Genomic DNA, 57,671 nt, shown 5'->3' with positions numbered 1-57,671 from the left:
AGAAGGGCTCCATGACTTGCTTCAATTCTTCTTCGGCAATGCCCGGGCCGCGGTCCATGATGTTGACCGAGAGGCTACCGTCGGCCAGGTTTTCCACATTCAACTCTGCGGCACCGGCAAATTTCAGCGCGTTGTCCGTCAGGTTGACCAACACCCGGCGCAGGGCATGGGGGCGGGTGTCGATGATGGCGGCGCACTTGCCGGCAAGCTGCACGTCCTTGCCCATGTCTTGATAGTCGAATACCAGGCTGTCGAGGAACGCGTCCAGGTCGATGCGCCGGCTTTCTTCGGTGGCGCCGTGGATGCTGCGGGCGTAGGCCACGCCTTCGCGAACCAGGTGTTCCATTTCGCCCAGGTCGTTCCAGAGTTTGTCTTTTTCGCTGGAGTCGTCCATGAACTCGGCGCGCAGTTTCATCCGGGTGATGGGGGTTTGCAGGTCGTGGGAGATCGCCGCCAGCAGTTGCATGCGTTCTTTCAAATAAGCCGCAATGCGCGCCTGCATCGCATTGAAGGCTTTGGCGGCGTGGGCGACTTCAGTCGGGCCTTTTTCGTCCAGGAGCACCGGGTGAGCGTTGGGGTCCAGGGTTTCGACGGCATTGGCCAGGCGGGTGAGGGGGCGGATCGCGATTCTCACGGCCAGCCAGGTGCAGGCGATCAGCAGGGCCAGTTGCCCCAGCAGCACCACGGGCAACCACGGCGACAGAGGCACCATCGACGGGCGAACGTCGATGGTCAACGGGCTGCCGTCTGCGAGTTTCAGATGCACCTGAAAGTGTTTTTTCGGCCCGGGAATATCGGTGAACGTCATTGGGTAGTCATGCCCGATGGCGTCTTTGATCGAGGCCATCGCGATGGGCGCGTTGGGCATGTCCGCCCCCATGGGCGTACCCGGTACGCCCTCGTTGAGCAGATAGCTGTAGTTGCGTCGCTCCAGCTGTTGCAGCCAGCTGGCGCGCTCCTCGGCAGGCAGGCGGTCGAGAATGGCGATGGAGGTCGAGACGTCGGTTTCGAGGTTGCCGAGCATGGTGTTTTTCGACGTTTCGTAGCGCTCGTAGTACTGCGCGCCGAAGGACAGCGCCTGGGCGAGGATCAGGCCGATCAGGAAGATCAGCGACAGCCGCGAGGCCAGGGTGCGTGGCCAGCGCATCGACAGCGTCATGCAGAGTCACCGAGTATTTCCACCGGCAGGGAAAACACGTAACCCTCGCTGCGTACGGTCTTGATGTAGGCCGGTTCACGGGCGTCGTCCAGCAGGCGCTGGCGCAGGCGGCTGACCAGCAGGTCGATGGAGCGATCGAACAGGTCGGCGTCGCGGCCCTGGGTCAGGTTCAGCAATTGATCGCGATTGAGCACCCGTTGCGGATGGTCGAGGAACACCCTCAGCAGGCGATATTCCGCACCGCTCAAGGCCACCATGGTGCCGTCGCCGTCGAGCAGGTGACGCGCTGATGTATCCAGGCGCCAGCGTCCGAAGGCCAACAGGCGCCCGGCTTCGGTGACCACCAGGTTCGGCGGCAGCATGCGTGTGCGCCGCAGCACGGCGTTGATGCGCGCCAGCAGTTCGCGGGCGGCGAAGGGCTTGACCAGGTAATCGTCGGCGCCCATTTCCAGGCCGATGATGCGGTCGGTTTCATCGTTGCGCGCAGTGAGCATCAGGACCGGCGTGGCCTTGTGTTTGCCGGCGCGCAACTCGCGGCACAGCAGCAGGCCATCGTCCCCCGGCATCATGATGTCCAGCACGATCAGGTCCACCGGCGTGGTTTCAAGGAAGGCGCGCATCTGTCGGCCATCGGCAACGACGGTGGTGCGCAGGCCGTTCTTCTTCAGGTAGTTGCCCACCAGTTCACGGATCTCGCGGTCATCGTCAACGATGAGGATGTGATCGACATGCTCCATTTGGCCAAGCCTCTGAAAGTGGGAGTGTGCACAGTCTATCGAGCCTTGGTTCGCTCGCCTGCGGCCCTTTGTATTGCAGTGTATCGGGTCGGTCGATGGATACACGGGGAGGCAAAAACGCGGTTTTCCACGGGTTTTGTATCGCTCTGTATCCCGCCCCGGTCCTGATACGTACCGATTTATCCGCGCCGATTCCCGACACATACGGGATACCTCGCAGGCTTTAAATGAGTTCCATCGAGGCAAGCCCGGACGCCTCGGACCAACGAACCATCGAGCCATCAAAATCCTGAGGTAACCGCCATGAACACCAAAGCCGTCTACGCCGCTTGCCTGTTTGCCGCACTGAACATCTGCACCTTGTCAGCCCGTGCGCAAGCCGATGTCACCCCGCAAACCTACACCTACGGCACGCATCTGGACATCAAGAAAGTGCTGTCGCTGACCGAGGACGCCTCGCCGTCCTGCGGCGTCGTGAATGCCCAGCTGACTTACCTGGATTCCCAGAGCAAAACCCAGGTCCTGGACTATCGCAAGTTTGCCGACCACTGCAACTCGGACAACTGAGTGCCGCGCCTTTTTTCCCTTTGATACAGGAAGACCCGCATGAATAACCTCACCCGCTTTTTGACCGCTATCGCGTTTTCTGTCGCCGGCGCTGCCGCCCATGCCAATGCTGGCGTTGAACAGGATGCGTGCGCCAGCAGCATTTGCTTCCAACTGACGCCGATGATGCAGAACGGTGATCACGGCTTCCTCGCCCAGGACGGTGCCAGCCGCACGCCCCAGGGGCAGATGCAGGAAGAACAAACGGCCTGACGCCGAACACGATTCTGAGGAGCACACTGGCCCCCTGCAGGAGCGAGCCTGCTCGTGATGGCATCTGCACATTCAACCTCGTCATTGACTGACAGTGCGCTATCGCGAGCAGGCTCGCTCCTGCAGGGGGGCGCGGATGGTCTCTCGCTCGCTTACAAGGTGAACCCCATGTTACTCATCGCTTTCCTGGGCGGCCTGTTGACCGTCCTCAGTCCTTGCATCCTCCCGGTTGTGCCGTTCCTGTTTGCCGGGGCTGACCGTACGCGTGTATCAATACTGCTCACCCTTGGCGGCATGGTCCTGACCTTCGCCCTGATTTCCAGCCTGGCGGTGGTCAGCAGTGAGTGGGTGATCCAGGCCAACAATACCGGCCGTCATGTGGCGCTGATCGTGATGGTGCTGTTTGCCTTGTCGCTGATTTCGGCGCGAGTCGCTGACGGGCTGGCGCGTCCGTTCGTACTGCTGGGCAATCGCCTCAATCCGAACACCGGCAAAATCTGCGGCCCGTTGAGTTCAATCATGATCGGTGTCGCCACCGGACTGCTCTGGGCACCTTGCGCGGGGCCGATCCTCGGGGTGATCCTCACCGGCGCCATGCTGCAAGGTGCGAACGCCCACACCAGCCTGTTGCTGCTGGCCTATGGCGCGGGCAGTGCCTTGTCACTCGGCGCGCTGATCTTTGCCGGTCGCAGCCTGGTCAATCGCCTGAAACCTTCGATTGCGCTCACCGGCTGGCTTCGACGTGGCACCGGGTTGGCGGTGCTGGCCGGTGCTGCGGTGATTTCCACTGGGGCAGGCGACGTGCTGCTGGCCAACACCTCTTCCGAAAGGGGCAGCCGTGTCGAAAAAAGCGTGCTGGAAAGCGTGCCGAAAGTCGTCGATTACTTCGTCAGCAAGGTCAAGGCAGACAGCGCCATGGATAATGGCCGGGCGGTGCCGTCACTGTCCGGCGCCGTGCAATGGCTCAACTCGCCAGCGCTGAGCAACGAGTCGCTCAAAGGTAAGGTAGTGCTGGTGGACTTCTGGACCTTCGACTGCATCAACTGCAAGCACACCTTGCCGTACGTGAAGGACTGGGCGAAAAAATACGCGAAGGATGGCCTGGTGGTGATCGGCGTGCACACACCGGAATACGGTTTTGAGCGCATCGTCGACAACGTCAAGGCCAAGGTGCAGGAATACGGCATCACCTACCCGGTGGCGATCGACAACAACTATGCGATCTGGCGCAACTTCGACAATCAGTACTGGCCGGCTCACTACCTCATCGATGCCAAGGGCCAGGTGCGCTACACCCACTTCGGCGAAGGCAGTCATGACGATCAGGAGAAGATGATTCAGCAGCTGCTGGAGGAAGCAAAGGCCGGCGCTCCGGCAGTTTGATGCGATGCTTCAATGGCTCATCGGCGCGGCGTCGTGGGCCGTTGTTTTTTTCTCCTGATTGCGCCGCCACGCAGCCGGCGGCGCGCCGTACTCACGACGGAAGGCGCGACTGAACGCAGTGTCCGTCTGGTAACCCACTTCCTCGGCAATGCGCATCAACGAACTGTTGCTGCTGCGCAACAGATTGGCCGCCAGCAACATGCGCCATTGCGTCAGGTACTGCATCGGTGAAACCCCCACCAGTTGCTGGAAACGTTCGGCCAGCACCGATCGGGACGTGCCGGCGGTGCGGGCCAGTTCTTCGAGCGTCCAGGCGTGACAGGGCTTTTTGTGCAAGGCATCGAGGGCCGCGCCGACAATCCGGTCGCGCACACCGGCCAGCCACCCGGTGCGTCCTTCGCCTTGTTCGCTCATGTACAGGCGCAGGACCTCGATGAACAAAACCTCCGCCAGTTTCGCCAGCACGCCTTCGCCGCCGGGTCGCGGCGAGCGGGCTTCGGCGAGGGCATAACGCACTGAAGATTCGAGCCAGATACCGGCGTTCGAGCCGCGCACATTGACCCGCACCACGGGCGGCAAGCCGGTCAGCAGTATGCCGGCCAACCGCGCGTCGCACGCCAGGTAGCCACACACCAGGCGCGTGATCGCGCCGCCACCGCCGTGGCTGAGTTGCCGGGGTCGACGCGCCAATACCTCGTCCAGCCGAGCGCCTTTGGCAGGGGGCAAGCCCGGTTGCGAGCACATGCGATGGGCGTCCCCTTGAGGAAACACCACGACGTCACCGGCGCTCAAGAGCAGGGGCGGCTGATCACCGAGTTCGACGTAACACTCGCCCTCGGTAATCAGGTGAAAGATCACCACCCGTTCGGCACCGGGTTCGAGAAAGGGGGCGGCCGTTTCAGCGCTGGGCGACTGGTAACACCAGGGCGCAGTGAACCTGGCGTTGATGAAGATCGCGCCGACCAGATGCACGACGCGCAGGGTCTGAGACAGGGCGTCCATGGGTATTTCCCGTGCAGGAGATTTCCGATTGTGAGCGCGTTGCGGCGCAACATGAAATCTCCGGACGATCGGGCAGGGTTGGCCGACGATCGGACAGGACGCCAACCGGCGTCAGCGCGATAGTTGGCCTGCAGGGTCATACCGGTCCTGTCATCCATAACAAGAAATGAGAGGTTGCCATGCCGAAGTTCGTCATCGAACGCGAGATTCCAGGCGCCGGAGCATTGTCGGAAAGGGATTTGAAAGCCGCCTCGCAAAAGTCCTGCCGTGTATTGCGCGATTTGCCCGAGGTGCAGTGGTTGCAAAGCTACGTCACCGGTGACCGGTTGTACTGCGTGTACATCGCGCCGAACGAAGATCTCATCCAGGAACACGCGAGGTTGAGCGGTTTTCCAGCCAGCCGCGTTTCCCGGGTCATGAATATTATCGATCCCACGACGGCGGAATAGTCCCTCGTCACTCGATTCATGTGTCCACGCAGAGACCGTTTTCATGAGTACACCCATTGATCTCACTGCCCTGAAAAACCGCCAGATGGCCTCCTGGGCCAGCGGCGACTATGCCGTGATCGGTACCACCTTGCAGATTGTCGGCGAACAACTGGCCGAAGCCTGCGACCTGTTGTGCGACGAGCGCGTGCTGGACGTCGCGGCGGGCAACGGTAACGCCACACTCGCCGCTGCGCGTCGCGGTTGCCGGGTCACGTCCACCGATTATGTCGGTGCCTTGCTTGAACGGGGTGAAGACCGCGCCCGCGCAGAGCATCTGAATGTCAGCTTTCAAGTGGCTGATGCCGAAGCCTTGCCCTTCGAGGACGGCAGTTTCGATGCTGTGCTGTCCACTTTCGGCGTGATGTTTACGCCTGATCAGGCCAAGGCCGCGTCGGAGCTGGCGCGAGTCTGTCGGCCGGGAGGCCGGATCGGTCTGGCCAACTGGACACCGGACGGCTTTGTCGGTCAGATGTTCAAGATCCTTGGCCAGCACCTGCCGCCACCCCCCGGCGCACAACCGCCCTCGCGATGGGGCACCGAGGCCTGGCTGCACGAGCATTTCGACGAGCGCGCATTTTTGCTTCAGGTCACCCGCCGCACCTTCAATTTTCGCTATCGTTCGGCCGCGCATTTCATCGACACTTTTCGCAGCTGGTACGGTCCGGTGCACAAGGCCTTCGCGGCACTGCCACCCGAGGGCGGCAAGGCACTGGAAGCGGATATGACGCAGTTGTTGAACCATCAGAACCGGGCAGGCGACAAGTCACTGGTGGTGCCCAGTGAATACCTGGAGGTGGTGATTACCCGGCGTTGATGAGGCGAAAATCCCTGTAGGAGCGAGCGTGCTCGCGATGGACTCAAGAACGCCGCGTTGAGCCAGTAAACGCGCGTTATCGTTAACGACCATCGCGAGCAAGCTCGCTCCTGCACTGTAAAAGTACGCTAATTAATCTGCGCGCCTCGAGGCTAGGTCTTCGGCGATTGGTCAAACCATTCCAGTGCCGTGCGCCAGACGCAAATCCCCAGGAAATAGGCCGACATCAACAGCCAGAGTCCCATCACCAGCGGGTTGATGAGCGGATGGTTGATCACCAGTGACAAGCTGCACAACAGCCAGACGGCGGTCACGGCAATGTTGATCGGCATGAAGCGGCGCACGCGAAACGGGTGCAGAAACTTCATTCGGGTGACCGTCAGCAGGGCCAGGCCAATGACGCTGAGAAAGGTGATCCACGGTGTCGGTTCGATGATGTACAGGCACAGGGCAACGACATTCCAGGCCGCGGGGAAACCCTGGAAATAGTTGTCCTGGCTTTTCATGTGGACGTTGCAGAAGCAGAACAGCGACGACACCAGAATCAACGACACGGTCAGCAGCAGGGTGTAATCCGGCAGTGGGATATAACGGTAGATGAACAGCGCGGGGATGAACACGTACGTCAGGTAGTCGATCACCAGATCGAGGATCGATCCATCGAAACTCGGCAACACCGACTGCACATTGACCTTGCGCGCCAGGGCTCCGTCCAGTCCGTCGACGATCAGCGCAACGCCCAGCCACAACAGGCAATGGGTCGGCTGATTGTCGAGTAGAGCCAGGGTCGCGAGGAAGGCCGTGACCACGCCCGTGGCGGTGAAACCATGGGCGCCCCAGGCTTTGAGCCTGGCGATGTGTAGAGTCGAAATCACAGGGGCGTTCTCCAGAAAATGCAGCCGGCCAGTCATCAGCCTTTATAAGCGCAGGCGACGGCAAACCGGGTCGGGTTGCAGGTATCGACCGGAAATCCGGGGATAAGGTTCACCTGCTGTGAACCCTGGCTACAGGGCGAGTCAGCCAAACGGTGGTGGCACATTTGCCGACGAGGACTATTGTTGGCTGACTGGATCCAACCCTTCAAAGAGGACGAGGTCATGAACACCAGTGATCTGCTCGAACAATTACTGCGAGGAGCCGGCCAGGGCTCCATGGCACAACAAGGCGGCGGTGGCGCGTCGGCTCAAGGTGGGCTCGGCGATTTGGGTGGGTTGCTCGGCGGGCTGTTGGGTGGCGGCGCTGGTGCTCCCGGCGGCAGCGGCGCTGGCCTGGGCGACTTGCTCGGCGGTTTGCTCGGTGGCGGTTCACCGATGGGCGGGGCAGCGCAAACCCGCTCCGGTAGCGGCACCAATTATGCGGCGCTGGCGTCTCTGGGGATGATGGCGTTCCAGGCGTATCAGGCCTGGCAGCGCAGTCAGGCATCGGCGCCACAAGAGGCGCCGCGCACCGTTGACCTGTTGGCCGGTCCGCAAGTCGAAGAACATAGCCATGCGATCCTGCGGGCCTTGATCGGCGCGGCTAAAGCCGATGGTCGATTTGATGATGCCGAGAAGCAGATGATCAATGCCGAAATCGCACGCCACACCGATGACCCGCAATTGCAGCAATGGCTCGACGATGAATGCGCCAAACCACTGGACCCCGCTGAGGTCGCGCAGTCGGCGACGGATTCAGGCATGGCCGCGGAAATGTACCTGGCCAGCGTCATGTTGGTAGATGACCAGCAGGACGCCGAGCGCGGTTATCTGGATGAGTTGGCGGCCGCGTTGGGCATCGAGCCGGACCTGCAAGTGCATCTTGAGCAACAGGCCAAGGGCAAGCCGGTGTAGATGCCGTTTTGATGCTTGCCTTGTTCCACAGGGTACGTTGAGCAAAGAATCAGAATCAAAGGATCGCAGCCTGCGGCAGATCCTGCGCAGATTGATATTCTGCGCAGGTTGCGATCATTTGCGCCTGGCTCTCCAGCCATTGAATATTTACCGAAGCCCAACTCCGTAGGCGTGATGATTGGACAATGGGGCTATGGAGGCGGAGCTATTGGCGCTGGTCACAGGGTTCATCGTTTTTCTGCCTTGAAGTGGCCAGAAGGCATTACTGGGAGTCGTCGACCAATAGAGGTGATTAGGCATCGGCCAGCGCGAGCTATAGGTCTGGTAAATTTCATACAGTTCCTCGTAACTGGGGAGTCGGCATCCAGCCTGGCTGGCTGTTGCATTGATACCTGCCCAGTTGCCGCTCGAGAGTCCTATGCAATGAATCACCCCCGTCACTGTCACCTGGTAACTCAAGGACTGGTTGGCCGCATCCCTCACCGTAATGGTTGCGGTTCCTCTGCCTCTGACCGTGACCAGTCCTGTTCCATCCACAACGGCAACCGCCGGATGACTGGAGAAATAGCTGTAGTTCGGTTGACCGCCTGACGCCCGATGATGCACGGATGTTCCCGGACCAAAATTTGGAAGTACCTCGGGGTTTCCAGGAATGAGGTAGATCTTTCCACTCAGCGTCACCGGATTGGTATTGAATTGCAGTGGCGGTATCGGCGATACAACCTTGAACACGCGAGTATTTGAAACCTGCCCGGTCGTGACTGCTCTCGCCGTTATAGAGTGGTCCCCAAGGGCAACGGCAAGTGTCGTGCTCCAGGTGGTGCCGCTGGCGGCAACTGTATGTTTGGGCGTGCTGAAATCGTAAATCTGCACCTGATGACCGGACGTAACGCTGCCCGTCAGGCTGACCGTGGTGCTTTTGGTTTGCCCACCGTTTTGCACTTCGCCTTCGTCGCCTCTCACAGAGGTAAGGGTGGGCGCAACCTGTTCAGCAATGGTAAAGGTTCTTGGCGCGCTCTCGATCGGGCTGACCTCGTACAGTGCTTTGGCCGTCATGCTGTGTGGACCGACTGCCAGACCGCTCGCGCTGCTACTCCATTCACCGCTGGCCGCGACATTGACCTCCGAGCCGATGGGTGAGCCATTGTCGTGAATCCGAACTTTTTCGCGAGGGGTGGCACGGCCTTTGAGATTCACCGTTCTGTCATAAATGGTCCCCGATACCGGGCGGCCCTGGGAGTCGGTGATTTCAGTGATGGTCGGTGAAACATGCGCCGCGACGGAAAAGACGCGCTCACCAGAGACAGGCTCGTTGCCATACAATCCCTTGGCCGTCAGTTTGTATGATTTCAACGTCAGATTGTTGAAGTCCCAGGTCCAATCACCGTTGGCATCGACGGGGCGCTTGATCAGTAAAGCGCTGTCGTCCCTCAGCTCGATCTCTTCATTTTTGCTGGCTTTTCCGCTCAGGGTCACGCTGCGGTAATACGTCGTTGCGCCGTTGGCCACATCGCCTCTGATGTCGGTGACCCTGGAAATGGTCGGGGTCACTGCCTGCGCCACGACGAAGGTGCGTAGCGGGCTGGAAATGGGGTCGACGTCGTACAGGGCTTTTGCCGTCAGGCGGTAAGTCTTGACCGTCAGGCTGTTGTAGCGGAATTCCCACATGCCTTTACCGTCAACGTCGAGGGTGATGATCGGCGTGGTGCCGTCCAGCAGTTGAACCTTCTCGCCTGCACTGGCATCGCCTTCAATGAACACGCTGTTGTCATAGGTCATCTCACCTTCTGCCAGCGGCCCCTTGGAGTCGGTTACCGAACGGATGACGGGGGTCATCGCAAAATCGACGGTGAAACTCCATTCATTGCTCGACACCGGGTCGGCGTCGTATTTGGCCTTGGCCGTGATGCGGTAGAGCTTCTCCGTGAGTTTGCCGATCAGACGGCTCCAGACGCCGTTGTCGCCGACGGGGGCCGTGCCCATCGATGCGGAATCTGCGTCGAACAGTTCGATGGTTTCGCCCCGTGTCGCGGTGCCCGTGACCGTGACTTCGTCATCGCGGGTCATGCCCCCGTCAGGCACGTCCCCGCGAATGCCCTCGACCTTGGTGATGACCGGCGTCAGATAGTCATAGCGGGTTCTGACGGTCAGCGGCAATAACGGGAATTCGACCGCCATGGACTCTTCGCTGGCGCCGTCAAAGGTCACTTTGCAGCGCACCGTGGCCGGCGAGGCATGGCCCAGTTTGAGCAGTTCGGTGCGCAACAGGCTTTCCTTGAGCCCGTTCTCGACCTGCGTCTGGTTGATCAGTGCACCGTCGAGCAACACGATGGTGTGAGAGGCCCCGGCAGTGGTCTTTCCTTCCAGTCGTAACCACAGGCGTTGCCCCAGGGCAATGAACGGCCACTTGTCGACAATGACCTGAGCATTACCGGCGAACTCCATCAGGTCGAGCACCTGATTGACCGCCTCGGGCACGTCAGGGCGTGGCAGTTCGTTTTCCGGGTCCTGGAACGTCAGTACATTCAGGGGCAGAGAGTCGGACTCCGTCCAGAAGTTGTAACGCTTGACGTCGTAGGTAACCATGACCAGTTTGCCGATGTTGGCTCCCACGACAGAGGCGGGTAGAGGGAACGACACACTACCGCTTTCATGCGCCGGCAGTTCCAGATCATCCGATGTGCCAGCGCCTGGGGTTCCGCGCCATTTCAAGGCAACAGTATCCAGCTCCGGATTCATCTTCGCGTATTCAACCACTACATCCACGCCATTGATTGCCTTGATGGGGTCCAGATCTGCCCCCGTGGCCTGGATCACCTTAGGTGGTGGCAATTCACCGACCAGTTCACCAATCAGCAAATTCAACGTCTGCGAGTAGCTGTACAAGCCGGTACTGGCGTGTTTGAGGGTATATCTCACCTTGACGTACTGCCCGATGCTCGGGGTGACAAAACGGGCATCGACCCGGAAAGGGACCGGTTTGCCTGCGCTGACACTCGTGATGGGAAGCCAGTCGCTGGTGCTGATGGACGAACTGATGGCGGTCCAGTAGTACCTCAGGATGTCGTCTTTGACCGTTCCCAGATACTCGACCCGCACCGTGACGTGATCGAACACCTTTGAAGGGTCCAGCACATCGTCTGGTCCTGCCTCTGGCACCTTGGGCGCCGGCAGCGTCGCCGCTATTGCCTGGACCTTGACCAGCAGGTGTTCGGACTCGCTCACCCCGTAGTACGCCGCATCGTCATTGGACACCCGGTACCAGAGGTCGAGACGGCCATTGGTGAGCACGATGATGTGCTCGCCGAGTACGTAAATGGTGATGCGTTTGTCCTTGGCGTCATTTTCGCTGACGGTGTAAGGCTCGGTATGAAGATAGGGCGTGCCGTTGGACCGGGTACCTTCCCAGATCAGTTCGACAAGGTCACCGCTGCGCATGCCCGGGTAGGTGAGATCCACGGTGGCGTACAGGTTGTCGGGTTCGAGGATATCGCCCAGCACCTCGCGAATCGTCGGCGCAGGATGCGCATACACATCGCCGATGACATCGGCGAATTCACGTTTGGATGAGAGGGGCGGACTGCCGTCTTTCTTGGTCAGCACATAAGAGGCATCGGCCGACCCCATGGCCAGAGCGCGGACTTGCGCGTACGGAATTTCAAACTCCATGATGCTGGGCACATTCTTGACGTCCTTCGACTGGGTGTTAATCAAGGGTTTGCCGGTTTGCGGCGTGCCGATCCAGGTCATGGTGACGGTATCGTCGAGCTGGAAGTCCGCCGCCTCCACCTTGATCTGAACGATGACGTCCTGTTGGTTCAACTCTTTGAGATCGATCACACCGTTGACCGACTGCTTGATAATCGGAGCGTCCAGGCGCCAGGCGCCGGCATCGACGCCTACGGTGGTTCTCTCGGACCATTTTTCCGAGAGGTTCCAGACCTCGTCATACAGCTCGTAATGCACCGGCAGCCCATTGCTGTCGCCAGCGGCCAGAATGTCAGCCTGCTCGGCGCGAACCACGATGGGCACTGTGCCGTCGACGTGCTCCTGCTCAAGCGCAAAAGGTTTGAGAAACACACTGCCCCATTTTACCTGGACCGTATCGCGCAGGGCGATGGCGGGGTAGCGCGCGATCGTCATGGGCACGCCTTTGGCCGCCCACTCGGCATCGACTCCCTGCTCTATCACCTCATCGGGCAGCTGTACGATCCCCAGTTCCGAGTGCCACGGCAAGTGCGGTTCTTTGTCGGGACCGCCCGGCAGATCGAATTTGACCCGCAAACGCAGTTTCACCGATGGGTCGTCAGGTGCCGTTTCACCCTTGCGGTGCAACAGGTAATAGCACTCCTCGATCCAGCCAGGCACGAACCGCTCGGCCTCCACAAAGAAGAAAAGTCGCTTATCGACTTCGTCTGCCAACACGGTGTGGTCGAATACTGTTACAGCGTCCAGAAAGACGGTGACGGTGTCGTCTTCCTGCATGCCAAGCCACGGATTGATGGCGCATATCACCCCCTTCTCGCTGTCTTCGACCACTGCCTTGCTGATGCCGCCATCACCGTCGACGATCGGTCTGGTCATGCCCGCGATTGTCAGGGCACCCAGTGCGAGCGTGCTCTGGGCATCATCGAAGGAAAAATACAGGTAAGGGCGAAAAGCGGTCATGGTGAGCTCCTTGTTCGGCAAGATTTGGCGGCTTCGGACGCCAGGTTCATGGAGACGATTGGGCATGACGGCGGCGAAATTGACTACTGTCACAAATGACAGGTGGAGTGGTTTTTTCGACGAATGGTAGAGGGTGTCGGCCCGTCCGTCCGGGCGCTTTCAATGTCGATGGAATTATTCTTCCCGGGGTTTGCTCTGCTGTTTTAGAGAGACGTTCTGATTCAACGTCTTGGCGCCAGCAGCAGGTGAGCCATGACCCTAAACCTCGATGACTACAACCGCATGCGCGACTTCTCGGCGACGTCCGAGCCCGCCGCCGTCAAGCGCAAAGGCAAGAAATCGGCCCATGCGTTGCAGTTCTGCATCCAGAAGCATGACGCATCGCACCTGCATTACGACTTTCGCCTGGAACTCGATGGCGCTTTGAAGAGCTGGGCGGTGCCCAAGGGGCCGTCGCTGGATCCCAAGGTCAAGCGCCTGGCCGTGCATGTCGAAGATCATCCCCTGGAGTACGCGACTTTCGAGGGCAGCATTCCCGAAGGCCATTACGGCGCGGGCGATGTGATCGTCTGGGACCGTGGTGTCTGGATTCCCCAGGACGATCCCGCCGAAGCCTATGCCAAAGGACGGCTCAAATTCGAACTGCAGGGGGAGAAACTCGGCGGCCTGTGGAACCTGGTGCGCACGCACATGCCGGGCAAGAAAGAACAGTGGTTTCTGATCAAGCATCAGGACGCTGCCGCCAAGCCGCACAGTGACTATGACGTGCTGGTTGCCGAGCCCGACAGCGTGCTCAGTGATCGCACCCTCATCAGCAAACAACCGAAAGCGGCGGGCAAACCCAAGTCGATCAAGAAACCAAAGGCGAGCGTTACCAAGGAAAAATCGCCACAGCTGTCCGGGGCGCACAAGGCCAGACTGCCGGCTCAGATCAAGCCTGAACTGGCGACGCTCGTTGAAAAAGTCCCGGACGGTTCATGGAGCTATGAGATCAAGTTCGACGGCTACCGGATCATGGCTCGCATTGAGCATGACCAGGTCAAACTCATCACGCGCAATGGCCACGACTGGACCCACAAGCTGCCCAGACAAGCCGAGGCGTTGGCCGCGCTGGGCCTCGAATCGGCTTGGCTCGACGGCGAGATGGTGGTGGCGGACGAGCACGGCGTGCCCGACTTCCAGGCCCTGCAAAACGCCTTCGATTCCGGCCGCAGCGGCAACATCGTCTACTACCTGTTTGACCTGCCTTACCTCAATGGCGTGGACCTGCGCGAAGTGCCCGTCGAAGAACGCCGGGCAGCGTTGGCGACGGTCCTCAAGCCCTGTGACGATCCGTTGCTGCGCTTCTCCGAGTCTTTTGCCGAAGAGCCACAGGCCTTGCTCAATAGTGCCTGTCAGATGCGCATGGAAGGCCTGATCGGCAAGCGGCTGGGATCGGCTTACGTGTCCCGGCGCAGCAGCGACTGGATCAAGCTCAAGTGCAAGCATCGACAAGAGTTCGTCATCGTCGGATTCACTGATCCAAAAGGTTCGCGCAATGCCTTTGGGGCGCTGCTGTTGGGGCTGCACGACCGCGACAGCGGTGAGTTGCGCTATGCGGGGAAGGTTGGCACCGGTTTCAACGAGACGACCCTGCAAAGCATTCATCGACAACTCAAGCCGCTACAGACGAAAAAACCGACAGTGGTCAACCCGCCGAGTGGGTTCGAGGCCAAGGATGTGCACTGGCTAAAGCCCACACTACTGGCCGAAGTGGCCTTCGCCGAAATGACCAGGGACGGTTCGGTGCGCCATGCGGTATTCCATGGTTTGCGCGATGACAAACCCGCCAAAGATGTCACCGAGGAGCGTCCAAAAACCGTGAAAACGTCCTCCGCGAAAAAAATCGGCGCCGCGAAACCAGCTGCCGCTGCCCGTAAAGTCGAACCCGCACCGTCACAAATCGGACTCGATGAAGGCAAGGTGCGCATCACTCATCCAGACCGGGTGATCGACGCCAGCAGCGGCACCACCAAAGTTCAACTGGCGCAGTATTACGCCAGTGTCGCCGAATGGATTCTGCCCGAGCTCAAGGACCGCCCGGTGGCGCTGGTCCGGGCACCGGACGGCATCGCCGGCGAACTGTTTTTTCAGAAAAACGCCGAGCGCCTCGCGATTCCCGGTATTACCACCCTGGACAAAGACCTCACTGGCCAGCCGATCATGATCATCAACAGCGCCGAAGCGCTGATCGGTGCGGTGCAGATGAGCACTGTGGAATTGCACACCTGGAATGCGACCGCGGACAACCTCGACAAGCCGGACCGCTTTGTCCTCGACCTCGACCCGGACCCCGCATTGCCATGGAAACGCATGGTTGAAGCGACTCAGTTGACGCTGTCGGTGCTCGATGAATTGGGGCTCAAGGCCTTTTTGAAAACCAGTGGCGGCAAGGGCATTCACATCGTGGTGCCACTGACCCGCAAGTTGGGATGGGACGAGGTCAAGGCGTTCAGCCACGCGATTGTCCGTCACATGGCCAAGTTGCTGCCGGAACGATTTTCGGCGGTGTCCGGCCCCAAGAATCGGGTAGGGCGCATTTTCATCGATTACCTGCGCAACGGGTTGGGCGCGACCACCATTTGCGCGTACGCCGCGCGCACCCGCGAGGGGCTGCCAGTGTCGGTGCCGATCTTTCGGGAGGAAGTGGAGGAACTCAAGGGTGGTAATCAATGGAACGTGCACAACGTGCATGAACGGCTGGCAGAGGTGGGGGATGCACCTTGGGCGGACCTGCGCAAGACGCGCCAGTCGATCACCGCCGAGATGCGCCGGCGCATCGGCATGAAAAACGGTTGATACCTGTAGGAGCTGCCGAAGGCAGCTCCTACAGTGTGGTTACTTGATGAACGCCTGGAAGTCGACGCCCAGCTTGTCGATAGCCGCTTTGAAGTCCTGCGCGGTGATTTTCTGGCTTTCGTTCTCCAGCGTCGAACCAAACACTTTACGCACGACCTTGGCGACCGTCTGGTTGGTCCTGGCGTCAATAAACTCGGCTTCGATGAACAAGGTGCTGTCCTGATCGCGGTGGCCGGTGGCGGCCTGAGTTGCCCCGACCACGGCGGCGATCGGTACCACTTCGTACCACTTCATGCCTTCGTTTTCGGCATTCACCCCAGTGATCGCCGCACGCATGAGCAGGGGCTTGGAACCCGCCGGTGCGGCGGAGGTGTTGGAGACCACGCGGTATTTCTGGCCCAGCGTGCCTTTGGCCTTGGTGGTCATGTAGTTCTGCAGGTCGGTCAGCGTCTGCTGGTTGACCCGCTCATCCGGCTTGGGCGCTGGATAAAGCTCCAGTTTGTTGAACACCACCGTGTCGTAGGCATTCGGATTCCACGACGGGCTGACCCAGCGCATCGCTGTGCCACCGCTCGGCGTTTCGACTTTCTGCAGGTTGTTGTAGTTGGACAGATAGCCCGAGTATTGCTCGGTTTCAGTGACTTTCGAGGTGCAACCGCCAAGCAATAGCCCGGCCATTGTGGCGCCGACCAGCAGTTTTCGGGACAGGATCATAGTGGTGTTTACTCCTTGGTTGAAATCGTCTTTTTTAGTTTTTTAGTTTTTTAGTTTTTTTAGTGCGTCAGAATCGCCAGGTCATGTTTCCTGTCAAAGCTTGAATCCATGCATTGTCAAACTGGCCGGAAAGCTGGTTGCCCGATGTCGCCTTGGTTTGTTGCACCGCCATGTCGCCAAGCCAGACCATGGCCCAGCTGACGTTGACGTCAGTGTCCTGGTTCAGAGCATAGGTGGCCCCGGTGGCAATGCGCCAGGATTCATTCATCGGCACGATCACGCTGCGGTCGCTGTCCGAAACCGCGCTGCTGTCGTAAGCCATACCGACGTTCCACAACAGTTGTTCGGTGGCCTGGTACTGCGCGCCAAGGGACAGATGCCAGGTGTCCTTGAACCCGGCATCGACCGATCTCGATTGCGAACCAAACGCCGTAGTGTCGACTTGAACGCCGATGTCGCCGAATGCCGACCAGTCCTGCCAGTTGGCCGAGGCCAGCAGCGCCCATTGCCGATCCAGCTGGTGGAACAGGCTGAGGGTGACAGTCTGCGGCACCTTTGTGTCAAGTTCGGTATTGGTGCTGTTCACGCGCTCCAGCAATCGGCCATCGCCCTTGACGTCGAGCCTGTCTTCGAAATCCAGGTCGACCTGGCTGGTGTAGGCCAGACCGATTCGGGTGCCGGGTTGCGGTGCGTAGATCACTCCGACGTTGGCGCCCAAACCCCAGGCGCCATCCTTGTACTTGTACTGGCCGTCGCCGCGATCGGTGAAACCGAAGGGCGAGCGATCGATAGCGGTCTGCGCCTGGAGCATGCCGTACATGGCCTTGACGCCCACGCCGACCGACCATTGTTCGTTGAAGCGGTAAGCCACGCTGGGCACCAGGGACAAACCGAGCAGGCTGGAATTCTGCGCGAAGTAACGGCCGGACCAATCGTTGTCGTAATTGACCGCCAGCCCGAAGTCACCGTACTGGCCGAAACCGACGCTCCAGTGATCGTCCAGTTCATGGCTGATGAAAAAGCTGCCACCGGGTATCGGGTCCAAAGCATTGCCACTGTTGCTGCCGTTGACGTTGGTGGCGGAATCGCTATCGAACGACAGGTCGCCGTACAGCACCTGCAAGCCCGCGGTGATTTGCGTGCCAGGCAGGTAGCTCATGCCCGCCGGGTTGCTGGCGATGGTGGAGGGGCCTTGCGCGCGGGCAGCGGCTCCGGCGTTGGCCAGGCCGGCGTTATCTGTGCCGATTTCGTACAACATGATGCCGCCCGCCCAGGCATGTTGGCCGTACAGGGCGAACAGAATGGCGGCGGGCACAGCGCTGGTTTTTTTGAGCATGGTGTCTGTTCCCCGCGGACCAGTTACCGACAACGCAACAAATGTGTTGTCCCCCGCAGAGAGCGTAGGTTTTAACCAGAGAATCGCCAGTCGATATTGCCGATGAGTGGTAGTTTTTTCGCGTTATTGCATTCATTTTGCATTACGCAGTTTTGGACGGGAACAGATTTCTTCTTTTGCCCTTCAGGCATCGCGCAGCAGGTCGTTGGCGTTTAGCAGGTCGTAGGCAATCTCCGGCCGTTTTTCCATGGCTCGGCGAATGGCGGCGGGGATGGCAGCGCGGGTTTTTCGGCATAACCCCGGCAGGTCGTCGATGCGGATACCGATGCCGCGCATGGTGCGCACTTCGTTGAATCCGGGAGCGATGTCCAGGCGAATGCCCAACTGCTCGAACATGCGCCGTTGCACGTGCGCAAGATCGCTCAGACTCTGGAGGTTCTCCAGGCGTTCGATCAGGCGTTTTTCTTCGGCGCGGGTCAGAAACAGGATGCGCAGGTCGGCCCCCGGTGTTTCCAGCAACGGGTCACGCCCGCAGTCGCAGGCGCCGGGTGGGCAGGGTTGGCGGATCGATACTTGGGTGGTCATGGGGTTCAATCATAGAGCGCGGTGATTGAATTTGCCCATAGGCTTTATGGAGGGGACGTGCGATCCACTGTAGGAGCGAGCTTGCTCGCGAAGGCGTCGTGTCAGACAACATCAATGTTGGCTGAAAGATCGCTTTCGCGAGCAAGCTTGCTCCTACAGGTCTCGTTTAACTCACTTCAATACCAGCATCCGATAAACCCCGTCCTCGACTTCGATCCCGTGGGTGTCATGGGTGAAGCCGGGGAAGGATAGGTCGAAGGCTTCCAGTGCCTTGAGATACGCCAGCAGCGCGCCATCGATCGGCCCCGCGTTTTCACCTGGCATCAGCAACGGAATGCCTGGCGGATACGGCACGATCCCGGTGGCGGCAAGACGGCCCGCCGCCTGGTCGAGGGTGACCAGTTCGATCTCGTTGCGCACCAGTTTTTCGTAAGCCTCCACCGGGCTGAACTCGGCCTGGGGCAGGGTGCCGAAAGCCTGGGACATGTTGGCGGTGGTCTTGTGTTTCTTCATGGCGGCGAAGATTTCGTCGGCCAGATCCTTGAGGCCCATACCGGCGTAACGTTGCGAATTGGCGTTGTACAGGTCCGGCAGGCACAGCTCGAGTTCGGCGTTGTCGTCATAGTCACGCTTGAAGTCGAGCAGGGCGTTGAGCAGCGTGCCCCACTTGCCTTTGGTGATGCCGATGGAGAACAGGAACAGGATGGTGAAGTCGGTGGTTTTCTCGACGACGATGCCCTGACGTCCCAGGTACGCGGTGATCACGCAGGCAGGAATACCGGTGGCAAGCAGGTTGCCATCGTCGCCCATGCCCGGGCTGAGCACCGAGACCTTGATCGGGTCGAGCATGCAGTAGCCTTCTTCGATGTCGCCGAAGCCATGCCATACCGCATTGGGGTGCAGGACCCAACAGTTCGGATCGGTTTTAAGCGTAGCCGGATCGACCTCATGGAACGGCACGGTCGCTGCGCCCACTTGCACGGTCGGCGGCTGCCAGCAGGTGAAGAACCAGTCGTTCTTGCTCTGCATCTCGTTGTGCATGCGCGACAGAACCTGACGGAAGCTGATCGCTTCTTCGATCGATTCGGTGGTCAGGATCTGCCCGCTCGGTGCTTCCATCATCGCCGAGCTGACGTCGCAGGACGCCATGATCGCGTAGTTCGGCGAGGTCGAGGCGTGCATCATGTACGACTCGTTGAAGCGTGCATGCTCGATCGGATTGCGGCCGTCGCGCACGTGGATCATCGAAGCCTGGGACAGGGCGGCCAGCAACTTGTGGGTCGACTGGGTCGCGAACACGGTCGGCCCGGACTTGTCGTGATCGGCCGGGTCGCCGTGCATGGCATGGCGGCCGCTGTACAGCGGGTTGAAACGCGCATAGCCATACCAGGCTTCGTCGAAGTGCAGGCGGTCGACGCTCTCGCCCAACAGTTCTTCAACGCGGGTGACGTTGTAGGTCAGGCCGTCGTAGGTGGAGTTGGTGACAATCGCGTGCACAGGCGTCGGGTCGATGCCTTTCTTGACCAGCGGGTTGCTGGCGATGGCCGCTTTCACGCCTTCGGCGCTCAGGGTTTGCGGCAGGATCGGGCCGATGATGCCGTAGCGGTTGCGGGTCGGCACCAGGTAGGTCGGAATCGCGCCGGACAGGGTCATCGCATGCTCAGCGGACTTGTGGCAATTTCGGTCGCACAGGGCGATCTGGTTGCGCGTGACGCTGGCCATGAGGATGACGCGGTTGGACATCGACGAGCCGTTGGTCACGTAGTAGGTGCGGTGGGCCCCGAAGACCTTGGCGGCATAGCGCTCGCCTTGACCGATCGGGCCACTGTGATCGAGCAGCGAGCCCAGTTCACCCACCGAGATCGACAGGTCGGAACGCAGCAGGTTCTCACCGAAGAACTCGTAGAACGCACGGCCTGCGGTGCTCTTCAGGAACGCTGTACCGCCGGCATGGCCGGGGGTGTGCCACGAGTATTCATAGTTGCGGGCAAACTTCACCAGCGCGCCGAACATCGGCGGCAGTGCGGCCTGACGATAGCGCTCGATGGCCGCCAGGATGCGCCCGCTGAGGAAGCGCGAGGTGTCTTCCGGCAGCCAGATGAAGTCGTCGGCGTGCTGCATGACCAACAGCGGAATGGTCGACGCGGTGGTACGGTCGCTGACCAGGAACACCGGTACGCGTGTGTTGCGCTCGCGCAGCTTGACGAGCAACTTGGTGCAGTCGGCGTGGTCTTCGCTGGTGTCCATTTCCCATCGGATGATCACACATTGGATGGCAGGGTCCGAGCGCAGGATCGACGCGGCGTCGGTCAGGCTTTCCGAAGCCAGTACGCTGACGCCACGGCTCTCCACGTCGTGGATCAGTTGATCCAGGGCGCGACCGAATACGGTGCGTTTGTCCGCCGGGCTGCTGACCAGTAGCGCGAGCATCCCGAGCGAGTGTTTATATTCCGTCATTGTTGAGCTCCCATAGTGGCTGTATTCAAGTTGTTCACCGGCACGGGTTCAGTCGTGAGGTGCTGCGCGCTGACGGTTTGCGTCGGTACGCTGTTGTTGAGTGCTTCAAGGCGGATCAGACGGTTGTTGACGAAGCCGAACAGGGTGTAACCGAAGATGGTTGCCACACCGCCGAGCATCATTGCCTGCTCGCCGGAACTGTACAGTGCCAGGTAACTGTAAGCCGCTGCGATCAAGGCGATGACGTTGGTCGCCAGAGCCTTGCTTTCCGGTACGTTGGAGACTTTCTGCATGGTCATCAAAGCGGCCATGGAGAGGATGTACGGCACCAGGTTGGTGACCACCGCGAGGTTGACCAGGGTGTCGAACTGTTTGCTCAGGTCAGGACTGATGGTGAGCAGAGCCAGTGCAGTCTGTGCCGCCAGCAGGACCAGCATGCCGATGATCGGCGTACCGGCCTTGTTGCCCTTGGCGAAGATCGCCAGGAAGTAACCGGTGTCGGCGGAGCTTTTGTACACCTGGGCGATGGTGAACTGCCAACCCAGCAGCGAACCGATACAGGCGAGCACCATCGCCGCCATCACGATATTCCCGACCATGGGATTGAACATGTGGGCGAACACCAGACCGAAAGGCGCGGTGGACTCGACCAGTTCAGCGTTGCCGACGATGCCGAAGATGACGTTGGTGGAAACGATGTAGATCACCGCTGCCCCCAAGGTGCCACCCAGCACCGCGATCGGCACGTTACGCTCAGGGTTTTCTACCGCATCGGTGTTGGCGCAAGCCGATTCCAGACCAAGGAAAGCCCACAACGTGATTGCCACCGAAGCCCCCGCCGCTTCGAACCAGCCCTTGTCATGTGGGTTCCAGCCGGCGGCGTAAACGCTGCTGTCGAACCAGAACCAGCCAATGGTGGAGACCAGTACTACTGGCGCAATCACACCCCAAACCGTTACCGCACCGATTCGGCCGGTAATGCTGGCACCGCCAAAGTTGGCGAAGGTGGTGATCCACAACAGCGCGATGGTTGCCAGGCCTACTTGCAGAGAATCAAGTTTTATCCCGAACAACACCTGGATATAACCCACGGCGGTAATACTGATCGCGACGTTGGCAATCAACAGCGACAGACCGTAGGTGTAGTTGGTGATGTAGTTGCCCGCTTTACCGAAGGTGTACTCCGCATAACCACCCATGCCACCGGTCTTGCGGCTCAGCATCCCGCATCGCGCAAAGGCGTAAGCCAGAGCGAGTGAGCCGGTGGCTGTCACCAGCCAGGAAAGAATCGAAATTGCACCGACCTCCGCGAGTTTCGTCGGTAGTAGCACAATGCCTGAGCCCAACATGTTGACGGCGGTCAACATTGTCAGTTGCCCCACACTCATTTTTTTTGCGACTGACATTTCGTTGCCTCACTAGTTGGCGAGATAGAGACTTAGCTATAGCAAAGGTTTGAAAACTCGCAAGAAATTGAGCTCATCCTTTTAGCTTTTCCGTTAATTTTCAAAAAAAGGCACGATGCTGGCCCCTAACTTTGAAAGTCCTCTTCAAAATTACTTTATTTTCAAGTGGTTAAACAGGTCGATATGCGCAAGAAAGGGATAATGTTGTGTTCACTGGTTTTTGCGACTATTACAGTTTCAGTACAGGGCAAGGAATTGAAACCCAATGACCATTACATGTGCAGTTGGGGCGGTGGAACTGCCGCCAGAGCACAGGAACTCAAGCTTTCAGGCATTTCGCTATATGCGGCACGGCAGAAAATCCAGACCTACAAGTTCGCAAAAACATGGATGCGCATGATGGCCATGGGGATCACCGAGCAAACGTATGACAGCCCTTCACGGCTGAAACCGCAAGCGGTGCGCAAGATTTTTTATGAGGATTGCGTCAGGTACAAAGTGGCGCGCAAGTGATATCAGCATCACTTTGTCGGTTCGAGCACGGTGAGGTTCCATGACGACTATATTGAGTGCCCACCCCGGTAAACCGGCTTGAAAAGGTCTTATCAGCATTCAATCAGGAGGTCATCATGAACCAGATCGACAAAGTGCTCTACACCGCGCAGACCCACACCACGGGCGGTCGTGACGGCGCAGCCCGCAGCTCTGACGGAATTCTTGATGTCAAACTTTCATCCCCGGGCGCCGGAGGCGCAGGCACCAATCCGGAGCAATTGTTTGCCGCCGGTTGGTCTGCCTGTTTTATCGGCGCCATGCAGGTCGCGGCCAGGGAAATGAAAGTGGCGCTGCCCAAGGATGTAGCCGTTGATGCCGAAGTCGACCTGGGCACCAATGAAGGGGGTTACCTGCTCCAGGCACGGCTCAATGTCAGCTTGCCCGGACTGGACCGCGAAACCGCACAGAAAATCGTCGACACCGGGCACCAGTATTGCCCGTATTCGAAAGCCACGCGCAATAACATCAACGTCGAACTCAAGCTTGTTTGAACCGGGATGCTTGAGGCGCCTTCGCCGGCAAGCCGGCTCCTACAGGGGATCATGCCTTTCGGGCTCTTCGTAGGAGCTGGCTTGCCAGCGAAGAGGGTCTTGAGATTGGCGTAATGCTTGAGGCCGCCTTCCCCGGCAAGCCGGCTCCTACAGGGGGGAGGCGGCCGCGAAATCCCTGGTGCCGGCCGGGAATTACGTTGACGCCCGGATCAGTTCATCTTGCTGTGATCATGCATCATCTTGCTGTGATCCATGGTGCCGATCGGCTTGGCGACGGCCTGGACCTCAATGGTCTCTTTCTCACCCTTGGCGTCTTCGAGGGTCAGGGTCAGCGGTACGTGATCGCCTTCCTTGATCTGGCCCGTCAGGTCCATCAGCATGATGTGGTAGCCGTGGGGATCAAAGCTCACCGCCTTGCCCGCCGGCAGCGCGACAGAGTCGACCTGCTGCATCTTCATCACATCGTCTTTCATGCTCGATTGATGAATCTGCACCACCTTGGCGACAGGCGATTGCACGCTTAGCAGTTTGCTGTCGCTGCTCGCGGTCAGCGTCATGAATGCACCACTCGAAGGCTGGCCAGCCACGGTGGCCCGCACCCAGGCATCATCAACGCGTGTTTGTGCCGACACTTGAAACGCCACACCGATCAGGGCGACGCCCAGCGCCAGTTGCTTGCAACGTTGCGCAAAACGGCTTGTAGCCAACGGGGAATTCATCTCAGCAAACCTCCATCACGGTGAGCAGATCGTCTGCGCACTCTTGTGCAGTCAGGGACGCGGACAGGCCCAGGCGCAGATTGCCTCGGGAGTCGAAGACAAAACTGGTCGCGGTGTGGGACAGGGTATAGGTATCGCCGCTCGGGACTTTTTCGAAGAACACGCCGAACTCCTTGGCGGTGGCAGCGGTTTCTTCCAGTGTGCCGTAGAGCGCTTCGAAACTCGGGTCGAAGGCCTTCACATAGGTGTCGAGCATCTCTGGCGTGTCACGCTCAGGGTCGAGGGTGATGAAGATCACCTGCAACCTTTCGCCATCGCGTCCCATCAGCTTCTTCGCTTGTGCCGCACGGGCCAGCGTGGTCGGGCACACCGCCGGGCATTGGGTGAACCCGAAGAAAATCATCGGCATCAGGCCACGATAGCTGCCCAGCATCCGCGTTTCGCCCTGGGCGTCCTTGAGTTTGAAATTACGCCCCATGATCTTGTCGCTGAGGTCCTTGCCGTACTTGAACGACAGCTTGCTGCTGTCGTCGCAACCGGCGAGCAGACCAAGGCTCAAAAGGCCCATGCCTTGCAGGACAGTTCGGCGGGAATACAAAGTACTCATGAAAAAGCATCCTGTTGAACAGGCTGAAATGACAGCGTGATGACTGTACAGAAGAAAAAATCGCGAGGATGGTAGCAAACTGTGCCGGTGCTGGAGGATCGGATTCGACCATTGGACCGGTGGTGAGGCGTGACATAGTGTCGCGCCGGAAAGGGACTTGATAATCAATTGCAGGAGCTTCCGAAGGCTGCGATCTTTTGATGTCGGGTGCGAAAAGATCAAAAGATCGCAGCCTGCGGCAGCTCCTACAGGGGCTTAACGACGCAGCTTTGCGCAGTGATCCTGCTCGGGTTGCGCAGCGGTGTACCACACGTAATCCGCGCTTTGAGCCGTCACGGTCTTGCCCACTTCGGCCAGCACCAGCACCGCGTTACCTTCGCCTGCACCCAAATCCTTCAGGTGCAGCGGCACGCCCAGATCCTTGCGCACATGGAAAGCCCCGGCCAGCAACAGCGCAGGCGTTGGTGCGGCCATCAAGCGTTCAGCCATGCGCCGGTCGCGCTGTTGCTGCACGGCGAGCATCGCCGGCATCTGCGCTTCGGGCAACAAGCCGCAATGGGATTGGCGAATGTCATCGAGCAATGTCGCCTGCACCTGTTGCGTGGTGGACGCTTCACCTTGCAGTACCGGTCGCTGTTTGTAGATCTGCATGATCTGCGCACGGTCGAGGTTGGCCGACATCAGCGGATACGGCTGACGCAGCGCGTAGGTGACCAGCGCGCCATAGACGCTCCAGTCCCAATTAGCCTGCCAGCCCAGCGCCGTGAACGGGTCGGTCGGTGGCTCACCGGCACGGGTGGCGGCTTGTGCCGCATCGATTTTGGCCTGCTGATCGGGGTTGAGCATTTCCATCAGCAAGCTGCCTTGCGGGCGCTGGGCAGCCAGTTCGCGCAGCAGCCACAATTGCAGGGCGTGGTGATCCGGATTGTCGTGCTGTTCACCGACCAGCACGCGAGGTGCGACGGCCAGTCGTTCGACCAGTTCTTGCGGGGTCAGCGTGCGCCCGGTGGCAAGTTCGCGGATGACGCCGAGGTCGGTGTGATCACGTCCTTGCGGGGCGATCGATGCCGGCAGTGGCGCGAGGTGATGGGTTTGGCAGGCAGCCAGCAGGCTGAATGCACAGAGCAACAGAAAGCGCATGGGATTTCCTTATTAGCCAATGGCCCCCTCGATCCGCAGAGGAGGGGACGGGTATCAACGCGCAATGATCAACGGGTGGCCGCGTTCCGGATGCTGGTGAATCAGCACTTCCAATCCATACACCGCCGCGAGTGCCTCGGCGGTCAGCACCTCTGCCGGTGTTCCGTAAGCGTGGGGCAGACCTTGTTGCAACAGCAGCAGATGATCGCAATAACGGGCGGCCAGATTCAGGTCATGCAAAATCACCAGCACCGCTGCACCGCGTTCGGCGAAGTCGCGCACCGCTTGCAAAATGGTGTGCTGGTGCAGCGGATCGAGCATTGAAGTCGGCTCGTCGAGCAGCAGGGTTTGCCCCTCGGCGCCGGGCCAAAGCTGAGCGAGCACCCGCGCCAGATGCACACGCTGGCGTTCGCCACCGGACAGGGCCAGATAGCTGCGCCCGGCCAGGTGCAGGGCATCGGCGGCACGCAGCGCCTCGGCGACGATTGCGGCATCGCGCACGCGGCCACTGGCGTAGGGCAGGCGCCCCATGCCGACCACTTCATTGACCGAAAACGCAAAGTTCAGGCTGGAACTTTGCGGCAGGACTGCCAGCCGTTTCGCCCGCTCCTGACCCGGCCAGTCAGCGAGTGGGCGTTCGTCCAGGCTGACCTTGCCTTCGCTGGCCGCCAGCTCCCCGCACAACGCGGCGAGCAGGGTGCTTTTGCCGGCGCCATTGGGCCCCAACACCCCGAGCACTTCACCGGGGCGCAATTGAATATCGATATTCGCCAGTACCGTGCGGCTGCCCCGGCGTACCAGCAAGTCGTTTGCCCGCAGCATCAGGAACGCCCTCGTACCAGCAAGTAAAGAAAGAACGGCGCACCAATGAGTGCCGTGACGATGCCGATCGGCAATTCGGCTGGCGCCAACAGCAGGCGCGCCGCCAGATCGGCAAGCAGCAACAGACTGGCACCGGCAAGCAACGACGCCGGCAACAAGACCCGGTGATCCGGCCCGACCAGCAGGCGCATCAAGTGCGGCACCACCAGGCCGATAAAGCCGATCAACCCGGCTGCCGCGACGGCGGCACCCACGCCCAGGGCCGTGCACAGCACCAGTTCCATCTTGATCCGCTCGATGTCGAAGCCCAGGTGACGGGCTTCCGACTCGCCCAGCAGCATCGCATTGAGTGCCGCTGCGCGCCGTGGCAACCACAACGCCAAGCCGACGGTGACGATCAACAACGGCCACAGGCGCGGGTAACTGGCGCCGTTAAGGCTGCCCAGGTTCCAGAACGTCAGGGTCCGCAAGGTGGCATCGTCCGCCAGATAAGTGAACAGACCGACGCCGGCACCGGCCATGGCCGTCATCGCCACGCCCGCCAACAGCATGGTCGCGACGTCGGTTTGCCCGTTGCGGCGGCCGAAGCGATACACCACCGCCGTCACGATCAAGCCACCGACGAAGGCACTCACCGACAGCAGATAGGGCTCCATGGCGGGTGGCATTCCACCGAGCATGCTGCCGCCGACGATGGCGAAAGCGGCACCCAGCGCGGCTCCCCCGGAGACGCCGACCAGGCCCGGATCCGCCAGGGGATTGCGAAACAACCCTTGCATCGCCACGCCTGACAGCGCCAGTACCGATCCGACGGCAATGCCGAGCAGACTGCGCGGCAGGCGAATCTGACCGAGGATCAGCTCCGCCTGTTGCGTGTCGCCGCCTTCAAGCGGCAAGCCGAGCAGACGCATTCCGGCCAGTAGCGTATCGCCCAGCGGCAGGCTGACCGGCCCGAGGGCCAGGGACAACCAGAACACCAGCATCAGCAACAGCAGCAAACAGATCAAGGTCGGACGCGGCCGAAAAATCGCCGTCATTGGCTGATCTCGGCGGTCTGTACGTTGACGTCCGGGTAGAACGCGCTGGCGAGACGGTTCAACGCATCCGGCACGCGAGGACCGAGGCCGCCCACCAGCAATGTCGGATCGATCACCAGCACCCGGCCGTCACGCCCGGCCCGGGTTTGCGCCAGGATCGGGTTCTGCTCCAGGAGGGCCTTGCGCGCCGCTTCACCTTCCAGACGACCACCGGCAAAGATGATCACCTGCGGATCAAGCGCCAGCATGGCTTCGTTGGAAACCGGCTTGTAGCCGTTGTGCTCGCCCAGGCTGTTGCCGCCGGCTTGTTGGATCATCCACGCGGCCAGCGTGTCTTTGCCGGCCACTTGCAGGTTGCCGCCGGAATGGCTGAGCAGCATCAGCACCCGCGGTGCCGGCGCTTGTTGCTGCGCCTGCCTGACCCAGTCGGCCTGGGTTTGCAGGCGCTTGAGGTAACCGCCCATCAACGCTTGCGCCTCGGCCTCTTTACCCAGCAGTTCCCCGAGTTCGGTCAGGTTGTGTTGCAGCGCCGGCACGTCAGGCTTGGCCGACAGCAACTCAATACGCACGCCGGCCGCCTTGAGTTGCTCCAGCACCGGCGGTGGCCCCATTTCGACGCTGCCCACCAGAATGTCCGGTTTCAACGCCAGAATGCCTTCGGCCGCCAGCGCACGCTGATAGCCGACGCCGGGCAGGCTGTGCAGCGATTGCGGGTACTGGCTGGTGCTGTCGACACCCACCAGTTTGCTTTCGCCACCGAGGGCGACCACCCATTCGCTGAACGCGCCGCCGGCACTGATCCAGCGCTGGGGCAGGGCGTCGGCGACGGCCATCTGGCTGACGAGCACGCTGGCACAGGCCAGCAGTGTTTTCATACGCATCGGGACTATTCCTTAGCCGATCAGGGGAGTGGCGATTTCAGCCAGGGCACGCCAGTCGTCACGCTCAGGGATGCCTGGCTTGCGCACGCCGAACAACTGGATGACCAGTTCGCCTTCGGCATCGAAACCTTCATAGCTGGTGATGATGCCATCGACGCTCGGCTTACGCACACGCCACAGCTGCGTCACGCCGTTGTTTTCAGGTGCAGGTTGAACAGACCTGATGGCAAGTGACGCAGCAAGTGTCGATCAATGTCGACTTGTTCAACGCCATCTGTGCGATGAACGGTAGCGATACCTGTTATTTCTGACAGTAGGCAGGTTTTTCAGACAGGCATTTAATTAAGCCCATCAGATGCGCCGATGTGATGACCGTGAAGGCAGCGTTGCACGTGACTCACGGCCCAGGCGCATAGCACTATTTTTATTGCCTTGGAGTATCCGCCATGCCGTCCGCGACATATCCGAAAGACCCCGAACGACATGCCCTTGGCCCCGACGGGCAAGATTTGGCTCTGCCGCCGCCAATCGTCCCGGCGATTCTCAAAGATGAAGACGGCAATGAGAGCGCGGATGGACGGCTGCCGCGCAGTGTGTTGAACAGTGATCTGCAGGTCACGGTACCGGCCTGGAGCTTTTCCACCGATCCGAATTTTGTGGCAGACATCGTTGCCGTTGGCTGGAGGCCGGTAGGGCAAGACTTTGTTGAGGTCAACAGATCTCGCTTTCCCATTCCCATTGATCCAGGGGACAAGATCGTATCGGTACCACGGGATAAGTTGGAGCACGGGGTCTATGGCTTGTCGTACAAACTCATCATCGGGGGCAACCCCGCTGAATCCGAGATCAAAAAAATCACGGTAGACCGGGTTGCGCCCGACGACGGCCAGCAACCGTCGGCGGTACAGATGCTGGATCTTGTGGGCAACATCACGGACGACTATTTGAAGCAACATGGCCAGGTGCGCTTCAAGGTATCGCTTTACATAGACGTGCAGGTTCGGGACCGGGCGATTTATTACTGGACGGACGAATCGAATCCACCGGAGTCGGAAGCTGAAATTCGCGAGCAGGCCTTCAGTCAGCAAGATATCGACAATGATCAACTGATCATCACGATGTACGAAGTAGATATACGCGCTCGCGGCCACGGGGCCCGTTATATCTATTACCGGCTGCGGGACTGGGCCGGCAATCGCGGACCGCGCTCGACCTTTTTGCCCGTGACCGTCGATCTGTTGCCTGCGCCGGGCAATCTCAAGCCTCCCCGCGTGCCATTGTCAGTCAGGGGCTTGATTGACCGTCAGCATGCTCGTGAAGGTGCGGTCAACCAAGGTGAGGTTACGGTTGAAATCGATGCCTATGACAATCCCGACGCGACTGATCGGGTGCTGATCGATTGGGATGGAACGCTTCTGGATCCGCTGGATGTCGACCCCGCACAGTTCCCGCTCAAGGCGCCGGTGCCTTGGTCGAAACTTCGGGCCAATGGCCTGGGCCCAATGACTGCGCGCATCAGTTACAAGGTGCAGCGCGGCGGTGTGGACACGCCACCATCGCTTGAAGCACGTGTGCCGATGGATTTGACCGTGGCCGGGCAGGATCATGCCAATGCGCCAGCGCTGCTGAACACTACGCTCGCCTTGCTTGAAATTTATGGCGCCAAATCCCTGACCTTGAACACCTTGCTATCCGAAGACTTTGGTGAAGATGCCGATGCTTATTTGACCTTGTATGACGATCCGAAAGGTGGACAGACGATAGACGTGTACTGGGGTGCAATCAGCGCGCCGGTTGTGCAATACATCGTTCAGGACACGGACTCGGCAGGGAAAAGAGTGCCGGTCCAAATCCCCTGGTCTGCAATAGATCAGGACCGGGATAACCTAGCGTTGCCGGTCTATTACACCACCAGCAACGGTGTCAATCAGCAGCAAGCGCAAATCACCCCGGTACGGGTATCGATTGTGGTGATCGAAGACCTTAAAGAGCCATCGTTTTCCCATGCGGACAAATTCGGCGTGCTCAATTGTTGCGCATGTCCAAGGCTCTGGAAGGGGGTCTGGGTAAAAGTGGAGGGCAATCCGGACTTCGCTGAAAAAGATCTCGTGACCCTGCATTGGCAGGGGTGCGCAGGCATGAACGGCACATCGCCCATTCCCGGCGTCGTTGATGCATTCCCCACCACGTTGACGCTGGACCAGGCGAGAAATGGTTTTGAAGTTCATGTCGCCGATTATGAAAAGTTGATTGCGCCGATGGCGAACAATGGTTCCGCACTTTGCTATTACGATTTGAAAAAATTCAATGGCGGGGCGGGTGTTTCAAAAAAAGATTTTGTCATTATCAACAGAACTATGCCCAGTGGTGAAGTGTGTTCACCCACGAATGAAACTTGCCTGGAGCCCTGCAATAAATAATCGCTTGCAACATCGGATATCCGGGTTGTTGTTGGAGCGATGATTGCTGAGTGCAGTGTGTTAGGTGCGAAAGATTAGATGGCTATTGTTTGAGCGCGCTGCTTGCTGCGCCTGTCGAGGCGTTGTGCCTGTAGTGTGATGTTTTAAATATGGTTGTGAAAGTTGCAATGCCTGGGGCAGGTAAAGCCCATATATTGTATCAGGAGATACGAAATGACCAGTTTGGAAAAAATGACGTCTGCTCAACTCGCTCGGGCGGACTATCGAAAAATTCGCCTCGCAAGCCCGAAAGTTGTTGCTGGACCACCTAATCTGCATGCAGATAATCCGTTGCTGCCGGATACCCCTGATGACTTGCCTAATCAACTGCATCGCATGTATCAAGGGGTGGCGCTAAAAGTTCAAGTGCCAAGGCCTCCCGAGGCGGGCGATCCGAATATTGTTTCGGGAATAATTCAACTGACATGGAATGGAACTCGGGTAGGGCAAGCCTATATCTACACCACACCGATGGATCCCCTTATCCTTCTCATTGATCTGGATCTGCCGGAGAATTTAAGCAGTCAACCCGGAACGAACAAATTAGGTTACTACCTGGCACAAGGGGGCAACCCCACTGATGTGACGCCACTGGATATTAATGTTGATACGCACCACCCGGAAACTAATGGCGAGGCGATAGTCCCGCCGGACGTGGACCGTGACGGTATTACCAAGAAGTACCTGGACGACAATGGTTTTGTGCTGGTAACCGTACCTGAATATGCAGGCAAAAAAATCGGCGATGTCATCGAGCTCTGGTTTGGCGAGAGCTTACCAACGGCCAGAAAATTTGATGCAATTACTCGAAGCGATACGACTGTTCCGATAACTTCCGACAAGTTGACTGCCCTTGTGGTGGGTGAGAAGGAAGGGCAGCATGCAATCTTTTACTACATCACCAATCGTAAAGGATACATGAGTGCCATCTCGCTGTTCAAACAACTGCCCGTCATGCTGACCGACCCGCCGGAAGGACTAGTGGATCCGGATATTCCGTTGTACGTCGACGGCCTGATCGATCTGGCGGATGCACAGACGCCAGTAGGTGTAGGGATCAAGGCTGAGTACACAAACTTTCTGAGCAATGATCAGTTGCTGGTGACGTGGGACAATATTCCACAAGCACCCAAATCGATTGTCGGGTTTCCCGTTTATGTTGATGTGCCGTTTCGGGATGTTTTCAATAATGACCCTGGGGCAAAAACCGTCAAGGTTGAGTATCAAGTGCAGCGCGGTACCCTTCGGTTTCCATTAACGCCGTTGTCTGTGGATGTGGATGTAGACATGAGGAAACCGGGTGGCGGGATTGATCCTGGTAAGCCGGACCCTGTTAACCCTGATCTTGATCTGGTGACGGTTCAGGGGCAGGGCGGTAATGGTCCAAACGTGTTGACAGATGCTGACAAGGATCAGACTGTTGAAGTATCGGTCGTCATTTACACTGGGGCCAAAGAAAAAGACGTGGTTCAACTTGTCTGGAAGGGCGTTCCCGTACTGGAAGCCGATGGCGGTGTGTATAAAGTACCGGCTACGGTTCCAGCCACAATTACCTGGACCGTTGAGTGGACAGTTATCGCCGCCGGGCAAAACGGCAAGCAAACGCCGGTCTACTACGAAATCTCACACCCGGATGTGAACGGTAACAAAGATATCTCGCCTGACCAGTTAGTAGATGTCCAGATTGTTCCCGGTGTTGTCCCACAGGCTACATTTCAGAACCTTGATCCGGACTTTCCTGACTGGATGAATTGCGGCTCATTGCGTCAGGATCTTGGGAAAGGCACCGTTGTCGAAGTGTTTGTCCCGGGGGGCGAACCTCAACTTGCAGGCCAGGACCTGATGTTCAAATATCAGGGTTATTCCGACTCTGCAGGTACGGTCAAGATAACCGGAACGGATCTTGATGTTCCCTATAAACCCACCGCTCAAGAAGCCGGCGCCGGGTTTATCGTGAAAATCCCTTATGCCCCTATTCAGCTCACCAAAAATGGCTGGGGAGACATTCAATACACGGCTGTTATTGATGGTTTTCCAGTGCCGTCCGTACGCCATCTGGTGAGAGTTTATATGGTCGACCCGGGTGATGGAGGTACTTGCAAGATCACTCGACGTTAAAGCCATTTGATAGCCCAGGTGGAGGGCGCGTAAAGCGCCTTCCGCTTTTCACCGTGTTCTATTGAGCGATTTTTTTGTGCGGGAGTAATCCTGATGAACCCTGGAATTGCTCATGGTTAATAAAGGATTACTCCTACATTCGATCCTGCATTTACTGGGTATTGTTTGCGCCTCTTTTGGTCTTTAGGTCTTTTTCATGGAAGACGTGAGGCCTTGAACAATCGGAGCCATTTTATGAATATCGGCATTAACACGTCGCAAAAACCTGCCTTCGCAGGCCCATTCCAGATGCTGGTAGCGATACCGGCATTTTTTATTCTGAGTCCTGCCGTACTGGCAGCGACCATTGTCGATAACACCACGCTGGACATTGATGCAACGACGCCAGCCATCGACTATCTGGTGCGTAACGAGGGTGTGCTCAACGTCACGGGTGCAAGTACCCGGGAAATTACCGCGACCAGCGGGTCGACGCTGAATATCAACGGCGCAACCATTACCGCAAGAGACGGTATCGAAGGGATCACCATTACCAACAGTCGAGGGACGCTCAACCAGGCGAACGTCACCAGTGACACCCTCGCCTTGGCGGTCAACCGGTTGAGCTCATCAACCCAAGGCTCCACGGTAACCGCCACCGGTGGTTTTTACCGGGGGGGAGAGGCTGGCGCTCAAGTCACAGGCATGAGTACCCTTACGCTCATCAATACCGAAATTACCGGAACAGGCGTGAACAGCGTTGGCTTGAGTATTCTGGGTGGTGACGTGCGCGCAACGGCGGATACTCGCATCAGCGGTGACCGGGCGGGGGTACGCATGGCTCGCGACCCTTCTGCTTTGGGCAACAATTCACTGACGCTGGACAACGCCACGGTGGAAGGCCGTAACGGGGCGGCGATCGTGGTAGATACCGGCATCAGCGCGAAGATCGACGTGCTGAACAACTCCACACTGCAAGGCAAAGACAACCAGCTTCTGCTGGTGCAAGGCGCCTCCACCGCCAACATGACCGTCGCCAACAGCACCCTTAAAGGTAACGTCAATGCCACCGGCGGCAGTACCGCGAACCTGACGTTCGATGCGGGCCACATGGTGGGTGATGTGGTGAAGGTCGACGATGCCTCGACCACCAGCGTCACCCTGCAAAACGGCTCGACCCTCACCGGCCGCCTCGACAAGGCCAACGGAGTGACGATCAACAGCGGTTCGAGCTGGACGCTTGCCGGCAACGACAGCGTCGGTACGCTGGCGATGAATGACGGTCGTGTGAACTTTGGCGCTGCCGGTGCTCCGGCGACCTACTATCAGTTGAACGTCGGGACGCTGGCCGGCACCGGTGTCTTTGCCATGAAGGGCGATTTTGCCAATGGTGACCACGACTTCCTCAATGTCACTGGTGTGGCGACGGGGAACTTCGGTCTGGCCGTTACGGCATCCGGACTGGACGCGGTATCGCCCCAGGCGTTGACCCTGGTGCACACCGCCGCCGGCGATGCGAATTTTGCGCTGCAAGGCGGCGCGGTCGACCTGGGGACCTGGTCTTACGAACTGACCCGGCGCAGCTTTGAAAATGGCGAGACCGAATGGTTTCTCGACCCGACCACCAAAACCATCAGCCCCGGCGCCGCCTCGGTGCTGGCCTTGTTCTACGCTCCGATCACCATCGCGTACGCCGAAGATGCCTCGCTGCGCAGCCGCATGGGCGAACTGCGTTTCAATGGCGGCAAGACCGGCTTCTGGATGCGCGGCTACGGCAACAAATACAACGTGTCTTCCGGGTCCGGTCTGGCCTATAAGCAAACCCAGCAAGGCTTGTCCCTCGGTGCGGATGCCCGTCTGGGTGACAGCCAATGGCTGGCGGGGGTGATGACCGGTTACAGCGACTCCGACCTGAACGTCGAGCAGGGCACCTCCGGGACCATCAACAGCTACTACCTGGGGCCCTACGTGAGCTGGCTGGATGCCGCGAGCGGTTACTACTTTGACGCCACGCTCAAGTTCAATCGTTATCACAATGACGCCAAGGTCAGCATGAGTGACGGCACCCGCGCCAAAGGCGATTACCGCAGCTCCGGTATCAGCGCCTCCGCCGAGTTCGGGCGCCACATCGCACTGGACCAGGGTTACTTCGTCGAGCCTTACGCCAAGTTGTCGACCGCGGTGATCAAAGGGCAAGACTACGACCTGGACAACGGCATGAACGCCGACGGCGATCGTGCCCGCTCGGTGCTCGGCGAGGCCGGCGCCACCGCCGGCCGAACCTTCGACATGGACAACGGCATGAAAGCGCAACCTTACGTGCGTGCCGCGTTGCAACAGGAATTCATCAACAATAACCGCGTCACGGTCAACCATGACAACCAGTTCAACAACGACTTGTCCGGCTCGCGTGGGGTGCTGGGGGCGGGCATTGCACTGGCGGTGACCAAGGACCTTCAAGTGCATGCCGATGTCGACTACAGCAAGGGCGAGCATATCGAGAAACCGTACGGGTTGAATCTGGGGGTGCGCTGGGCGTTTTGAATGTTTGGGGGGGACAGGTAAAAAAACGCCTCGTGATTTGCGAGGCGTTTTTTTGTGTAGTTATCGGAACTCGGCGAGTACTAATGTGTTGTCTGAGGAGAGTCTGAGAACCTGGGTCGTTTTGGGATTTATTGGAGTTCTAATTACTATGCTCAAGAGCATCAGCCCAATCTTCCCGTCGCCAGTATTGGCCCCGGCGCGCCTTTGCGTAACTTTGAACCCAGCGCGCGGAGCGGACTTACTGATGCTGAGTAAATGACTGGCTTTGCTGTAACTGCGGTTTTGCTTGAGAACGGCGGTGTTGCGCTTGAGCTAAGCAGAAGGAACGGCGATATTCACGACATAGTGTACGTATTGTAAAACGCCCGAAGCGGTGTGCCGCGAGCGTTTTGAGGTTGAAGCAGGTGTTCACGTTGTACAACTTTTAGACACCTTTCACGGAATTTTCCAGCGTTGATTTTAATAATTATTCATGCGATTTGCTTTATGTGAATATTGTCTACTCTTGCGGTTCCATAATAGGCTACTAAGTATACTTGTATGCTTGGGGTGGAGCTCTCAATATTTTGAGTCGTTGCTGATATCTTTTTCCAGCTACCTCCTTGTTCTGGTAGTTTTTCATTGAAAATCCGGTGGCCTTCTACAAATAGTGTAAGTTCTGTCAGTTCTGGTCTTGTTGTTGTCCAAAAAATATCTACGCTAATTTCGTAGGTGGCGTTGGCGGATGAAGAAATTTCTTTTCTTACACTTACTTGCTCAGCGTCACTATCCGTATAACTCTCTACAAAGTATTCATCACCGACCTTGGCAATCCTCGTATAGTTGTTCTCGTCGTACCAGCCATCCCAGTCAAAGTTGGTAAAAGTCGAGATACGGTCATACATCGCCAATACTGTAATACGCCACTCCGCCGAAGAGACGTCACTTCCATATAACGCCTTGGCGGTAAAACTGTGCCCGACTGGAGTGAGCCCGGTTACCGTCCGGCTCCATATTCCCGTCACCGGGTCAACGGGTGCCTTGCCCTTGGTAGTGGTGTCATCGAAGATCTCCACCTCCAGCCCTTTGCTCGCCAAGCCGCTCAGGGTCACGCTGGTTTCCACCGTCGTACTGCCGTGAGGCACCGGTTTGCCTTTGAGATCTTTCACCTCGGTAATGGTCGGGGTAACAACCGGCACTACCGTCAAGGTTCGTGCAGCTGACGAGGCGCCCGCGCCGTATAACGCCTTGGCGGTAAAACTGTGCCCGACTGGAGTGAGCCCGGTTACCGTCCGGCTCCATATTCCCGTCACCGGGTCAACGGGCGCCTTGCCCTTGGTAGTGGTGCCATCGAAGATCTCCACCTCAAGCCCTTTGCTCGCCATGCCGCTCAGAGTCACGCTGGTTTCCACCGTGGTACTGCCGTGAGGCACCGGTTTGCCTTTGGGGTCTTTCACCTCGGTAATGGTCGGGGTCACAATCGCGACAGCCTTGATCGTGTACACCTGATCCTTAAACGTCAGCGCATTTTCCACTTTGTTGCTTTTATCCAGCGCGGCCTTGAAGCTCAGCGTCAGTTTGCTGTCATGGGCCAGTTCCTTAAAGTAGCTGTTGATTACCCATTTTTCCCAGAACCCTTGTTCGAACCACGTGCCGTTGACGTAACTGGCGCCACCTGCCCAGATGACGAGATCATGGGCGCCACCGCCGGCCTTGAACCCGGCCAGGCTCATCCACACGTGCTGACCGATCGCCATCAACGGCCAGTCCAGCGCGTGGATGATGACGTTTTTGCTGCCCAGCGTTGAGAGATCCAGCACATCATTGGCATCGGCGTCGGTGATTTTCGGCGAGTTCAGCGAGGTCAGCGGCAAGGTGCCGACGTTCAGCAACCGGGCCGGGGACGGGTGGGCCTTGCCGTTGCGGGTGATGGTGAAGGTGAGGGTGACTGTTTTGCTCAGGTTGAAGGCGAGCACGCTGACCGGCAGGGCGACTTCAAAGCCGGTTTCGCTGACCGGCTTGGCTTGAGTGGTGTGCGAACCGCCCGCCGCGGTGCCCGCCGCGCCCTTCCAGGTCACGCTCAGCAGGTCGCTGGGCAGCAGACCCGCCTGAGGAATGACGGCGGTCAGTGCGTCCTTGGCCTTGAGGGGCTGCAAGGTTTTCCCATCGGCTTCGGCTTGTTTGATGCCGGGCGGGGTTTCCAGCTTGAACGCCTGACCGACCAAAAATTCCAACGGATTTGAATAACTGGTTGTATCGCTCTCCTTGCGCCAGATGCGATAGCTGGCGGTGATGTTCTTGCCGCGGTTGGCTTCGATGTGCTGGGCGACAAAGGCGGCGCTCAGGTTGAAGGGCACATTCTTGTCGGCGTTCAGCGCATTGATGTCAATCGTGTCTTCGGTCTTGCCGCTGACCTCGCCGACCCAGGTGTAGGTTACCTTGTCGCCGGATTTGGTCGGCGTTGCGGTGGGACGCGGGGCGGTCAGTTGGCTGGTGCCGTTGGCCAGGTCGGCAGGCTCCAGGGCACCGTCCTTTTCGCCGAGGACAATGGGTTTGACCAGCTCGAATTGCGGCTCGCCGACGAGCAGCTGGGCGGCGGGCCGTGAACCACGGCGGACGATCTCGCCGTCCTCGTCAATCAGCAGGTTGTACGAAAGGTCCAGCTTGCCCCCTTTGAGGGTCTTGAGGTGTTTGCCCTCGACGAGGATGGTAAAACCCGCCGGGTCTTCGGCCTCCTCTTTGTTCGGAAAGAACCACTCCAGGGCCGGTTGATAGCTGCTGTTATCGGGACGGGTGCCGAACCAGATGAGTTCGATCGCCGAACCGAGCACAATCAGCGGATCAAACGGAATGCGGATGCGGATGTTGGTCAGATCGGGGTCGAGGCTGCCGTGCTGTGCATCGTCGGCAATCGGCGCGGCCAGGCGGGTGGCCTCGCCCACGACCTGGACAAACCGCCCTTTGGAGCGCAGAGGGTCGGGGCTGCCGGCGCGGGTCACTTGATAAGAGAAGATGGCCTGGGTTTTCGCCAGTTTGCGCACCTGCGCATTGTCGACTTCGAACTCGTAAACGTGCGGCAGGTTGTTGACGGTTTGCGGGTCGGTGGTGACTTCGACAGCCTCGCCTTCGAGGGTGGTGCCACGCAACTTCACAACGATTTCATCGTTCGACTCAAAAGGCGGTGAAGTGCCCCACACCTGAACCGTGACGTCGGCGTCACCCAGTTTCTCAAGATCAAGTACGTTGTTCTGCGTCTCCTCGACGATCGCGGCGGGCAGCAGGCTGATATCGGTGGCAACAACGATGCGGGTTTCCTTGCACCAGTCCTCTGCCTCGTTGTTCACCAGGTCGTGCACGATGAAGCTCACGGCCAGGCCCGCACTGTCGGAGTCGCCTGCCGCCTCGATGGTGTCTTTGGTGATGGTAATCAAAATCGGGTTGTTGGCCGGGTCGCTGATCTGTAGTGCCGTCAGCGGGTCGGAATACTGGTACTTCCCGCCCCAACTCACTTTGATCACATCCCCCACGGCGGCGTCGGGGTAAGGGCTGCCGTTGCCGGATTCGGCGCGAATGACAATGGGCACGCCCTGCTCAGCGGTTTCCTTGTCCACGCCGCCGTCGACGATCTCCTGCGGGATGTACATGAACAACTCGGAATGGCCGTACCCCGGGTCGAGGTCCTGGCCGCCGGGCAGTTCGAATTTGACGTAGAGCTTGACGGGCGGGGTTAGGGTTTCGGCCTGTTGATTGAGCCGGGTCACCCGGTAGCTCAACGTGTGAGAGCCGGTTTGCCAACGATGCGACGCGACCCACAGGATGACAGGTTGGCCGATTTCCGTAGCGTCCGTCAGGGTGTGTTGGTCGACCACAGTCGTGCCGTTGAGCAACAATTCGACCTTGTCGCCCAGGCCTTGGGTGGACCACTCCAGAATTTCCACCTTCAAACCCTTGCCGGGGTAGTTGTCCTGGGCGGCGGCGCGGTTGATGCCCCATTCGCCGGAAGGCCATTGCGGTTCGGTGCGACCGGGGATGTTCGGATCACGCAGGGCCAGAGGGGCGGGGGTTTTCGACGGTTGAACGAGCATGGCGGGAACTCCTGTCGCGAAGGAAGAGGGGCGCGAGTGGAGGTATTTAAGGCGTGCAGGGCGTGGGCTGGCTACTGTCAGAAATAACAGGTTGAGGGGCTTTTCCGATGGACGGTGGGAGGGGGGGCGCCGGCTGTCGTAGATGTGACTGCAGGCGGCTTGTCTGCAGCACTCAACCCCGTCGTTCGGCCTTTAGCAACAATGACTGCGGCATCGGGCTTTGCGGATGCTGCGGCTCCTGCAAAGCGGTCAGCTGAAATCCGGCCATGTCCAGCGCATTGAGCCAACTCGACAAACTGCGAAAGTACCAGGGCATCGGTTGCCACTGGCCCGCGAACCCGGCGAAGGTTTCTTCCCGCCAACCGTCCTGATAGTCGCCCGCTGCAACGGTCCACGGATGCAATGTCTGGATCAGCAACGTGCCGCCGGGAACAAGGAGGGCATTCATCGCGGCGAGTAGCGCAATGATGTCCTGATGCAGCAGGGCAAAGTTGGCACAGATCAGGTCGTAGTCGCGACCGATATCCACTGTCGTCTCGACCAGGGCTTCATAGCTTGCCAGGTGCACCGCAGAAGAACCCGCCATGCGCGCCGCCTCGACCAGTGTCGCGTCACCGTCCACACCGACGACTGTAAAACCCCGTTCAGCCAGCGCACGCAACAGCCAACCTTCGCCGCACCCCAGGTCAAGTACACGCTCGGGTTGACAGCCCAGCACTGCAAACACAATGGCCTGGTCGGTGACTTGCTGGCGGCTGGCGATGGCGCCGCTGCGGATCGCTTCGATCCAGGCGTGGGCGTTGTGGTGCCAGGTTTGGAGGAGGGTGGTTTGCGGGTCAGGCATCTCGATGTCCGGCGTTGTGGGTTCGATGCAAGGATAGAACAACCAACCCTCAAGATGAATAGTATGATTATTTAATAGGGTCGAAGCGAAATGGGCGCTGCTCGCTATTTCGAATCCTGTCTGCCGAACATCAACTAATGGATCCAATGAAGTCAATGTTGAAGTTCATGTAAGCAAGCAGCCCAGTGGTCATAAGGGTTTGCGGAAAAGTTGGATCGTTAGTTTCGTTGCAGATAGATTGAATCTTTCCACCGTTTGTCGGTCGCCTGATCAGAAAATGAACAAAGCTGCGATTGTGGCCTCTGATTCAGCAGCAGGTCATCCATGGCTTGCCCCAGCAGTTGCGACTAAAAGTGGAAATTGAACCGCATAGGCATTGAGTTGCAGATGGGCGTTTTTTATCTGAAATTCAGGAGGCAGTGACCCGTCTATCGTTGATTTTGCAGGCAAATCAACGGTACTAACCGTGTCAAATCCATGATTTGGCTTATCTTATATAAGTAAGGTCGTGCAGGTATTAATTAATAAAAAACCTGTTAGCTATCGATCTGTACTGTGCAATAAGGTGGAGAAAATACCGTGGCGATAAATACAATTATGAGCCTGCTCGAAAATAAAGAATTGATGGAGTTCGTACGCCTGGGCGTTGTTTACGCTCATTTGCTGGCGTGTTGTGTTGCCATCGGTTTGGTATTGACCAGTGATATCGCGATGGTGCGAGACCTGTTGAAACGGAAGTTGTTGACTGAACATGATAATGCACACATGGAGAGTCTTCAGAAATCTGTCATCGTTGCACTGATCACGCTGTGGGTAACGGGCATCGCTATCATTGGTATTGATTACCTGGAAAAAGGCATCGATTACTTTGCCAATCCCAAGCTTCAAGCCAAGGTGATTATTGTCGCGCTACTGAGCTACAACGGCGTGTTGCTGCATCGCCTGGTATTGCCTGCACTGCAAAAGGCAGGCTCTTTGCTCGATCTCGGATTCAGCGCACGGATGCTGGCATTGGCCTGCGGTTCTTTGTCGGCAGTGTCCTGGATGTATGCCGCCATGCTGGGTGTGGGGCGTCCTCTGGCATGGAAGTATTCCCTTTCGGAACTGTTGATGGCCTATCCGGTACTGATTGTGTTCGGTTTCCTGACGATGCTGGCATTGACGCAGCGGGCGAAACAACAGGGCACCTCTGTTACTGCTCAGGGCGCAGTCGCTGGCGCCTGCTAAGGCCGTTCTGCGGGTAAGCCTTGCGGGTTTGCTCAGCGTTTGATCATTGGCGACCTTTTTGTGCAGGCGACACAGGCCTGTATCAGAAAGGTCGCTTTTGCTTTCTGCGCTCTTTAGAAGTACTTGAGCCAGGTGATGTCGCGACGGCGCGCCTTCAGTGCAGCAAACCAGCGCACCGGCCAATAAAGCGCCAAGGCGAGTATTACAGCCATCAACCAGACTCCCCGGATTCCATCAAAGCCGCAGTAGCTGCCCTGATTCAAACCGAATGTCGCTACGCAGGCCAGGTACAGCACTTTAAGTACATACAAGTGCAGGATGTAAAAGAACATCGGCGCGGCACCGAACACGGCCAGAACGCTGATCCACTGTCGCTGGCGACTGCGCTCGAAACTCAGGAGCAGCAACAGGCCCATTCCCAGGGTCAGGGCGAGGAACAGCAGCGAAGGCGGGTATTTGGTGATGTTGAAAAAGCTCATCAGCGTGAGTGTGGTGTTGTCGTAACTCATCCAGTGCGCTTCGCCATAACCATTGAGCAAACGCAGTGCGAAGAAACCGAGCAGGGCGCCAACACCTGCCAGCCATAGTTTTCGCTGGCGTTGTTCAGGGGAGGCGGAGTCGGTGAACCAAGGGCCAATGCAGTAGCCCAAGGCGATTACACCGATCCACGGCAATACCGGATACGACGTTCTCAGGCGGACACTGTCCGAGAGTTCGATCCAGCCGCGATCATGCAGAATCGCCCAAACCCCATGCATCGGCGAACCCTGCGCAACGTGCAACGCGTCGAGAAGGTTGTGTCCGGCAATAATGATCACCGCGATCGCAAACAGAATCGAACGAGGCAGCCTTACCAGCACGGCGAGCGCGATCATGCTGATACCGATTGCCCAGATCACCTGCAGATAGATCACAGTGGGAGGGAGCTGGAACGTCCAGGCAAAGTTCACCAGGGTGAGTTCCAGTAGCACCAGCACCAGGCCGCGTTTGAACAGGAAGGCTGCCACATCGTTTTTACCCTGGTGCTTTTCTGCGAACAGGTAAGCGGACAGGCCTGTGAGCAGCACGAAGACCGGGGCGCACAGATGGGCCAGGGTCCGGCTGAAAAACAACGTTGGCTCGGTGGCATCGATGTTCATTGGATCAGAAACCTGGCGATGCAGGAAAAACGTCTCCCGCACGTGGTCCAGCAACATGAAAAGAATGACCAGACCCCGAAGGGCATCGATGGACAACAGTCGCTGGCTTGATTTTGCTTTGGTTGAAGGGCGTTGGTGGGTAGTCATTCAGAAGTCGCTGGCAGGAGAGCAGATCAACCCCGATTAATCGGGCACTTAATTGATATAGTATAACATCCAAAGTTGCCTGATTCTCACTGACGCGCAAAAACTCCGATCAGCACAAAGCACAACACCGGCGCAAGGCCGGTGTCGTGTTTTTGCATCGTTTGCGCTTGTGGGGGCTTAGAAACGATACTTCGCCGACGCCGTAATGCTGCGCGGTGCACCGTAGGTGAGGGCGCCGTAAGCATCGAAGATGTCGAAGTACTTCTCGTCGGTGACGTTATCCGCGTTGACCTGAGCCGAGAGGTTTTCGGTAATCTCGTAGCGCGCCATCAGGTTGACCAGCGCATAGGCATCCTGCTGGATCTTCTCTGAATTCCCGGCCGGATTGATGGCATAGGTGTAAATCGAGTCTTGCCAGTTGACCCCGCCGCCGATCGTCAACTTGTTGAAAACACCTGGCAGACGGTAAGTGGTGAAGGTACGCAACAACTTCGTCGGGTACAGGGTGTTGACGTCGTCGCCGTTGGCATCGTCGGCGGTGAACTGGGTGTAACCCACGGTTGCATTCCAGTCGGTCGCGAGTTCGCCCGAGACTTCCAACTCAAAACCTTTACTGGTCGCACCTTCGCTTGCCTCGTACGCGAAGCCGCCGACCGGGTTTTCAGGGTCGATCAGCTCGCCAGTATTCTGCCCCAGGTTATCCTGCTTGATCTGGAAAATCGCAGCGGAGGCGTTCAAGCGGCCATCGAAGTATTCACCCTTGAGGCCGATTTCACTGCTCTGGCCAACGATAGGGTCCAGTTCCTGCCCGTTGCTGTCGCGTACCGACTGCGGCAGGAAGATTTCGGTGTAGCTGGCATAGGCCGAGAGGTTGTCGTTGAGGTCATAGACGACGCCTGCATAAGGGGTCAGTTCGTGATCGACATCGGTCTTGCTCACTTGCGAGAAGACGTCATCGGCGGTCTTTTCGTACCAGCTCTCACGTGCACCCAGTATCACTTTCAAATCATCGGTGACGTTCAGGCGGGTCGCCGCATACAGCCCTTTCTGCCGGGTTTCGCTATAGCCGTAGTCGGTCCGCGGGCCCCAGATCGGTTCCGGGAAATTACCCTTGTAGGCATCGAAGTCGGCCACACCGTCAAAGCCGGTTTGCGCGTTGAGTGCATCGGCATCGAATTTCTGCTTGCTGTCCACGTAACCGAAGGCCACTTCGTGCTCACGGCCCAACAGCGAGAACGGGCCGTTGAAGCGGATACCGTAGTCGTCCTGGGTGGTCTCGGTCTTGTAGGTCGCCGGGAACGAAAACATCCCGGAGCTGCCGTTCTGGCCGGGATTGCCAGAGAGGTACAGCAAGGACGAGTCGCCAGTGCGCTCGCCACGGTTGTAGCTGAGGTTGACCTGCCAGTTGTTGGCGAAGGTGTGGTCGAGATTGACGAAGTAGGTGTCGTAGGTGGTGTCCCACTTGCTCCACTTGGCGGAGGTTGTCTTCGAGCGGCTCCAGTTGGTGCGGCTGCCGTCTGCGTACCAGACGGGCAGGCCACCCCACATTGGCGAGTCGGCGTTGCTTTCCTGATGGCTCAAGCCGAACCACAATGTGGTGTCGGGCGTCAGGTCGATGTCCATGGTGCCGTAGAGGGTCTGGCGCTTGTTCGAGTTCATGTCGATCCAGGTATCGCCCTCGTTGGTCTCCCCGACCAGTCGCGCACGAACGGTGCCTTCGGAGTTCAGCGCCGTGGACACATCGGCTTCGACGCCGTAGGTGTCCCAGGTACCGGCGCTCAGTTCGAGCGAACCCTTAAGGTCTGTGCTGTAGGCGCGCTTGCGCACCATGTTGAGGGACGCGGAAGGATCGCCGGCACCGGTCATCAAGCCGTTGGCGCCACGGACCACTTCAACGCGGTCGTACATGGCCAGGCTGCTGAAAATCTCCCCCGAGCTCCAGGGCTGTTCATAGATGGTAGGTACACCGTCGATCATCAAAGAGTTGAGCTCAAAGCCACGGGCGTTGAACTGTGCCCGGCTGGTCTCGTAGCGGTTGACCGACACGCCCGTGGCATTGTTGACCACGTCGAGGATGGTTTTCAGATCCTGGTCTTGAATGCGCTGCTGGGTGACGACGCTGACTGACTGCGGTGTTTCGCGCAGCGACATGCTCAACGGGGTGGCCGTGCGCGCGGCGTCCGTCGTGTAAGAGTTGGTGCCCTCGGTAACGCCGACTTGCCCGGCGGTGGCCGTCTCGGTGATCGCGATAGGGTTGAGAACCACCGAGCTTCCGTTCTCGGTCTGTTCCGCTGCCTGCACAGTGGGCGCAGAAAAAGCGACACCGGCTGCAAGCATGTGTACTGCCAGAGCCAGAGGGCGCATGACCAAAGGCGAGCGCGGGGTAACGGCGATTTGTGAACACGGAAGGGCGGTGGCGGACATGCGAACTCACATTTAATTTGTGTTATTTGAGAATCGCTATCATACGCATATGTATTCTGGCTGGGAATACGAATCGAACTCAAATGGGAAGCTTTAACAAACGCGTGCTGTCGGCAAATGTCCGGATGGTCCGGTTCGAGAGTGTTCAAGCGCGGGGCGCAGGCTGACGCCGAGGATTGAAATCCTCGGTGCAGGCGATGGCCTTCAAGTTTTTTTGGGGAGGGCAAGGAGGGCCGCGCCTGGGAGAACCCTGGGCGCGGTGTCGCGGGAAGTTACTGACGCACGTTCTGGTACAGCATCAGCCGTGAGGTTTCATGCATGGCGCGGGTCAATTCCGACAGGCGTTTGAACTCTTCCGGATTTTGCGCTGCCACGTTGTCCAGCGGCGTTTTCGAAGCCAGGTCGTGGAGCGTTGGCGAGCTGCCGTCGTGTTCCATCTGCACCATGTAATGTTGAGTCACACCGGCGATCAACGGGAAGGTTCCTTCACGCAATACCAGCGGCACCACGCGTTCACCTTCGGGTGCGGGCTGCTGGATGTCACGGCCCATGCCGCTGTTGCGGAACTCAAGCCCGGCCATGCCCGCCACGGTGGGCAGCAAGTCCACCAGGCCAACCGCTTCCTCGACCTTGCGTGTGCCGAGCAAGCCCGGGGCGTGGATGATCATCGGTACTGCGTTGCTTTCCAGGCCCAGCTGCTCATAAGCCGGCGCCAGGAAAGGGATCTGCGCGATGCGGGTGTTGTGGTCGCCAAACAGCACGAAAATCGTGTTGTCGTAATAGCCGCCGGCCTTGGCGATCTCCATCAGGCGGCCGATGTTGAAGTCCAGCAGGCGCACGGCATTGTATTGCTCGACGCTGCGCGATCCTGCGGCCTGGACTTCCTCGAGGGTAGGGTGCTTGACCTCAAACCCGTCGTTGGTCTTGGGAATCGTGAACGGACGATGGTTACCGGCCGTCTGTACGTACGCAAAGAAGGGCTTGTCCTTGGGCAGCGCTTGCAGGATCCGGTCGGTTTCCTTGAACAGGTCCAGATCCGAAATGCCCCAGACATCCACCACAGGGGATTTCCAGTCGCGCTCTTCATAGAGATGAATGCCGTCGATGCTTTGGCGAATCAACGCATTCATGTTGGCCCAGCCGGAGTTGCCGCCGATGGTGTAGATCTTCTCGTAACCGGTGAAGGCATTGACCAGTGAGTGCTGCCGGGTGATCAATGGGTTACGTGTCGCAGTCTCCTGACGCGTGACGTCAGGAACTCCGGTAATACTCGCCCATACGGTTTTTGCAGTACCTGTTACCGGCACATAGAAGTGCTCGAAGAACCAGCTCTGCGTGGCCAGGCGATCGATATTGGGCGTCGGATTGATCGGGTTGCCGTAGGCCCCGACGGCGCTGGTGCCCAGGGATTCAAGCATGACGAACATCACGTTCGGCGGTCGTGATCCCGGTACTTTGTAGGGCTGTGGTGCTTGGTGGCGGACGAAATTGAGGGTATTCGGGTCGGGCTGGTCGACGCCCAGATAGTTGGCCATGACCGGGTAATGCTCGCGCACCTGCGCTTCGTCATAGCGCGACTGGCCGACTTTAAGCGTGTCGTAAAGGAAAATGACCGGGTTCAGCCCCAGTGCAGCCACCTGGTTATTGCCCGAGAAAAAGGCATCGCTCCAGCGCAACGGCACAGGGTTTTCCAGGTTCATGTTCTCGACACGACCCAAAATGCCCAGCAACACCAGGATCACCATCAATGCGCTCCCCCATGTGGCGGAGAGCGGGTGAATCGGTCTGCTGCGACGGTCCAGTGTCACGCGTTCCAGGCGTACCAGAATCCAGGTCACCAACGCGACGGTTGCCAGCCAACCCAGGGAGATCCAGATAACCGGGTAGGTTTGCCAGACCATGTCGCGGGAAATCTGCGCATCTTCGAGGAAACGCAGGACGGTGGCGTTGATCCTCATGCCCAGGTACGCGTAGTGCCCGAAATCGATGATGTAGATCAGCAGCAGGGCGCTCAGGGCGATGACGATATACAGGCGCGCGACTCGGCGCAGCAAGCGGCTGGTGATCAGGTTCCAGCGAGGAATCCAGGCCAGTATCGCCAGCGGTAGCGTCACCAGGATGGCCAGGCGCAGATCGAAACGAAAGCCGATGCCCAGGGTCTCAAGGACGGCATCGTCGCCGATCAGGGCTTTGACGTCGAAGCCGGAAAAGCCGAAGAAGAACACCACCCGCAGCAACGCGAACAACGCAAACAGGCACGCGGTTGCGCCCAGCCAATAATGCAACCGTCTCGAATGCAGCCAACCCATCAATGTTCCCCTGTTAAAAATGTCGTTGAATCAAGCGGGTCGATTCGGCACTGAAGTGCGCTTTTTACTCAGCAAACCATATGCCCAGCGCGTGGCAAGCATCAGCAGGGAGGCGCAGCAATACAGACCCAGCAACGGATCGATCAGATAATCCCAATAGTTCTGCGAAGGTTTTATCCCGACGATAAAGGCCAGCGTCGCGGTGGCCAGCATCACGACCGCAAGACCGTTGCGCAGGTAAAACAGGCCCAGGGTGAGCAGGGCGAAGAAAATCAGCATCGGGCGCGGGCTGTAGCCGAACCGATAAGGGTCCAGGTCACTCAGGCCCATGGTTGCCGGGTACAGCACCAGGGCCATGATGGCGAACAGGATCAGTACGCAGGTTTTCCCTTGCCGGGCCGCTGGCAAAAAGCCCAACCGACGCAAGCAGAACCAGGCCATCAACACCATTGAGGTAATCGCCAGGTCATCGATATGGCTGCGCAGGTACGTGGCCAGCGACAATCCGTCCACGGGTATGAAACTGGCGCCCAGCAAGGCGAACAGTAATGCGATGCGCCAGGCCCGTTTCAGGCCAAACGCCGGCAGCAGGAGGAAGGCGATCATTGCGAAGCTGAGGTGGGCTTGCCAAAGGCTGATCATTTGAGACGCTCGGAAAGCCACGCCTCGTTGAAGGTGACGTGCTTGATGAAAGTGTTGTTCCAGGAATAGACCAGGTGATACATGCCGTCTGGACTGCGGATGAAGTAGGGGTATTCATATTCAAACTCGCACCCCCGGACCTTGCAGCCACGGGTGTCGAGATTTTTCAGGAACTGCGCCTCCAGCGGTTGGCGAAGCGCACCACTGGAACCGCGGAACTCATTGCCCATGATTTCCTTGTAGGCTTTGGGTGAAACCGGGTCCCCTTCGGGATCAGGCGACTTGTCCAGATCACCTAACGAGCGCCAATCGTCCATTTTCGCGTCGGTACCATAAAGGCTGAGCTTGTAACGCCCCTCCTGCAAATCATTGAGCGCCACCAACAATCCGTGTTCGGGGGTTGCAACAGCCGCCAGCGAGGAATTGGGGTTCCATGGGTTGAGCGGATAAGGCTCGCTCCAGGTTTGCCCGGCATCTTCGGTGCGGGTTGCCAGAACGCGGTGATGGGTGTTGCCGGCATAACGCAGCAAGGCAATACCGCGCTGCCCATCCAGCGGAACTACCGTGGGTTGCAACGAGTTTTTGCCGTGGCTGATGCGATATTTGTCGATCACATCACCGTCTGCACTCAGGTAGAGATACTCGGCAAACTTGCCCAGAAACTCGTGGTAGACCGGTAAGCCGATGGAGCCGTCGGCATGAAACACCGGCGCCGAGCGCACCAGGGTACTGATGTTCAGAAAGGGCGAGGTGATCAGTTGGCGCGGAGCGGACCAATGCTCGCCGAAGTCGTCGGAGACCATCACGTTCACCGCGCTGCCGGCCCAGCCGCCCATGGACACGGAAACGTAGAACAACCACAGGCGATTATCCGGCGCGAGTGCTATCACCGGATTGCCCAGTTTGCGGATATAGCGTTGGGTTCCCTGCTGGGTTGACTCCCGAGTCGCCAACACCTGTTCGGCACCCCATTCGCCGGTTTTCACGTCGAAACGGGCCGAACGCACCTGCACATCGGCGGCGCCTTCGCGAGAACCGGCAAACCACACGGTCATCAAGCTTCCGTCAGGCAAGGCCGTGACCGCCGAGGAATGCACGAAGTCCACGAGCCCGGAGGAGGCGAAACGGCTGGTATAAATGGGTTTGGCCACTTGATTGGCCACCGCCTTCACTGGACTCATCAATGCAAAGGATGAGTGCGTGTGGGCAGGGTTGATGAACCATGCGACCGCAAAGAGGCAAGCCAGTGCAACATAGGCACCGAGGGCGGGAATACCGGGAAATTTGATGCGCATTTTTAGGCTAGGCATCTCTTGGCCCGGTCGAGGAGCGTAACCTATCATCTATAGTTGCAAAGCAGGTTTTTGGCAAATAGAGAAATTGTAAGTAAATGTTACTGTTCACCATTGCTCGCTCCTGAGGGCGTTCGCTACCCTGGTCTGGATCGCTTCTGAGTACTGGGATTTCAGCTCTTTGATTAAAGGCCCCAGGATAGGGTTCGCCTTGAACCGCGCCAACAGATGCTCAATCACCCGATCGACTTTGGCATAGGCAGCCGTAACGCTTGAGGGTATCAGCGGATCAAACTCGATCCCTTCCATCTCGATATCGAGTCGTTTCAACACGGACTCGGCATCCAGAATCTGATGCCGTATCTCAGCCAGTGAACAGTGCATCGTTGACCTCCTTGTTTTGCCATATAGGCAAGTCGCTTGTTAACTGCTGTGGCGCAGCGGTCAGATCCGGCATCCGCTGTCTTAAAAGTGAAACAAAATTGTCGCGCAGAAATATTACTGAAATATTTCAATCCTATGATCCATGTAGGATTTTTCTCAGGCTGCCTGTCTCATGCGTCGAGCTGTGTTCAATCAAAAAGGCGGGGTTGGCAAATCCAGCATCGCCTGCAATCTGGCGGCTGTCAGTGCTGCCGAAGGCTACAGGACGCTGCTGGTGGATCTCGATCCACAGGCAAACTCGACCCACTACCTGACGGGGCTGACCGGGGATGACATCCCCATGGGGATCGCCGACTTCTTCAAGCAAACCCTGTCCAGTGGCCCGGCCAGCAAAAGGAATCGGGTGGCCATCACCGAGACCCGCTATGACAATCTGCATCTGGTCACGGCCAGTCGCGAGCTTGCTGACCTGCAGTCGAAGCTGGAGTCAAAATTCAAGATCAACAAGCTGCGTCGTTTGCTGGTAGAACTTAGCGAAGATTACGAGCGCATTTATATCGATACGCCGCCGTCCTTGAATTTCTATACGTTCAGCGCATTGATCGCCGCCGAGCGCGTGTTGATTCCATTCGATTGCGACAGCTTTTCTCGTCAGGGGCTCTACAGTGTCATCGCGCAAGTGGCCGAGTTGCGCGCCGACCATAACGAGTCGTTGATCGTGGAAGGGGTGGTGGTCAACCAGTTCGTGGCGCGAGCCAGCCTGCATCAGACGCTGATCGACGAGTTGGTGGCAGAAGGCTTGCCGGTGTTACCGGATTACCTGAGCAGCACGGTGAAAATGCGTGAATCCCATGCAGTGTCGGTGCCCATGATCCATCTGGCGCCTCGCCATAAGCTTTCATTGGAGTTTGTCAGCCTGTTTTCCACCCTGGAACGTGCCAGTTGATCGCAGGATGACTGCTCGGGTTTCCTGCAGAAAATTGCACTTCCCTGACTTTTGCCTACGCTTTGCACGTTCACAGTCCTATCCAGGCAAGCTCTAACGCTACAGCCTGTGGGGCGGCGGTGTGCTCTTGACCTCAAGGTGACCAGGCATGGGGAATGACAAGCAATCCAAGGGCATCGGTGCAACTTTGGCGCTAATGCTTTGGTTCATGCCCGCTGCCCATGCCGAGGACTCGGCGGAACTGGCCAGGAAAGCACTCAACCCGGTGGCCGCGATGTACAGCCTGCCGGTGCAGTACAACTGGGATCAGAAAATCGGCCCGACCGGTGACGGCATGCACAGCGTCACCAATATCCAGCCGGTGCTGCCTTTCACTCTCAATGATGAGTGGAACCTCATTTCCCGCACCATTTTGCCGGTGATCGACCAGCACGGCCTGGCACCTGATGGCGCGGCGGACAGATCCGGTGTGGGTGACATCACCCAGAGCTTTTTCTTCTCGCCGAAACAGCCGACGGAGAGCGGCTGGATACTCGGTGCCGGCCCGGCGGTTTTGATTCCGACCGGCAGCGACGAGTTGCTCGGCAATGAGCAATGGGGGATCGGCCCGACGGCGGTCGCCCTGAAGCAGGCCAACGGCTGGACACACGGGATTCTGGCCAATCATGTCTGGGGCCTGGACGGCAGCCCGCCCGATGGCAAGGACAAGGTCAACCAGACTTTCCTGCAACCCTTCCTTTCCTACACCACCAGCACCCTGACCACGTTCGGCGTGAACACCGAGTCGACCTATAACTGGCAAACTCGCGAATGGTCGGTCCCGGTCAATTTGACTGTGACGCAGTTGTTGAAAATCGGTGGCCAGCCCTTGACGGTGCAAGCAGGGCCGCGTTACTGGCTCGACACCCCTGAGGATGGTGCGCAAGGCTGGGGAGGGCGGTTCGCCATTACGCTGCTGTTTCCTCGGTGAGGGCAACCTTCGAGCCCAAGTCAAAGCCAGGTGGACCGGGCCGGCAATCCATAAAAGTCAGGTAGAACGCAAACGCAGGATCTGCGCGCCATCGAAAGGGTCCGTCAGGTAGTGCGCGTGTACCCCAAAGGTGTCCAGCAAGCGTTGCGGGGTCAGGACGTCGAGCGGTTTGCCCAGCGCTACCAGGCGCCCTCGCTCAAGCACCGCCAAACGATCACACGTCAGCGCCTGGTTCAGGTCATGCAGCGCGACCAACGTGGTCACCGGCAACGATTGAACCACCTTCAAAATGATCAACTGATGCTGGATGTCGAGGTGATTGGTCGGTTCGTCGAGCAGCAGGATCCGGGGGCGCTGAGCCAGTGCCCGGGCGATGTGCACACGCTGGCGTTCACCCCCCGAGAGACTGCCCCAAATGCGCGTGCGCAGGTGCATGGCATCGACGTCGTGCAAGGCTTGCAGGACGATGGCAGCGTCTTCGTTCGACCAGGGTGTCAAGGCTGACAACCAGGGCGTGCGCCCCAGCGCGACGGCGTCGAACACGCTGATCGCGTCGTCGGTGTCGGCCTGCTGCTCAACCACCGCCAGGCTTTGCGCGATGCTTCGACGCGACAGTTCGCCCAGGCGTTGGCCAGCCAGCCGAACTTCGCCGGCGGTGGGTTGGCGTACACCGGCGAGCAGTTTCAGCAGGGTGGATTTGCCCGAGCCATTCGGCCCGACGATGCCCAGGGTTTCACCCTGGTGGACATCCAGGCCGATATCGCTCAGTAACCCGGCGTCGCGCACCTTGAAACTCAGACCGCTACAGCTCAGTACGCAGGTGGCACTCATCGGGCGTTTCTCCGGCCAATCAGGATCAGGGCGAAAACCGGCGCGCCAACCAATGCGGTGATCACGCCGACGGGAATGACCTGGCCCTTGATCAGGGTGCGCGACAGCACATCGGCCGCGATCAGGAACACGGCCCCTCCCAGGGCACTGGCGGGCAACAGACGAGCATGTCCGGTCCCCAGCAGCAGGCGCGCAGCGTGGGGAATGACCAGGCCGACAAACCCGATGGAGCCGACAATCGAGACGATCACGGCGGTCACCAATGCGGCGCAGCCGATCAGCAGAAATTGCACCCGACGCACCGGTATGCCGAGCGATGCGGCCGAGTCAACGCCAAAGGTGAAGGCATCCAGAGCCCGACGGTGCCACAGGCACACCACCAGACCTGCCACGGCAACCGGCACCGCCAGCCCTACCGACGGCCAACGCACACCGCTCAGATTGCCGAGCAGCCAGAACATGATCCCGCGCGCCTGTTCGGAACTGGCTGACTTGGTGATCAGAAAGGCCGTCAGCGCGTTGAACAACTGCGAACCGGCGATGCCCGCCAGAATGATCTGGCCAGTACCGCTGGAACGCCCGCTGACCCGAGCCAGTAATATGACCAGGGCGAAAGCGGTCACGGCTCCGCTGAAGGCGCCCGCGGATAACGAAACCATTCCGGCGCCCACGCCGAGCAGTGCCACCAGCACCGCTCCGGTCGAGGCGCCCGCACAAATGCCCAATAGATAGGGGTCCGCCAGGGGGTTGCGCAGCAGCGATTGCAAGATCACTCCGCAGGTCGCAAGCCCTGCGCCGCAGGCGGCCGCTACCAGTGCACGGGTCAGGCGATAATTCCAGACAATGCCTTCATCGATCGGATCAAGCACGTATCCCGCCGCCCACAGCTTGTTGGCCAATACCTCAAACACCACGCCTGGGGCTATTGCCGTTTCACCGATGGCCACACCGGCGATCACTGCTATCAATAGCGTGGCGAATGCCAACAGGACCCGAATTGTGATCGCCGTCATTTCGACAAGTCGTAGCCGTTGATGGCGTTGGCCAATTGCTCGACGCCATCGAACATCCTGACACTGGCCTGCAGGGCCAGGGCATCAAGGATGATGATGCGGTCGTTTTTCACCGCGTCCATGTTGCGGGTGACGGGATCGCTGCGCAAAAACGCCAGCTTCTTTTGATAGTCGTCAGCCGAAAAACGGCGGCGATCCATGCGTGCAATCACTAAAAACGTCGGGTTGGCCTTGGCTATGGTTTCCCAGCCTACGGTTGGCCATTCTTCATCGGACTGCACCACATTGCGCACGCCCAGGGACTTGAGCATGAAATCGGCAATGCCCTTGTGGCCGGCCACATAGGGATCGAGGCCCATATCCGCGCTGGAGAACCAGACCAGTGCGCTGGTGTGCCGCAAATCCTTTTTTTGTACTGACGCGACGGACCGGGCAAGGCCGGCCTTGAGTTCGGCATTGAGTTGATGGCCGCGCTCGGGCACATCGAAAATCTCTGCCAGCTGGCTGACGCTCTTGTAGATACTGTCGATGCGAAAGGGCTGCAGGCGTGTGCCGTCGGCACCGACCAGGTTGTCCTTGGCTTCGCAATCGGACGGCAGGAGGTAGGTTGGAATGTTCAGTTCGTGAAATTGTTCGCGGGTACCCACAGCGCCTTGCGGGCCGACCATCCACTCAAGTTCCACAGCGACCAGTTCCGGCCGCTTGCCGATGACGGCTTCGAAGCTCGGTTCGTTATCGGCCAGGCGCTCGATCCTGTCGTTCTGCGTCTTGTACTGGCCCAGCACCTCGTTGAACCACAGGGAAGTCCCCGTGACCTTGTCGCCGAGCCCCAGGGCATAGAGCATTTCGGTGCCGGCCTGGCCGATGGTCACGGTACGCGTCGGGGCGTGCTGGAAGGTCAGCGTGCTGCCGCAGTTCTTTAGCGTCAACGGATAGTGAGTCGAGGTTGCAAAGGCCTGCGAGCACAGGACCCAACCGGTGATGAGGGCGACAACGCGGTGCAGCAGCATGATGCAATCTCCATTTGTACCGTACACGGAGCAGGGGAGTACGGTCTGGAAACACACAATCAAACGCTGCCGCTGGAGCAGAGCAAGGCCGGGTTCAGGCAAAAAACACGCGGCAAGGATGTCCCTTCCGGACACCCCGCCGGTTAGTGATGTTCTGTGCCGGCAGGTCTCCTGACTGATGCGTCATCGCCATGCTCCAGCCTTCCCGGATTCGATCCAGTGGCAATAAAGAAGCAGGCTCGGCATCTACAGTTGCGGGGGCAGTTCCGTTCGATGCGACAGGCGCATCTCGGATTCCCTATTAATCCCGTTTGGAAACCGGCGCGGTATGGTAGTCGATCATGCCGGGCAGGGCTAATTCAGTGCACACAAAAAACCTGCATGTGCGGCGGGCAGAGGTGGTGGATACCGCGCAAACCGTCGCGTGATGCCCTGATCACAGGGCGCTGGCATCGGCCTCGTGTTCGTCAGCGAATGCCATGAACACGTCCAGATCGAGGACATCCAGCGGGATCCGGGAAATGAAGGCAGAAAAGGCCAGGTTCGCGGCGAGCCGACGCAGATCGCTGGCCCAGGCCGGAAGATAAACCGGGCCCTGGAGCCAGCCGGAGTCGAACAGTGGCGCCAGGCGCAGGGTGTCTCCCAGGCTGAGGCGTCCGGCAAACAGATGGTTGACCAGTTCCGGGCGATTATCGCGGATCGCGATGCGCAACAGGGTATGCACGCCAAGCAGGCCGGTGAGGTACGCGGCATCCTTGGTAAAGGCCGAACCACCCCGCAGGTCGGCGCCACGGAATATCCGCTGGGTTGAGCGAAAGGACTCCTCTGGTGACTGACCGGCCGCCACAAACCCTTCAAACACCTGAATGAAGTCGGCCCCGTTCAGCGCCTGTTGAACCCCCAGTACGCGCAGCGCCAGGCGCCGCAGGCGGTTGATGTCCATGCTGCCGGTGAAGAGCTCGGCGAGGGTGGCGATGCCCTCTTGAGTCTGGGTCGTGCGGGGAGCTCCCAGACCGAGACTCTTCAGATTGGGTTGGCGTGCGCCGTTTTGTGCCGTCGCCACATGCACGAAGGCCTCATGTTGCAATAACTGGTTTTTGTCCAGTTCCGAGAACAGTGCGCTGGCGCGCAAGCGAATGCGCGTTGAGCCGGCGATCGCCTTGGCTGCCAGGGAGGGGTCGAGAATGACTGAAATTCGACCCGGACCGAAAAAATTGTCCAGTTCCGGTTGCATCCAGTCGGCGAAGGTCTGGGCCGGGATATCGGCTTCGCTCGGCGCAATTCGGCTGCCGCCGAGCAATGCATCGGTGGTCTCGAGGAAAAAACGCGCCGCGTCCAGCATGGTCAGTTTCAGGCGCGGGTAATCGAAATCCGGACGCCGGTACAACGCTGAGGAATATTGAGTGAACGCAGGGGTGCCTATGGCGCCGAGCATCCGCCCGGCCATGGCATAGCTGCGCGCTGTCACGGCCAGGTGATGCCCGGCCGGATGCTGCTGATCGCAGCGGCCAGCAAACGTTTCCAGAGCGGCGATGTCGGCACTGTGATCACGCGGCGGCAGTTCGACGCGAGGTAATCGGGCTTTACCGCCACGCCAATGCTCCAGGAAGTCTTCCTCCACCCCGTCCGGCCAGGCCAGGGCGTCCAGTACGCGGATCTTGCAGGCCAGTCGGGGCAGTGCAGCATCGAGTTCGGGCAGCGAGGCGCTCATGGATATCTCCTTGCAGCAAGCGTTCATCGCCAAAGTTTAGTCGCTGCCCGGGGGCATTTTGCGAACTTTGCACATAACGCTCCTTGCGGGACTGCCCTTGGAGCCCTATCGTCAGATCTCATGTGCCACAAAGCAGTTTTGTGGGTTTTGAGCGAACAATGTCAGGCACATTTCCCTGAACATCGCCGGTGAGCCTGAGACGCGACCGGAAGATTTCGAATTGGAGAACGATCATGATTCGCACGCACAGTTTGAAGGCTCTGGCAGCAGCGTTCATCGTTGTCGCTGGCGCGCAGTGGATATCGCTACCAGTCTACGCGACCGAGCAGGGTGAACAGCGGCGTGACGCGCGCGATACCCGCCAGGATGGGCGCTCCACGGCACGGCAAACCAAGCAGGATTGCAGAAAGAGCAACGACAAGACCAACGTCGATTGCCGCCAGGAAAAGCGCAGCACCAAGCAGGATACCCGTCGCGAGGCCCGGGACATCAAATACTGATCCTCGGGCGACCGATTGCCTGGATCATGATGCGCGCAGCCAGGCGACAGGCTGGTATGACCGCTAAGCTTTGCTTCGCCGGGGTGCAATTGTTGCCTTGGAATGCCGATATCTGACAAGGGAGTCGCCCGCCATGAGCGTCGAACAGCGTCATTACACTGCGCCGACCCTCCTGGTGGTCGATGACACGCCCGATAACCTGATGCTGATGACCGATCTGCTCAAGGATCGATACCGGGTCAAGGCCGCCAACAGCGGTGAGAAGGCGTTGCGGGTATTGCAGGGCGATACGCTCCCGGACTTGATCCTGCTCGACATCATGATGCCCGGGATGTCCGGCCATGAAGTGGCGCAGCGGCTCAAGCGCGACCCGCGCACCCGCGACATTCCGATCATCTTCCTGACCGCCATGGCCGGGACCGACGATGAGATCCATGGCCTGGAGCTGGGGGCGGTCGACTACATCACCAAACCGATCAGGCCGGCGCTGGTACTGGCGCGGGTCGATACCCAGCTCAAGCTCAAGGCCGCTAAAGACTTCCTGCGCGATCAAAACGACTATCTGGAAAAGGAAGTGCAGCGCCGGACTCGCGAAGTGATTGCGATCCAGGACGTGGCCATCCAGGCC

At 58.8% G+C, this 57,671-nt stretch carries 45 protein-coding genes, 1 pseudogene and 1 riboswitch (2 of these 47 only partly in view); of the genes and pseudogenes, 17 read left to right on the top strand and 29 right to left on the bottom strand.

Annotated elements, in window-relative coordinates:
* Positions 1-1,159, bottom strand: the 5' portion of a protein-coding gene (locus AD668_RS15750) for an ATP-binding protein (protein WP_053160340.1). 167 nt of this gene lie to the left of the window's left edge; the window shows 1,159 of its 1,326 coding nt (coding positions 1-1,159); the start codon lies at positions 1,157-1,159; the stop codon falls past the left edge of the window.
* Positions 1,156-1,896 (bottom strand): response regulator, encoded by a 741-nt coding sequence (locus AD668_RS15745; RefSeq protein WP_053160338.1) that lies wholly within the window; start codon positions 1,894-1,896, stop codon positions 1,156-1,158. The genes AD668_RS15750 and AD668_RS15745 overlap by 4 nt, the downstream gene beginning before the upstream one ends.
* Before the next feature lie 303 nt (positions 1,897-2,199).
* Between AD668_RS15745 and AD668_RS15740 the strand changes: the two genes are divergently transcribed.
* From AD668_RS15740 to AD668_RS15730, 3 genes are all read left to right on the top strand, one after another.
* Positions 2,200-2,463 carry a DUF2790 domain-containing protein gene (locus AD668_RS15740; protein ID WP_053160336.1) on the top strand — a complete coding sequence of 88 codons (264 nt, stop codon included), beginning with the start codon at positions 2,200-2,202 and terminating at the stop codon, positions 2,461-2,463.
* Between the two features lie 39 nt (positions 2,464-2,502).
* Positions 2,503-2,715 (top strand): hypothetical protein, encoded by a 213-nt coding sequence (locus AD668_RS15735; RefSeq protein ID WP_053160335.1) that lies wholly within the window; start codon positions 2,503-2,505, stop codon positions 2,713-2,715.
* Between the two features lie 168 nt (positions 2,716-2,883).
* Complete coding sequence (locus AD668_RS15730) at positions 2,884-4,098, top strand: cytochrome c biogenesis protein DipZ (RefSeq protein ID WP_053160332.1); 1,215 nt, start codon at positions 2,884-2,886, stop codon at positions 4,096-4,098.
* A 9-nt stretch (positions 4,099-4,107) separates the two neighbouring features.
* Here AD668_RS15730 and AD668_RS15725 read toward each other — a convergent pair whose 3' ends face one another.
* The gene (locus AD668_RS15725) at positions 4,108-5,100 is read right to left on the bottom strand and encodes an AraC family transcriptional regulator (RefSeq protein WP_053160330.1); all 993 of its coding nucleotides are present in this window, start codon (positions 5,098-5,100) and stop codon (positions 4,108-4,110) included.
* A gap of 179 nt (positions 5,101-5,279) precedes the next feature.
* Here AD668_RS15725 and AD668_RS15720 point away from each other — a divergent pair, with 179 nt between their 5' ends.
* A complete protein-coding gene (locus AD668_RS15720; protein ID WP_053160327.1) occupies positions 5,280-5,549 on the top strand; it encodes a DUF4242 domain-containing protein in 270 nt (89 codons plus the stop codon).
* A 43-nt stretch (positions 5,550-5,592) separates the two neighbouring features.
* Complete coding sequence (locus AD668_RS15715) at positions 5,593-6,405, top strand: class I SAM-dependent methyltransferase (protein WP_053160326.1); 813 nt, start codon at positions 5,593-5,595, stop codon at positions 6,403-6,405.
* A 152-nt stretch (positions 6,406-6,557) separates the two neighbouring features.
* Here the strand turns inward: AD668_RS15715 and pcsA are convergent, their stop codons facing one another.
* Positions 6,558-7,280 (bottom strand): phosphatidylcholine synthase, encoded by a 723-nt coding sequence (gene pcsA, locus AD668_RS15710; protein ID WP_053160324.1) that lies wholly within the window; start codon positions 7,278-7,280, stop codon positions 6,558-6,560.
* 222 nt (positions 7,281-7,502) lie between these two features.
* Between pcsA and AD668_RS15705 the strand changes: the two genes are divergently transcribed.
* Entirely contained in the window at positions 7,503-8,234 is a 732-nt protein-coding gene (locus AD668_RS15705; protein WP_053160322.1) for a tellurite resistance TerB family protein, read from the top strand.
* Positions 8,235-8,381: 147 nt separating this feature from the next.
* Here AD668_RS15705 and AD668_RS15700 read toward each other — a convergent pair whose 3' ends face one another.
* Entirely contained in the window at positions 8,382-12,902 is a 4,521-nt protein-coding gene (locus AD668_RS15700) for an Ig-like domain-containing protein (RefSeq protein ID WP_053160321.1), read from the bottom strand.
* Between the two features lie 252 nt (positions 12,903-13,154).
* Between AD668_RS15700 and ligD the strand changes: the two genes are divergently transcribed.
* Positions 13,155-15,740: a DNA ligase D gene (ligD, locus tag AD668_RS15695; RefSeq protein WP_053160318.1), complete on the top strand. Its 2,586-nt coding sequence runs from the start codon at positions 13,155-13,157 to the stop codon at positions 15,738-15,740.
* A gap of 39 nt (positions 15,741-15,779) precedes the next feature.
* Here the strand turns inward: ligD and AD668_RS15690 are convergent, their stop codons facing one another.
* From AD668_RS15690 to potE, 5 genes are all read right to left on the bottom strand, one after another.
* Positions 15,780-16,454 carry a DUF3313 domain-containing protein gene (locus AD668_RS15690; protein ID WP_053160317.1) on the bottom strand — a complete coding sequence of 225 codons (675 nt, stop codon included), beginning with the start codon at positions 16,452-16,454 and terminating at the stop codon, positions 15,780-15,782.
* A 67-nt stretch (positions 16,455-16,521) separates the two neighbouring features.
* Complete coding sequence (locus AD668_RS15685) at positions 16,522-17,790, bottom strand: OmpP1/FadL family transporter (RefSeq protein WP_053160315.1); 1,269 nt, start codon at positions 17,788-17,790, stop codon at positions 16,522-16,524.
* 183 nt (positions 17,791-17,973) lie between these two features.
* Complete coding sequence (locus tag AD668_RS15680) at positions 17,974-18,375, bottom strand: hypothetical protein (protein WP_053160312.1); 402 nt, start codon at positions 18,373-18,375, stop codon at positions 17,974-17,976.
* Between the two features lie 171 nt (positions 18,376-18,546).
* Positions 18,547-20,832, bottom strand: a complete 2,286-nt coding sequence (locus AD668_RS15675; protein WP_053160310.1) for an Orn/Lys/Arg decarboxylase N-terminal domain-containing protein — start codon at positions 20,830-20,832, stop codon at positions 18,547-18,549.
* The gene (gene potE, locus AD668_RS15670) at positions 20,829-22,238 is read right to left on the bottom strand and encodes a putrescine-ornithine antiporter (protein ID WP_053160308.1); all 1,410 of its coding nucleotides are present in this window, start codon (positions 22,236-22,238) and stop codon (positions 20,829-20,831) included. The genes AD668_RS15675 and potE overlap by 4 nt, the downstream gene beginning before the upstream one ends.
* A gap of 183 nt (positions 22,239-22,421) precedes the next feature.
* Here potE and AD668_RS15665 point away from each other — a divergent pair, with 183 nt between their 5' ends.
* Both AD668_RS15665 and AD668_RS15660 read left to right on the top strand, forming a co-directional pair.
* Positions 22,422-22,751, top strand: a complete 330-nt coding sequence (locus AD668_RS15665) for a hypothetical protein (RefSeq protein ID WP_053160306.1) — start codon at positions 22,422-22,424, stop codon at positions 22,749-22,751.
* Positions 22,752-22,867: 116 nt separating this feature from the next.
* Positions 22,868-23,284 carry an organic hydroperoxide resistance protein gene (locus AD668_RS15660; RefSeq protein WP_053160305.1) on the top strand — a complete coding sequence of 139 codons (417 nt, stop codon included), beginning with the start codon at positions 22,868-22,870 and terminating at the stop codon, positions 23,282-23,284.
* A gap of 209 nt (positions 23,285-23,493) precedes the next feature.
* Here the strand turns inward: AD668_RS15660 and AD668_RS15655 are convergent, their stop codons facing one another.
* From AD668_RS15655 to AD668_RS28825, 7 genes and pseudogenes are all read right to left on the bottom strand, one after another.
* Positions 23,494-24,003, bottom strand: coding sequence for a copper chaperone PCu(A)C (locus tag AD668_RS15655; RefSeq protein ID WP_053160303.1), 510 nt, complete (start codon positions 24,001-24,003; stop codon positions 23,494-23,496).
* Between the two features lies 1 nt (position 24,004).
* Entirely contained in the window at positions 24,005-24,610 is a 606-nt protein-coding gene (locus tag AD668_RS15650) for an SCO family protein (protein WP_053160301.1), read from the bottom strand.
* Positions 24,611-24,865: 255 nt separating this feature from the next.
* On the bottom strand, positions 24,866-25,750 hold the full coding sequence (locus AD668_RS15645; RefSeq protein WP_053160299.1) for a ChaN family lipoprotein: 885 nt from the start codon (positions 25,748-25,750) through the stop codon (positions 24,866-24,868).
* A 54-nt stretch (positions 25,751-25,804) separates the two neighbouring features.
* Positions 25,805-26,572 carry a heme ABC transporter ATP-binding protein gene (locus AD668_RS15640; protein ID WP_053160297.1) on the bottom strand — a complete coding sequence of 256 codons (768 nt, stop codon included), beginning with the start codon at positions 26,570-26,572 and terminating at the stop codon, positions 25,805-25,807.
* Positions 26,572-27,555, bottom strand: coding sequence for an iron ABC transporter permease (locus AD668_RS15635; RefSeq protein WP_172681829.1), 984 nt, complete (start codon positions 27,553-27,555; stop codon positions 26,572-26,574). The genes AD668_RS15640 and AD668_RS15635 overlap by 1 nt, the downstream gene beginning before the upstream one ends.
* 50 nt (positions 27,556-27,605) lie before the next feature.
* Entirely contained in the window at positions 27,606-28,490 is an 885-nt protein-coding gene (locus AD668_RS15630; protein ID WP_053160294.1) for a hemin ABC transporter substrate-binding protein, read from the bottom strand.
* A gap of 12 nt (positions 28,491-28,502) precedes the next feature.
* A pseudogene (locus tag AD668_RS28825) lies at positions 28,503-28,705 on the bottom strand (ChuX/HutX family heme-like substrate-binding protein); the annotation flags it as partial.
* Positions 28,706-28,936: 231 nt separating this feature from the next.
* Here AD668_RS28825 and AD668_RS15625 point away from each other — a divergent pair.
* From AD668_RS15625 to AD668_RS15615, 3 genes are all read left to right on the top strand, one after another.
* Positions 28,937-30,910 (top strand): hypothetical protein, encoded by a 1,974-nt coding sequence (locus AD668_RS15625; RefSeq protein ID WP_082344489.1) that lies wholly within the window; start codon positions 28,937-28,939, stop codon positions 30,908-30,910.
* 213 nt (positions 30,911-31,123) lie between these two features.
* The gene (locus tag AD668_RS15620; RefSeq protein WP_082344488.1) at positions 31,124-33,067 is read left to right on the top strand and encodes a hypothetical protein; all 1,944 of its coding nucleotides are present in this window, start codon (positions 31,124-31,126) and stop codon (positions 33,065-33,067) included.
* 234 nt (positions 33,068-33,301) lie between these two features.
* The gene (locus AD668_RS15615) at positions 33,302-35,590 is read left to right on the top strand and encodes an autotransporter outer membrane beta-barrel domain-containing protein (RefSeq protein WP_053160292.1); all 2,289 of its coding nucleotides are present in this window, start codon (positions 33,302-33,304) and stop codon (positions 35,588-35,590) included.
* Positions 35,591-36,060: 470 nt separating this feature from the next.
* Here AD668_RS15615 and AD668_RS15610 read toward each other — a convergent pair whose 3' ends face one another.
* Together AD668_RS15610 and AD668_RS15605 are read right to left on the bottom strand one after the other, a co-directional pair.
* On the bottom strand, positions 36,061-39,507 hold the full coding sequence (locus AD668_RS15610; RefSeq protein WP_156322350.1) for a hypothetical protein: 3,447 nt from the start codon (positions 39,505-39,507) through the stop codon (positions 36,061-36,063).
* A 319-nt stretch (positions 39,508-39,826) separates the two neighbouring features.
* The gene (locus AD668_RS15605; RefSeq protein WP_053160428.1) at positions 39,827-40,498 is read right to left on the bottom strand and encodes a bifunctional 2-polyprenyl-6-hydroxyphenol methylase/3-demethylubiquinol 3-O-methyltransferase UbiG; all 672 of its coding nucleotides are present in this window, start codon (positions 40,496-40,498) and stop codon (positions 39,827-39,829) included.
* Positions 40,499-41,077: 579 nt separating this feature from the next.
* Between AD668_RS15605 and AD668_RS15600 the strand changes: the two genes are divergently transcribed.
* A complete protein-coding gene (locus AD668_RS15600; protein WP_053160288.1) occupies positions 41,078-41,725 on the top strand; it encodes a hypothetical protein in 648 nt (215 codons plus the stop codon).
* A gap of 113 nt (positions 41,726-41,838) precedes the next feature.
* Here AD668_RS15600 and AD668_RS15595 read toward each other — a convergent pair whose 3' ends face one another.
* The 6 genes from AD668_RS15595 to AD668_RS15570 form a co-directional block, all read right to left on the bottom strand.
* On the bottom strand, positions 41,839-43,011 hold the full coding sequence (locus tag AD668_RS15595) for a DUF1624 domain-containing protein (protein WP_053160286.1): 1,173 nt from the start codon (positions 43,009-43,011) through the stop codon (positions 41,839-41,841).
* A gap of 177 nt (positions 43,012-43,188) precedes the next feature.
* On the bottom strand, positions 43,189-45,435 hold the full coding sequence (locus AD668_RS15590) for a TonB-dependent siderophore receptor (RefSeq protein ID WP_053160283.1): 2,247 nt from the start codon (positions 45,433-45,435) through the stop codon (positions 43,189-43,191).
* Between the two features lie 272 nt (positions 45,436-45,707).
* Positions 45,708-47,744 carry an LTA synthase family protein gene (locus tag AD668_RS15585; protein ID WP_053160281.1) on the bottom strand — a complete coding sequence of 679 codons (2,037 nt, stop codon included), beginning with the start codon at positions 47,742-47,744 and terminating at the stop codon, positions 45,708-45,710.
* 30 nt (positions 47,745-47,774) lie between these two features.
* Positions 47,775-48,386 carry a hypothetical protein gene (locus AD668_RS15580; protein ID WP_053160279.1) on the bottom strand — a complete coding sequence of 204 codons (612 nt, stop codon included), beginning with the start codon at positions 48,384-48,386 and terminating at the stop codon, positions 47,775-47,777.
* Positions 48,383-49,681 carry an exo-alpha-sialidase gene (locus AD668_RS15575; protein ID WP_172681828.1) on the bottom strand — a complete coding sequence of 433 codons (1,299 nt, stop codon included), beginning with the start codon at positions 49,679-49,681 and terminating at the stop codon, positions 48,383-48,385. Before AD668_RS15575 ends, AD668_RS15580 begins: the two co-directional genes overlap by 4 nt.
* 105 nt (positions 49,682-49,786) lie before the next feature.
* Positions 49,787-50,062 carry a hypothetical protein gene (locus AD668_RS15570; RefSeq protein WP_053160275.1) on the bottom strand — a complete coding sequence of 92 codons (276 nt, stop codon included), beginning with the start codon at positions 50,060-50,062 and terminating at the stop codon, positions 49,787-49,789.
* A 172-nt stretch (positions 50,063-50,234) separates the two neighbouring features.
* Here AD668_RS15570 and AD668_RS15565 point away from each other — a divergent pair, with 172 nt between their 5' ends.
* Entirely contained in the window at positions 50,235-51,008 is a 774-nt protein-coding gene (locus tag AD668_RS15565; protein ID WP_053160274.1) for a ParA family protein, read from the top strand.
* Positions 51,009-51,204: 196 nt separating this feature from the next.
* Positions 51,205-51,978 carry a transporter gene (locus tag AD668_RS15560; protein ID WP_156322353.1) on the top strand — a complete coding sequence of 258 codons (774 nt, stop codon included), beginning with the start codon at positions 51,205-51,207 and terminating at the stop codon, positions 51,976-51,978.
* 57 nt (positions 51,979-52,035) lie between these two features.
* Here the strand turns inward: AD668_RS15560 and AD668_RS15555 are convergent, their stop codons facing one another.
* The 4 genes from AD668_RS15555 to AD668_RS15540 all read right to left on the bottom strand — a co-directional run bounded on the left by AD668_RS15555 (position 52,036) and on the right by AD668_RS15540 (position 56,543).
* On the bottom strand, positions 52,036-52,809 hold the full coding sequence (locus AD668_RS15555) for an ABC transporter ATP-binding protein (protein ID WP_053160271.1): 774 nt from the start codon (positions 52,807-52,809) through the stop codon (positions 52,036-52,038).
* Entirely contained in the window at positions 52,806-53,822 is a 1,017-nt protein-coding gene (locus tag AD668_RS15550; RefSeq protein ID WP_053160269.1) for an iron ABC transporter permease, read from the bottom strand. The genes AD668_RS15555 and AD668_RS15550 overlap by 4 nt, the downstream gene beginning before the upstream one ends.
* A complete protein-coding gene (locus AD668_RS15545) occupies positions 53,819-54,832 on the bottom strand; it encodes an ABC transporter substrate-binding protein (protein WP_053160267.1) in 1,014 nt (337 codons plus the stop codon). Before AD668_RS15545 ends, AD668_RS15550 begins: the two co-directional genes overlap by 4 nt.
* A 143-nt stretch (positions 54,833-54,975) precedes the next feature.
* Positions 54,976-55,170: riboswitch (cobalamin riboswitch) on the bottom strand.
* A gap of 98 nt (positions 55,171-55,268) precedes the next feature.
* Positions 55,269-56,543, bottom strand: coding sequence for a flavohemoglobin expression-modulating QEGLA motif protein (locus tag AD668_RS15540; protein WP_053160266.1), 1,275 nt, complete (start codon positions 56,541-56,543; stop codon positions 55,269-55,271).
* A 233-nt stretch (positions 56,544-56,776) separates the two neighbouring features.
* Between AD668_RS15540 and AD668_RS15535 the strand changes: the two genes are divergently transcribed.
* Both AD668_RS15535 and AD668_RS15530 read left to right on the top strand, forming a co-directional pair.
* The gene (locus tag AD668_RS15535; RefSeq protein ID WP_053160264.1) at positions 56,777-57,043 is read left to right on the top strand and encodes a hypothetical protein; all 267 of its coding nucleotides are present in this window, start codon (positions 56,777-56,779) and stop codon (positions 57,041-57,043) included.
* Positions 57,044-57,176: 133 nt separating this feature from the next.
* Positions 57,177-57,671, top strand: the beginning of a protein-coding gene (locus AD668_RS15530) for an HD-GYP domain-containing protein (protein ID WP_053160262.1). It continues 663 nt past the right edge of the window; only the first 495 of its 1,158 coding nucleotides appear in the window; it begins with the start codon at positions 57,177-57,179; the stop codon falls past the right edge of the window.

It is taken from the genome of Pseudomonas sp. P1.8 (assembly GCF_001269805.1).
In the GTDB taxonomy this organism is placed as follows: Bacteria; Pseudomonadota; Gammaproteobacteria; order Pseudomonadales; family Pseudomonadaceae; genus Aquipseudomonas.
This window is presented reverse-complemented; position numbering and strand designations above follow the sequence as displayed.

Bases quoted from the DNA above. Each gene is read 5' to 3' on its own strand.
- AD668_RS15620 (WP_082344488.1), top strand. From the start codon at position 31,124: ATGACCAGTTTGGAAAAAATGACGTCTGCTCAACTCGCTCGGGCGGAC.
- AD668_RS15575 (WP_172681828.1), bottom strand. From the start codon at position 49,681: ATGCGCATCAAATTTCCCGGTATTCCCGCCCTCGGTGCCTATGTTGCA.
- AD668_RS15545 (WP_053160267.1), bottom strand. From the start codon at position 54,832: ATGCTGCTGCACCGCGTTGTCGCCCTCATCACCGGTTGGGTCCTGTGC.
- AD668_RS15640 (WP_053160297.1), bottom strand. From the start codon at position 26,572: ATGCTGCGGGCAAACGACTTGCTGGTACGCCGGGGCAGCCGCACGGTA.
- AD668_RS15635 (WP_172681829.1), bottom strand. From the start codon at position 27,555: ATGCTGGTGTTCTGGTTGTCCCTGGCCCTCGGGCCGGTCAGCCTGCCG.
- AD668_RS15715 (WP_053160326.1), top strand. From the start codon at position 5,593: ATGAGTACACCCATTGATCTCACTGCCCTGAAAAACCGCCAGATGGCC.
- AD668_RS15660 (WP_053160305.1), top strand. From the start codon at position 22,868: ATGAACCAGATCGACAAAGTGCTCTACACCGCGCAGACCCACACCACG.
- AD668_RS15690 (WP_053160317.1), bottom strand. From the start codon at position 16,454: ATGATCCTGTCCCGAAAACTGCTGGTCGGCGCCACAATGGCCGGGCTA.
- AD668_RS15595 (WP_053160286.1), bottom strand. From the start codon at position 43,011: ATGACTACCCACCAACGCCCTTCAACCAAAGCAAAATCAAGCCAGCGA.
- AD668_RS15735 (WP_053160335.1), top strand. From the start codon at position 2,503: ATGAATAACCTCACCCGCTTTTTGACCGCTATCGCGTTTTCTGTCGCC.
- AD668_RS15655 (WP_053160303.1), bottom strand. From the start codon at position 24,003: ATGAATTCCCCGTTGGCTACAAGCCGTTTTGCGCAACGTTGCAAGCAA.
- ligD (WP_053160318.1), top strand. From the start codon at position 13,155: ATGACCCTAAACCTCGATGACTACAACCGCATGCGCGACTTCTCGGCG.
- AD668_RS15650 (WP_053160301.1), bottom strand. From the start codon at position 24,610: ATGAGTACTTTGTATTCCCGCCGAACTGTCCTGCAAGGCATGGGCCTT.
- AD668_RS15535 (WP_053160264.1), top strand. From the start codon at position 56,777: ATGATTCGCACGCACAGTTTGAAGGCTCTGGCAGCAGCGTTCATCGTT.
- AD668_RS15730 (WP_053160332.1), top strand. From the start codon at position 2,884: ATGTTACTCATCGCTTTCCTGGGCGGCCTGTTGACCGTCCTCAGTCCT.
- AD668_RS15680 (WP_053160312.1), bottom strand. From the start codon at position 18,375: ATGACCACCCAAGTATCGATCCGCCAACCCTGCCCACCCGGCGCCTGC.
- AD668_RS15615 (WP_053160292.1), top strand. From the start codon at position 33,302: ATGAATATCGGCATTAACACGTCGCAAAAACCTGCCTTCGCAGGCCCA.
- AD668_RS15585 (WP_053160281.1), bottom strand. From the start codon at position 47,744: ATGGGTTGGCTGCATTCGAGACGGTTGCATTATTGGCTGGGCGCAACC.
- potE (WP_053160308.1), bottom strand. From the start codon at position 22,238: ATGTCAGTCGCAAAAAAAATGAGTGTGGGGCAACTGACAATGTTGACC.
- AD668_RS15700 (WP_053160321.1), bottom strand. From the start codon at position 12,902: ATGACCGCTTTTCGCCCTTACCTGTATTTTTCCTTCGATGATGCCCAG.
- AD668_RS15550 (WP_053160269.1), bottom strand. From the start codon at position 53,822: ATGACGGCGATCACAATTCGGGTCCTGTTGGCATTCGCCACGCTATTG.
- AD668_RS15555 (WP_053160271.1), bottom strand. From the start codon at position 52,809: ATGAGTGCCACCTGCGTACTGAGCTGTAGCGGTCTGAGTTTCAAGGTG.
- AD668_RS15745 (WP_053160338.1), bottom strand. From the start codon at position 1,896: ATGGAGCATGTCGATCACATCCTCATCGTTGACGATGACCGCGAGATC.
- AD668_RS15560 (WP_156322353.1), top strand. From the start codon at position 51,205: ATGCTTTGGTTCATGCCCGCTGCCCATGCCGAGGACTCGGCGGAACTG.
- AD668_RS15720 (WP_053160327.1), top strand. From the start codon at position 5,280: ATGCCGAAGTTCGTCATCGAACGCGAGATTCCAGGCGCCGGAGCATTG.
- AD668_RS15665 (WP_053160306.1), top strand. From the start codon at position 22,422: ATGCGCAAGAAAGGGATAATGTTGTGTTCACTGGTTTTTGCGACTATT.
- AD668_RS15580 (WP_053160279.1), bottom strand. From the start codon at position 48,386: ATGATCAGCCTTTGGCAAGCCCACCTCAGCTTCGCAATGATCGCCTTC.
- AD668_RS15705 (WP_053160322.1), top strand. From the start codon at position 7,503: ATGAACACCAGTGATCTGCTCGAACAATTACTGCGAGGAGCCGGCCAG.
- AD668_RS15645 (WP_053160299.1), bottom strand. From the start codon at position 25,750: ATGCGCTTTCTGTTGCTCTGTGCATTCAGCCTGCTGGCTGCCTGCCAA.
- AD668_RS15685 (WP_053160315.1), bottom strand. From the start codon at position 17,790: ATGCTCAAAAAAACCAGCGCTGTGCCCGCCGCCATTCTGTTCGCCCTG.
- AD668_RS15540 (WP_053160266.1), bottom strand. From the start codon at position 56,543: ATGAGCGCCTCGCTGCCCGAACTCGATGCTGCACTGCCCCGACTGGCC.
- AD668_RS15605 (WP_053160428.1), bottom strand. From the start codon at position 40,498: ATGCCTGACCCGCAAACCACCCTCCTCCAAACCTGGCACCACAACGCC.
- AD668_RS15625 (WP_082344489.1), top strand. From the start codon at position 28,937: ATGCCGTCCGCGACATATCCGAAAGACCCCGAACGACATGCCCTTGGC.
- AD668_RS15590 (WP_053160283.1), bottom strand. From the start codon at position 45,435: ATGTCCGCCACCGCCCTTCCGTGTTCACAAATCGCCGTTACCCCGCGC.
- AD668_RS15630 (WP_053160294.1), bottom strand. From the start codon at position 28,490: ATGCGTATGAAAACACTGCTGGCCTGTGCCAGCGTGCTCGTCAGCCAG.
- AD668_RS15570 (WP_053160275.1), bottom strand. From the start codon at position 50,062: ATGCACTGTTCACTGGCTGAGATACGGCATCAGATTCTGGATGCCGAG.
- AD668_RS15740 (WP_053160336.1), top strand. From the start codon at position 2,200: ATGAACACCAAAGCCGTCTACGCCGCTTGCCTGTTTGCCGCACTGAAC.
- AD668_RS15565 (WP_053160274.1), top strand. From the start codon at position 50,235: ATGCGTCGAGCTGTGTTCAATCAAAAAGGCGGGGTTGGCAAATCCAGC.
- AD668_RS15725 (WP_053160330.1), bottom strand. From the start codon at position 5,100: ATGGACGCCCTGTCTCAGACCCTGCGCGTCGTGCATCTGGTCGGCGCG.
- AD668_RS15675 (WP_053160310.1), bottom strand. From the start codon at position 20,832: ATGACGGAATATAAACACTCGCTCGGGATGCTCGCGCTACTGGTCAGC.